Below are 57,671 nucleotides of genomic sequence, written 5' to 3'. Positions count from 1 at the left end.
GATTCGAACTTCTTCTGTGTTCGATCACCACAATGGCAGCGGTCTGTGACCATTCGATGCCCACATGGTTAACGGACGTAACCGTGCGTCACACACCTATACAACGAGTCCGAGCTCGAAGTTGTGGACGATATCGGCCTGATATCCGTCCGCAACTTCGAGCTCGGCGGGAAATGCGACTTACCGCTGAGGTGCCTGCGTGGGCACGATCGGCGACGGCAGGGCGGTTGCTCCCTGCAGGAAGGTGTCGACGGCGGCCGCGCAGGAGCGGCCCTCGGCGATGGCCCACACGATGAGCGACTGACCACGGCCCATGTCTCCGGCGACGAAGACGCCGGGCACGTTGGTGACCCACTCGTTGGTGCGCTCGACGTTGCCGCGCTGGTTGAAGTCGACACCCAGGTCGGTCAACAGGCCGCCCTTGTCCGGTCCGACGAATCCCATGGCGAGCAGCACCAGATCGGCTTCGAGGGTGAACTCGCTGCCCTCGACCTTCTCGAACTTGCCCGCCTTGAACTCCACCTCGCAGGCCTCGAGCGCGGTGACCTTGCCGTCTTCACCGACGAAACGCTCGGTGTTGACGGAGAAGACGCGCTCGCCACCTTCCTCGTGCGCGGACGCGACGCGGTACATCAGCGGATACGTCGGCCACGGGGTGGACGTCGCACGCTCCTCGGGCGGACGAGCCATGATCTCGAACTGGTGGACGCTTTCGGCACCCTGCCGGTGCGAGGTGCCCAGGCAGTCGGCTCCGGTGTCGCCGCCGCCGATGATGACAACCTTCTTGCCTTCGGCACTGACCGGTGGCGCAGCGAAGTCTCCCTGCTGGACGCGATTGGCGTGCGGCAGGAACTCCATGGCCTGGTAGATGCCGTCGAGCTCGCGGCCCTCGATGGGCAGGTCGCGCCATGCGGTGGCACCGCCGGACAGTACGACGGCGTCGAACTGTTCGCGTAGCTCGTCGGCCGAGATGTCCACGCCCACATCGACACCCGTACGGAAGACGGTGCCCTCGGCCTCCATCTGCGCCAGCCGACGATCGATGTGGCGCTTCTCCATCTTGAACTCGGGGATGCCGTAGCGCAGCAATCCGCCGATGCGATCGGCACGCTCGAACACCGTGACGGTATGGCCGGCGCGCGTGAGCTGCTGCGCCGCAGCCAGTCCCGCGGGGCCGGAACCGACGACGGCGACCGTCTTACCCGTGAGGTGCGTCGGGTAGACCGGGGTGACCCAGCCTTCTTCGAAGGCCTTGTCGATGATCTCGACCTCGACCTGCTTGATGGTGACCGGATCCTGATTGATGCCCAGCACACACGCTGCCTCGCACGGGGCGGGGCACAACCGACCGGTGAATTCCGGGAAGTTGTTGGTGGCGTGCAAGCGGTCGATGCTGTCGCGCCAACGATCCTTGAACACCAGATCGTTCCACTCGGGAATCAGGTTCCCCAGTGGGCAGCCGTTGTGGCAGAACGGAATACCGCAATCCATGCACCGGCTGGCCTGGGTTCGCAGAGTGTCCTTCGAGAAGTCCTCGTAGACCTCTTTCCAGTCCATCAGGCGCAGGTCGACGGGCCGCCTCTTGGGTACTTCGCGAACGGTGTTCTTCAAAAATCCCTGTGGGTCACCCACGAGCTGCCTCCATGATCGCTTCGTCCACGTCCGCGCCGTTCTTCTCGGCTTCGGAGATGGCCAGCAGTACCTTCTTGTAATCGCGAGGCATGACCTTCACGAAGTGGTTCACCTGCTGTGACCAGTCCGCGAGGATCCGCTCGGCCACCTCGGAGCCGGTCTGCTCCTGGTGACGGGTGACGATCTCCTTCAACCAGGTGAACTCGTCACCTTCGAGCTCGTCGATGTCGACCAACTCGGTGTTGAGGTTGGCCTCGAACGTCTTGTTCGGGTCGAAGACGAACGCCACACCACCGGACATGCCGGCACCGAAGTTGCGTCCCGTCGCACCGAGGATGACGACCTTGCCACCGGTCATGTATTCGCAACCGTGATCGCCGACGCCCTCGACGACGGCCTCGGCACCGGAGTTACGAACGGCGAAACGCTCGCCGACGACACCGCGGATGAGAGCCTCACCGCTGGTGGCACCGAACAGGAACACGTTGCCGCCGATGATGTTGTCCTCGGCCACGAATCCCGTGGGCGCGTTCAACGACGGCCGCAGCACGAGATGTCCGCCGGACAGTCCCTTGCCGACGAAGTCGTTGGCGTCACCGTGCAGGCGCAGCGTCATTCCGGACGGGACGAATGCACCGAAACTGTTGCCGGCGGAACCGGTGAACGTGATGTCGATGGTGTCGTCCGGGAGCCCGACGCCGCCGTACGCCTTGGTGACCTCGTGTCCGAGCATCGTGCCGACGGTGCGGTTGACGTTGGTGATCTTCGACTCGAAGACGACCTTCTCGCCCTTGTCCAGCGCGTTGCGGCTGGCCGCGATGAGCTGCTGGTCCAAGGCCTTGTCGAGCCCGTGATCCTGAACCCCGGTGTTGTAGAGGTTCTGGTTCATGAAGGCCGATTCGACCTCTTCGAGGATCGGCGACAGATCCAGCTTCGACGCCTTCCAATGCTCCTTGGCCGCGGTGGTGTCGAGCAGACCGACCTGCCCGACGGCCTCGTCGAGGGTGCGGAAGCCGAGCTCGGCCATGAGCTCGCGAACCTCTTCTGCGATGAACATGAAGAAGTTCTCGACGAACTCGGGCTTGCCCGCGAAACGCTTGCGCAGCAACGGGTTCTGGGTCGCAACGCCGACAGGGCAGGTGTCGAGATGGCAGACGCGCATCATGATGCAGCCCGAGACGACGAGCGGAGCGGTGGCGAAACCGAACTCCTCACCGCCGAGCAGAGCAGCGACCATGACGTCGCGGCCGGTCTTGAGCTGGCCGTCGACCTGGACGACGATGCGGTCGCGAAGACCGTTGAGCAACAACGTCTGCTGGGTCTCGGCCAAGCCGAGCTCCCATGGTCCACCCGCGTGCTTGACCGACGTCAGCGGCGTCGCGCCGGTGCCGCCGTCGTGGCCGGAGATGAGCACCACGTCCGCGTGTGCCTTGGACACACCGGCTGCAACCGTCCCGACTCCGACCTCGGAGACGAGCTTGACGTGGATACGAGCCGACGGGTTCGCGTTCTTCAGGTCGTGGATCAGCTGCGCCAAATCCTCGATCGAGTAGATGTCGTGGTGCGGCGGCGGCGAGATCAGACCGACACCCGGCGTGGAGTGCCGAACCTCGGCGACCCACGGGTAGACCTTGTGCGCCGGAAGCTGGCCGCCCTCACCGGGCTTGGCACCTTGGGCCATCTTGATCTGGATGTCGGTGCAGTTGGTCAAGTAGTGCGAGGTGACGCCGAAGCGTCCCGACGCGACCTGCTTGATGGCACTGCGTCGCCAATCGCCGTTCTCGTCCGGCTCGAACCGCGAGACGTCCTCGCCGCCCTCACCGGAGTTCGAGCGGCCGCCGAGACGGTTCATCGCGATGGCGAGGGTCTCGTGCGCCTCGGCCGAGATGGAGCCGTAGCTCATCGCGCCCGTGGAGAAACGCTTGACGATCTCACTGGCCGGCTCGACCTCGTCGATCGAAATAGCCTGTCGCTCTTCGGTCTTGAACCGGAACAGTCCACGCAACGACGCGAGCCGCTCGGACTGGTCGTCGACCATCTTCGTGTATTCCTTGAAGATGTCGTACTGACCGGTGCGGGTGGAGTGCTGCAGCTTGAACACGGTGTCGGGGTTGAAGAGGTGGTACTCCCCTTCCCGACGCCACTGGTATTCGCCGCCCGTCTCGAGCTCACGGTGAGCGCGTTCCTGACGGTTGTCCAGGTACGCCACTGCATGTCGCGCTGCGACGTCGTCGGCCACCTGATCCAGATCGATGCCGCCGAGGTGGCTGTTGAGCCCGGTGAAGTACTCGTCCACCAGTTCCTGCGAGAGGCCGATGACCTGGAACAGCTGAGCCCCGGTGTACGACGCGAGGGTGGAGATGCCCATCTTGGACATCACCTTCAGCACGCCCTTGCCTGCGGCCTTGATGTAGTTGCCGACCGCGGTGTCGAAGTCGATGCCGGTGAGCGAGCCGCGCTCGATCATGTCCTCGATCGACTCGAAGGCCATGTACGGATTGACGGCTGCTGCACCGAATCCGATGAGCAGAGCCATGTGGTGCACCTCGCGGGCGTCACCGGCCTCGATGATCAGACCGACCTTGGTTCGGGTCTTCTCCCGCACCAGGTGGTGGTGCACCGCGGAGGTGAGGAGCAGCGACGGGATCGGAGCGAGCTTCTCACTGGACTCCCGGTCCGAGAGAACGATGATGCGCGCGCCGCCCGAGATCGCAGCCGACACCTGAGCGCGGATGGCCTCCAACGACTTTCGAAGGCCCTCGCCACCCTCGGCAACCGGGTACAGGCCTCGAACGACCACCGAACGCAGCCCTTCCTGGGTGCCCTCGTCGTTGATGTGGACGAGCTTGGAGAGATCGTCGTTTTGCAGGATGGGCTGCGGCAGCACGATCTGCTTGCAGCCGTCGGCACCCGGGTTGAGCAAGTCGCCCTCGGGACCGATGGTGCCGCCGAGGCTGGTGACGATCTCTTCACGGATCGCGTCGAGCGGCGGGTTGGTGACCTGGGCGAAAAGCTGTGAGAAGTAGTCGAACAGCATCCGCGGGCGAGCCGACAGAATCGCGATCGGAGTATCGGTGCCCATGGATCCGATTGCCTCTGCACCCGACTTCGCCATCGGCGAGACCAGTACGTTCAGCTCCTCGGTGGTGTACCCGAAGATCTGCTGACGGATGAGCACGCGGTCGTGCGGCATGTGCACGTGCGGGCGCTCGGGCAGATCGTCGATCGAGGTCAGACCCTCGTCGAGCCACTGCTGGTACGGATGCTCGGCGGCGAGCTCGTCCTTGATCTCGTCGTCGGAGACGATGCGGCCCTGCGCGGTGTCCACAAGGAACATCCGGCCCGGCTGCAGCCGTACCTTGCGGACGACCTTCGACGGGTCGATGTCGAGAACGCCGACCTCGGAGGCCATGACGACCAAGCCGTCGTCGGTGACCCACAGGCGGCTCGGGCGAAGACCGTTGCGGTCCAGGACCGCTCCGATGACGGTGCCGTCGGTGAAGCACACCGAGGCCGGTCCGTCCCAGGGCTCCATCAACGACGAGTGGTACTTGTAGAACGCGCGGCGCGCCGGGTCCATGGACTCGTGCCGCTCCCACGCCTCGGGAATCATCATCAGCACGGCGTGCGGCAGGCTTCGTCCACCGAGATGCAGCAGCTCGAGCACCTCGTCGAAACGTGCTGTGTCACTTGCTCCGTGGGTGACCACGGGGAAGATCTTCTCGAGCGCATCCGAGCCGCCGAACACATCCGAGGTGATGAGCGACTCGCGGGCACGCATCCAGTTCTCGTTGCCGGTGGCAGTGTTGATCTCGCCGTTGTGCGCGACTCGTCGGAACGGGTGCGCCAGCGGCCACGACGGGAAGGTGTTGGTCGAGAACCGCGAATGCACCAGTCCGAGAGCACTTTCGACGCGCTCGTCCTGCAGGTCGAGGTAGAAACCCTTGAGCTGCGGAGTGGTCAGCATGCCCTTGTAGACGAAGGTCTGCGAGGACAGCGACGGGAAGTACACGGTCTCGCGGCCGGGGCCGTCCTTGCCCGCGCCCTCTTCGCCCAGCTCGTGCTCGACGCGCTTGCGGATGACGAACGCACGACGCTCGAGGTCGAGATCGGTGACTGATGCGTCGGGGGCGGCGAGGAACAGCTGACGGAAGGTTGGCATCGCATCGCGAGCCAACGCGCCGAGGGACGAGTCGTCGGTGGGGACGTCACGCCAACCGAGAACCGTCAGGCCCTCGCTCTGAACGATGCGCTCGACGCCCTCGCAGGCGCGTGCTGCATCGCTGCGTCCCTGCGGCAGGAAGGCGACACCGGTGGCGTAGGCCCCGGCAGCGGGCAGCTCGAAATCTACGACGGCGCGGAAGAACGCGTCCGGGACCTGAATGAGGATGCCTGCACCGTCACCGGTGTTCGGTTCGGAGCCGGCAGCACCGCGGTGCTCGAGGTTGACCAGTGCGGTGATCGCCTTCTCGACGATGTCGCGACTGCGACGACCGTGCATGTCCACCACGAACGCGACACCACAGGAGTCGTGCTCGTTGATGGGATCGTAGAGGCCTTGCGGGCCCGGAGTGTGCTTCATACCTAGCCTTCGGATAAGTCCAGCCTTGAAACTCGTCGGCGACGGTCTTGGGTAACCGGTTGCACGAACGGCCTTGAAGTGCGTCCTCGCCGTTGAAGCAGCACTTGTCGAACGTCGACGCTTTCCTCTGCACGGGCGGGTGGGCACGTGCTAGAAAAGTGAGGGTCTCGACGGATCCGGCCGTGGTGAGGCCGATCCAACTACGAACGATAAGTCAGCACCTGGGTACCCCCGCAAATAAGGTAAGCCTATTACGGGCGCTCACCTGGGAATTCCCGTGCATTCTTCGACGTCTCGGACCTTACTTGCGACGGCTGAGCGACGAGGGCCGGAAAGTACATGCGTGTAAGACGACAGAATCGAAAAAAAACTGGCCGCAGCGATCGAAATCAGCTGCGGCCAGTGTGGTGGGCGGAGGGGGACTTGAACCCCCACGTCCCGAAGGACACTGGCACCTGAAGCCAGCGCGTCTGCCATTCCGCCACCCGCCCGGGTGACGGCGAGAACACTAACACGCACCCCGCCGCGCTCGAAAATCGCGGCCTCCGCCCGTTCGGAGCGAACGGCGGCACGCGGTCTGCGTCGGCCGCACCGTATATCATGCTGAGAGCGCGACCTCGTGATGACACGCGGCGCTCGCACTCTGCGCACCTGCAGACACCACACGGTGGAAGAACACAGTGAGAGGAGGGGTCACGATGGGCATCGTTCAGCGTTTCGAACGCAAGCTCCAGAGCGCTGTCGGCGACGTCTTCGCACGCGTGTTCGGCGGTGGCGTCGTACCGGCCGAGGTGGAAGCGGCGCTCCAACAGGAAGCGTCGGATCTGGTTCGGCCCCTCGACGGCGGCCATCAGCTTGCACCCAACAGCTACGTAATCACGATCAACAGCTCGGACCACGAAGAACTCGCAGGCGATCGGGAACTCACCGTCAAGGCGTTTTCGCGCCACCTCGACGACTACATCCGTGATCAGGGGTGGCAGACCTACGGTGACGTGGTGGTTCGCTTCGAGCCGTCGCCCACTCTGCACACCGGTCAGTTCCGAGCTACTGGCTCGGTCGACCCCGATGTGGGACGATCGGCGACTGCTGCCCGGAACCCATCCGCGCAGCGCGGCGCGTCGGCCGAGAAGAACGTATCGGCTCCGCCGGTCCCCAGTCCCGTCCCTTCAGCTACGCAGCGACCGTCTGCCCCACCGATGTCGATACCAGGAGCCGGCCACATGACGCAGAACCCAGGCTACGACCCGCAGCGCGACCCCGCGGACGGTCATCGTCCCGATCCGCGCGCTCGCAACGGTTACGCCGGGGGCCAGGATCCTCGTTACGCCGCGCGTGAGCAGAACGGCTACGACGCCCAGGCCTACCCACCCGCCGATTACGATCCGCGCTACGACCAGCAGTCGTACAACGGTCAGGGCTATGACGAGCAGCCGTATGCCGAGCAGGGTCAGGCCTACAGCGCCGCCGGTGGTCAGGAGCAGGGCTACGACCCCCGTGCCTACGGCAACCCCAACGGTCAGGACCAGGGTTACGACGCGCAGGGCTACAACGCGCAGGGCTACAACGCGCAGGGCTACGACGCCCAGGGTTACAACGCGCAGGGCTACGACGCCCAGGGCTATCAGTACAACGGCTCCGACGGCGGTGCCTACTCCGAGGCTCCCTATCAGGAACAGGCGTACAGCGATCCGGCCGGTCAGTACGCCGAGCCCCAGGCCGCGGGCTACCAGCAGGGCGGCTACCAGCAGGCTGCATACGACTACCCACCTGCTCCGGCTGCGTACGGTCGCGGCTACCCGCAAGGCGCGGGAGATCGCGGCGACGCGTACGGCTACGACCAGCCTGCCGCGTACGCCGGTCAGGCCCAGTCGCTCGCTGCCACACTGCAGCTCGAGGACGGCAGCGGCCGTTACTTCCAGCTCCGCGACGGGCAGAACATCATCGGCCGCGGCCAGGACGCGCAGTTCCGGCTGCCCGACACCGGTGTCTCGCGGCGCCACATCGAGATTCGCTGGGACGGCCGCGTGGCCATGCTCTCCGACCTCGGCTCCACGAACGGAACCACCGTCAACGGTGCCCCGGTTCAGGACTGGCAACTGGCCGACGGTGACGTCATCAGGGCCGGTCACTCGGAAATTCTGGTCCGGATCGTCTGACGTCGGGGGTGAGAGTGGAGTCCACGCTCGTCCACCCGAATGTCGTCCACACGAGCGGCTTCACCCTATGATGCTGCGAGACAACCATGTCTGCTGCGCCGCATCGCTGTGGCGGGTGGGACCAGGTCCGATCGCGAAGGAGGAGGTGGATCGTCGTGCAGGGATTGATCTTGCAACTGACCAGGGCGGGCTTCCTGCTTCTGCTGTGGTTCTTCGTCTGGGCCGTTCTTCGCACCCTGCGCAGTGACATCTACGCGGCCGCAGGCATGCGAGTGCCGGCGCGCTACACCGGTGGCTCCAAGGTTCTCCCGTCGTTCAACAAGCAGAAGGTGGCCAAGTACCTCGTGGTGACCCAGGGCGGTCTCGCCGGAACGCGCATCTCGCTCGGTACTCAGCCCGTCCTCATCGGACGCGCGGACGATTCGACTCTCGTTCTGACGGACGACTATTCGTCCACCAGACACGCTCGCATCTCCCCTCGTGGCGGAGATTGGTACGTCGAAGACCTCGGCTCGACCAACGGCACCTATCTCGACCGTGCCAAGGTGACGACCGCAGTACGCGTACCCCTGGGAACCCCGGTTCGCGTCGGCAAGACCGTGATCGAGTTGCGCCCGTGACCCTCGTTCTTCGCTACGCCGCCCGCAGCGACCGCGGCCTCGTCCGCTCCAACAACGAGGACTCCGTCTATGCCGGAGCACGGCTGTTGGCACTGGCGGACGGCATGGGCGGCCACGCCGCCGGTGAAGTGGCCTCGCAGTTGATGATCGCCGCGCTGGCCCACCTCGACGACGACGAGCCCGGTGAGGATCTGCTGGGTAAGCTCGAGGCAGCCACCCGCGAGGGCAACGCGTCCATCGCAGATCAGGTCGAGGACGAACCCGAGCTCGACGGCATGGGCACCACTTTGACCGCAATCTTGTTCGCCGGCAAGCGAATCGGGCTGGTTCACATCGGTGACTCGCGTGCGTACATGCTGCGCGACGGATCCCTCACCCAGATCACCCGCGACGACACCTTCGTCCAATCACTCGTCGACGAGGGCCGCATCACCGCCGAGCAGGCGCACACGCACCCGCAGCGTTCGCTCATCATGCGTGCCCTCACCGGCAACGAGATCGAGCCGACGCTGACGGTCCGGGAAGTGCGAGCAGGCGATCGATACCTGTTGTGCTCCGACGGCCTCTCCGATGTCGTCAGCGACGAAACCATCGAGAACACGATGAACGAGGGCGAGACCGGTCCGTGCGCCGATCGTCTCATCGAACTGGCGCTGCGTAGCGGTGGGCCGGACAACGTGACGGTCGTCGTCGCCGATGTGATCGACCTCGACTACGGACAGAGTCACCCCATCCTCGGCGGCGCGGCCAGCACCGAGGACGAGGAAGATGCTCCGCCTCCCAATACCGCCGCAGGACGCGCCGCGGCGATGCGTCCGCCCCGGTCGACGCCCAAGCGCGTCACCACTCCGGTGGTCACCCCGGAGAAGAAGTCGCACAAGCTGCGCTGGACGCTGATCGCTCTCGCCCTGGTGGTGCTCGCGGCAATCGGTGCAGTCGTTGCCAATTCGATCATCCGAGGCAACTACTACGTCGGTGCCGACAACAGCAAGGTGACCGTGCTGCGGGGTCTTCCCGGTTCGGTACTGGGCTACTCGCTGCAGAGCGTGGAACTGACCGGCTGCCTCGACGGTGAGGGAGCCGTCACCCTGACCGCTCCCGATGCCGCTCCTGCGGGCTGCGTTCCGTTCGAGATCGATGACCTCCTGCCCGCGGCACGCGAGCAGGTCAGCGCCGGACTGCCGTCGGGCTCCCTCGACGATGCGCGTGGCCAGGTGCAACGTCTGGCGTCGGGCGACCTGTTGCCGGTGTGCGAGACCGAGACACCCGTCACCGCCACCCCCGAACCGACACCGACGACGATCATCCCGCCACCCGGGGTGCCGTTGCCACCGACCGCCGAGCCCGTTCCCGAGGCCGCACCGACCACCACCGCGGTGCCGACACCGACGGTTCCGCAGGTCCCGGGCCAGAACTGCAGGACCGGTACTCGATGAGTTCCCCCACCTCCTTTCCGAGTCCGCCCGGAGGGTTCGCTCCGGCACCGATCCAGTCGAACCGGCGCGGAGTCGAGTTGCTGCTGCTCGGGGCTGCGGTTCTGATCACCACGATCTCGTTGGTGTTGGTCGAGGCCAGCCAGGAGCAGACCATCACCTGGGATCTCGCGAAGTACGCGCTGGCGTATCTCGCGCTGATGACGGTGGCGCACTTGGCCGTACGACGCTTCGCACCGCATGCCGATCCCCTACTGCTCCCGGTCGTGGCACTCCTCAACGGCCTCGGTCTGGTGCTCATCCACCGGCTCGATCTGGCCGATCAGCAGCAGGCACAGTATCTCGGCAACCCGATCCCCTCACCCGACGCCAACCAGCAGGTGCTGTGGACAACGCTGGCGATCGCCGGTTTCGTGGCGTTGCTGGTGCTGCTCCGCGACTACCGCACGCTGGCCCGCTACGGCTACACCGTCGGCCTCGCGGGGCTGATTCTTCTCGCGATTCCGGCGATGCTGCCGTCCGCGTTCTCCGAGGTGAACGGATCGAAGATCTGGATCCGGCTGCCGGGCTTCAGTATTCAGCCCGGTGAGTTCGCGAAGATTCTGCTGCTCATCTTCTTCGCGTCGCTGCTGGTCGCCAAGCGCGAGTTGTTCACCGTCGCTGGCAAACACGTACTCGGCATGGACTTCCCGCGAGCCCGCGATCTCGGTCCGATTCTGGTGGTCTGGATCGTCTCGGTGGCGGTGTTGGTGTTCGAGAAGGACCTCGGCACGTCGCTGCTGATCTTCGGAACCGTGCTGGTGATGATCTACATCGCCACCGAACGCGTCGGTTGGTTGATCATCGGGTTCGGCCTGCTGATCGTCGGATTCCTGTTCGCCTACCAGGTGTTCGGCCACGTCAAGATCCGAACCGACACCTGGTTGCACCCGTTCGACGACTACAACGACACCGGGTATCAGATCGTCCAGTCGATGTTCAGCTTCGCCACGGGCGGATTGGCGGGTACCGGTCTAGGTAGCGGCCGCCCGTCCCAGGTGCCGTTCGCCAAGACCGACTTCATCATCGCCACCGTCGGCGAGGAGCTCGGCCTCATCGGTCTGACGGCAGTGCTGATCCTGTACTTGCTGTTCATCGTTCGTGGACTGCGCACCGCCCTGGCCGTCCGGGACAGCTTCGGGAAACTGTTGGCCGCCGGCTTGTCGTTCACCATCGCAATCCAGCTGTTCGTGGTCGTCGGCGGCGTCACCAAGCTCATTCCCCTCACCGGCCTCACCACGCCGTATCTGTCCTACGGAGGATCGTCGCTTCTCGCCAACTACCTGCTGCTCGCATTGCTGATCAAGATCTCCGATGCGGCACGTGAGCCGGCCACACCCAAGAAGAAGCCCGCTCCTGCGGCGCCCATCGCGGAGGCTCCGACCGAGATGGTGAAGCGCCCGTGAACACTCCCCTGCGCCGCGTGTCCATCGCAGTGATGGTCATGGTCGTCGCGTTGCTCGCCAACGCCACCTACCTCCAGGTCATCAAGGCCGACGATCTGCGAACCGACCCACGCAACTCGCGTGTGTTGCTCGACGAGTACTCACGCCAACGCGGTCAGATCTCCGCGGGCGGCCAGGTTCTCGCATCGTCCGTCGCCACCGACGACCGCTACAAGTACCTGCGTACCTACCCGCAGAACTCGATCTCTCCGGCCAGCCCGCAGGCCAACGCACCGATCACCGGTTACTACTCGATGCTGTACTCGAGCAACGGCCTCGAGCGGGCCGAGGATCCCGTGCTCAACGGATCCGACGACCGGCTCTTCGGCGGGCGCCTGTTCGACCTCATCTCCGGCCGAGATCCCCGCGGCGGCAACGTCGTCACCACGATCGACCCCGTTGTTCAGCAGGTCGCATACGACCAGCTCACAGCCAAGGGATACACCGGCTCGGTGGTGGCACTCGATCCCGCCACCGGCAACGTGCTCGCCATGGCCAGCACCCCCAGCTACGACCCCAACCTGCTCGCCAGCCACGACGGCAGCACCACGACGTCGGCGTGGGAGAACCTGAGCAACGATCCGAACAAGCCGATGGTCAACCGAGCGATCTCGCAGACCTACCCGCCCGGATCCACCTTCAAGGTGATCACCACAGCCGCCGCGCTCGGGACCGGCGCGACGCCGGACACTCAGCTCACGGCCGCGTCGAACATCACGCTGCCGGGTACCTCGACGACGCTGGAGAACTACAACGGCTCGACGTGTGGCGGTGGTCAGACGGCAAGCCTGCGGGAGGCGTTCGCGCGGTCGTGCAACACCGCCTTCGTCGAGCTCGGTATCGACACCGGGGCGGACAAGATGCGTGAGACTGCAGCGGCCTTCGGTATCGGAGAGGACACCTCCATTCCACTTCCCGTGGCCGACAGCACCATCGGACCCATCGACGACGACGCAGCCCTCGGCCAGTCCAGCATCGGCCAGCGCGACGTGGCACTGACCCCTCTGCAGGACGCCGTCATCGCCGCCACCGTCGCCAACGGCGGCGTGCGGATGGCCCCGAACCTGGTGCAGCAACTGCAATCTCCCGACCTGTCCGATCTGTCGAGCAACCAGCCGAAGTCCATGGGAGAGGCCATCAGCTCCGATACCGCCGCGACACTGACCGATCTGATGATCGGCTCCGAGAACAACACCAGTGGCGAGGGCAAAATCCCCGGAGTCCAGATCGCCTCGAAAACCGGTACCGCAGAACATGGTTCCGATCCTCGGAACACCCCTCCGCATGCCTGGTACATCGGATTCGCTCCAGCGAAAGATCCCAAGGTCGCCATCGCGGTCATCGTCGAGGACGGCGGAGACCGAGCCCTGGCCGCAACCGGTGGATCCGTCGCCGCACCCATCGGGCGAGCCGTCATCGCAGCTGCATTGCAGGGGAGGTGACATAGCGTGCCACTGAGCAACGGGGCCGTCATCGCCCAGCGCTATCGACTGCTGCGCCTCATCGCCACCGGCGGTATGGGCCAGGTGTGGGAGGCGATGGACAATCGTCTGGATCGCCGAGTAGCGGTCAAGGTACTCAAGGCCGAGTTCTCCGAGGACCCGGAATTCTTGCAGCGCTTCAGGTTCGAGGCTCGCACCACAGCGCAGCTGAACTACCCGGGCATCGCCGGGGTCTACGACTACGGCGAGACCCGCGACGGCGCAGGAGAATCACTGGCCTACCTGGTGATGGAACTGGTCAACGGCGAGCCGCTCAACGCCGTGCTGGGCCGCATGTCCAGGTTGCCACTCGGTCATGCCCTGGACATGCTCGAGCAGACCGGTCGCGCCCTGCAGATCGCCCACACCTCCGGCGTCGTGCACCGCGACGTCAAGCCCGGCAACATCCTGATCACGCCCACCGGGCAGGTCAAGATCACCGACTTCGGCATCGCCAAGGCCGTCGACGCATCCCCGGTGACCAAGACCGGAATGGTCATGGGCACTGCGCAATACATCGCACCAGAGCAAGCACTGGGCGAGGAGGCCACCTCGGCCTCCGACGTCTACTCGCTCGGCGTCGTCGGGTACGAAGTGTTGGCGGGCTCGAGGCCTTTCGTCGGCGACGGTGCCCTGACCGTCGCCATGAAGCACGTCCGCGAAGCCCCAGCACCCATGCCGGTGGATCTGCCCCCGGCCGTCCGCGAACTCATCGAGATCACGATGGTGAAGGACCCGGCTTCTCGCTATGCCAACGGCGGCGAATTCGCCGACGCCGTCGCCGCCGTGCGGGCAGGTCGCCGACCTCCCGCACCCGGAAACTCCCGCGGCTCGGGTACCGGCCGCGTCATGATGCCCGGGGTGGTGCCCAGTCCGCAGCCGCCTCCGCCGTCGAGCACCCAGATGATGCCGACGTCCCAACGCGAGTACCGCGGACCCGCCACCGGTACGGCTGCCGCGGCAGTTCCCGAGCCCGCCGGCATGTCCTCGGCGCAGAAGGCACTCGCCTGGGGCGGCGGCGCACTGTTGCTCCTGGCGATCCTCATCGGCGGGTACGTGCTGCTGACCGGAGGCCGTGACGACACACAGACACCGTTCGTGCCGCCGACCACCACGACGCAGCCGGTGACGACCACGCGAACCACCACCGAACCGACCACCACGACAACAACCGAAGAGACGACCACCGAGGAAACGACGACTACCACCACGACAACGACCACCGAACCCACCACCACGACAACCGAACCCACCACGACGTCCGAAGAGCCGACGACGACCACGACGACGACCCGCCGGCCGCTGTTCGAGAATCCGTTTCAGCAAGAGCCACAAGGACAACGATGACGACTCCCCGTACGCTCTCCTCTCGCTACGAGCTGGGCGAGATACTCGGTTTCGGCGGTATGTCCGAGGTTCACCTGGCCCGGGACACCCGACTCGACCGTGACGTCGCCATCAAAGTTCTGCGCGCCGATCTCGCGCGCGACCCCACGTTCTACCTGAGGTTCCGACGCGAAGCTCAGAACGCTGCGGCGCTCAATCACCCGGCCATCGTCGCCGTGTACGACACCGGTGAAGCCGAGACCGAAGCCGGTCCGCTCCCGTTCATCGTCATGGAATACGTCGACGGCGACACGCTGCGCGACATCGTCCGCGCCGAAGGACCCATGCCGCCGCGTCGGGCCATGGAAGTCATTGCGGACGTCTGCGCCGCGCTCGATTTCAGCCACCGCAACGGAATCGTCCATCGCGACGTCAAACCCGCGAACATCATGATCAACAACGCCGGCGCGGTGAAGGTGATGGACTTCGGCATCGCGCGCGCCATCGCGGACTCCTCGTCGCCGATGACCCAGACCGCGGCCGTGATCGGGACCGCGCAGTACCTTTCTCCGGAACAGGCTCGCGGCGAGCAGGTCGACGCGAGATCGGACGTGTACTCCCTCGGCTGCGTGCTCTTCGAGATCCTCACCGGTGAACCGCCGTTCAAGGGAGACTCCCCGGTCGCGGTGGCCTACCAGCACGTTCGCGAGGATCCTCAGCTACCGTCCCTGGTCAACGACTCGGTGCCGCGCGAACTCGACTCGATCATCCTCAAGGCGATGGCCAAGAACCCGGCCAACCGCTACCAGAGCGCCGCCGAGATGCGCACCGATCTGGTGCGCGTTCTCGGCGGTCAGCGACCGAGCGCACCGATGGTAATGAACGACGAGGACCGCACCACCATCCTGGGATCGGTGGACTCCCGTCAGGCCGATTTCTCCGGCCGGGACAAGCCTGCCGTCGCCGAAGCGTCGCGCCCCTCACGGCACGCCGGGCCCGAGGACGAGCGCCCGAGCCGACGCGGCCTGAAAATTGCACTCGCCTCACTCGCAGCCGTCGTCGTGGTCGCGATCGTCGGTGCCTTCCTGTGGTCGCTCGGACCCGGCGCAGACCCCAAGACCGTCACGGTGCCGACCGTCGCCGGAAAACTTGCGGACGAGGCTCAGCGCGATCTGGAGGAAGTGGGCCTGCGCGTCACCGTGCAGGAGAAGCCGGATGCCTCGGTGCCGGAGGGGTCGGCGATCGGGACCAACCCGGCCGCGGGCTCGGAGACCGAATCGCCCGGTGCCATCCAGCTGGACGTGTCCTCGGGACCACAGCAGGTGCAGGTGCCCCGACTGACCGGACGAACGCAACAGCAGGCGTCCGACGCCCTGAACGAGGTGGGTCTCGAACTCGATCCCACCATTGCCCGTGCGCCGTCGACGCCGGAGAACTTGGACAAGGTCGTCGAGCAGAACCCGTCGTCGGGCGTGAGCATGAACGCCAACTCACAGGTGCGTATCACCCTCGGTTCCGGACCGGCGCAGGTGCGCATGCCCAACGTCGTCGGTCAGCTGGTCGACGTGGCACAACCGAATGTCGAGGGCGTCGGCCTCCGCGTACAGGTCCAGAACATCGACTCCTCGCAGCCGGTGGGTCAGGTCGTCTCGACCGATCCCGCAGGCGGTGCCACCGTCACCGAGAACACCGTGGTGACGCTGCGGGTCTCCAACGGAGACAAGATCCCGATGCCGGACCTGGCCGGTCTCACCGAATCTCAGGCTCTGTCTGCGCTGCAATCGGCGGGGTGGACCGGAACGGTGTCGAACCTGACCACGTCGAGGCAGGCGACACTGGACCCGCTGATGGTCGGGCGAATCGTCAACCAGGCTCAGCCGGCCGGTTCGGAGATCAGCAAGACCGACACGATCACCGTGAGCATCGGGGCGCTGGGAATCCCTACCGGCTAGAGGGGAGTCAGGCGAAGGCTTCGGCCACCTGAGCTTCGAGCTTGGCGACGAGGCCGGAGTCGGTAGGCCTTCCGCAGACCTCGAGCCAGTTCGAGAGCATGCGGTGCCCACCCTCGGTGAGGATCGATTCGGGGTGGAACTGAACCCCGTGAATCGGCAGCTCGATGTGTCGCATCGCCATGACGAGACCCGATTCGGTGCGGCCGATGATCTCGAGCTCCGGCGGAATCGTGTCTGCACGGACGGTCAGTGAGTGGTACCGAGTGGCGGTGAAAGGGTCGCTCATCCCGTCGAGAACCCCCACGCCCGAATGATGCACCAGGCTGGTCTTTCCGTGCAGCAACTCCGGGGCCTTCTCGACGGTGGCACCGAACACGGCACCGATGGCCTGGTGCCCGAGGCAGACTCCCAACAACGGCGTCTTCGTGCGAGCCGCGGCCGACACGAGATCCATCGTGGCACCGGCACGCTGCGGCGTGCCCGGACCAGGGCTGAGCAGAATGCCGTCGAACTCGGCCGCCACTGCATCGCGATCGGCAAGACGTTCGTCGTCGTTGCGCCAGACCTCGACATCGACGTTCAGCTGGCCCAAGTACTGGACGAGGTTGAAGACGAAGCTGTCGTAGTTGTCGACGACGAGAATGCGCATGTCGACAGCGTACTCAGCGCGGCTGCGCGTACCGCATGCGCACCGATTCGGTGTATGCCGGCACAGCGAGGTTCTCGGCGGCCTCCAAGTCGTATCGCAGGCCGTAGCGCAGCGCGTACTGCTCGTACAGCTGCACACCTGGCTCGTTCTTCAACGCTGCGCGCAGCCGATCCTGATCGCCTATCGCCGTGATCACGTACGGCGGACTGTACGTCCGGCCGCCGAGCAACAAAGTGTTGCCGATGCAGCGCGGCGCCGACGAGGCCACCAGCCGCTGATCCTGCATCGCAATCGCGGACGCGCCGCCGGCCCACAATGCATTGAGCACGCTCTGCACATCGACCTGATGGACCACCAGATCGTTGGGCGAAGCATCGGATGCATACGCACCGTCCGGACCGCGGGGAGCATCGGCCATCGTCACCGACAATCCCGCCCCCGACGCGGCCTCCCGGCCCGCCGCGTCGGCCAGAGAATCGATACGGGCCAACGCGTCGGCGACGTCGGTGTCTCCGGACGCGGTGCGCTGCTGGATGGTCTCGACCTGCTGCTCGAGCGAGTCCCTGGTGCGACGGGCATCGTCGCTGCTGCCGCGAGCCGCATCCACGAGATCGGCCAGACGGGTTGTGTCCCCGGTACGCAGTTCGGTGCCGTCCGAGATATGTCTGGTGGTACCGAGCAGCATGCCGACGACCGCGCACACCGCTACGGCCAGAACCCACCATCGGGTGTCGGCACGGGGCGATCGTCGTGTCACGGGTGCTCGCAATGTGTCCTGTGGGTCGGTGCAGGGCTCACCTGGGTTAGCGTGTACTGCAACCGGGTCGGTGACCGTCACGGTCCTCGAGGAAACAATAGCCTGGGGATGAACGACACCCGCCGATCCACAGGTACTCGCCGTCAGTTGTCCACAGGTCGGTCCCAGAGCCGACAGCCGTCAAGAACGCGAAGAGGAAGCAATGCCGAAGTCGAAGGTACGGAAGAAGAACGACTACACGATCAACCCGGCGAACCGCACGCCGGTGAAGGTCAACGCCGGACCGTCCCCGGTCTGGTACGTGGTGCTCATGCTGGGATTCATGGTGATCGGCCTGCTCTGGCTGATCGTGTACTACCTCGCCGCAGACGACATCGCGTTCATCGGAAACCTCGGGGCCTACAACTTCCTGATCGGCTTCGGATTCATGGTCGTCGGGCTCGTCATGACCATGCGGTGGCGCTGACAATCGAACGAGTTACACCCATGTCATTCATCCCCAATGTGGATAAACCCTGTGGATAACTTTTCGAACAATCCACAGGGTGTGTACGACGAACGCTGGGCAACACCCATAGCCGCCATCGCAGCGCTGGTCGTGGGTGGTATCGCTCTCGGCATCGGTGCCGCGCTGTCCTCCACCGACGCCGCCGGAACATTCCTCGTCGGACTGGCAGCCGTCGGAATGTGGGTCATCGCGGCACTAGCCGCCGTACAACGACCCCGACTCGCCATCACGCGAGACGGATCCCTGGCGATGAAACGACTCAGCGGAATGCAGACATACTCACGCGCAGACATCGTCCGCGTGAAAATCGTGCGCTACCCACGACTCGGCCGACGAGTTCCCATGCTCGAACTCGACATCCGCCCACCCGGCCAGGACGACGACCGACTGATCATCTTCGGCAGATGGGACCTCGGCACCGACCCCAGGGATGTGTTCGACGCCCTCGACACCCGTGGTTTGATCCCACCCAGCGCCTGAAAGCGAGACACCCCGGGGTACTCGATGTGACGTTCAGTGTCCTTTTGGGGGGTCAATGGCACATTTAGTGGACTTCGCAGCGGGCAGCGGAGATCGCGCAGCCCCTCGGTCAGTGGATTTGCAGAGAGCCGACGCCGAATGCGGCCGGTCAGATACCCATCTGAGCGCGGAGGTCCAGCGCCCGGACTGCGATGATTCCGAGGGTGATCAGGGCGACCGCGATCACCGAGATCCACGCAAGAGACACCCCACCCGAGGTTCGGGAACTGTCCGGCCCACGACGTCTGTTGGGGAGAAACACCAACCCGGCGGTGGCGGCGGCCCCGGCGACCAGACCGCCCGTGTGACCCCACAGCGAGATGCTGGGGATCGAGATACTGATGAAGATGTTGAGTGCGATGACGATCAGAACCGGTGCGGGGCTTCGCTTGAGCCTGAGCAGAATCACGGCCTGGGCACCGAGTAGCCCGAAAACCGCTCCGGAGGCACCGGCGGTGAGGGACAGCGGATTCTCGAACACCATGACCGATGCGCTACCGCCGAGCAACGACAGCACGTATACGGCGAGATAGCGGCTGCGACCGAGGACCAGTTCGACGTCGCGACCGATCAGATAAAGCGCGAACATGTTGACCAGCAGGTGGATCGGCCCGATGTGAACGAATCCGCTACCGATCAGACGAAAGATGTCGCCGTCGGCCACGAGCAGACTGTTCATCGACCAGGCCTGCGCCAGCGCCGAGCCGGTGAAGTTGCTGGTGACATTGCCGGACTGAGCGGCGGTGACGCCGAAGACCACTACGTTGATCGCGATCAGTGCGTAGGTCAACGGCGTCTTGGCGGATCGCGTGACCGGCCCGCGGGCAACCGTCCGCGCTGTGCGGACGTTCTTGTTGCCCTCTCGCACGCAGTCGACGCAGTGCTGCCCGACGGCGGCGGGGTGCACACACTGCGGGCATGCCGGGCGACCGCAGCGCGAGCACGCCAGGCCCGTCGGGCGGTCGGGATGTCGGACGCACACCGACTGAGGTGGGTTGGGCTGGTCGCCGTCGGCGCCACCCCAGCCGGGGTTCGTCATCGTGAATCTTTCTGTGGAACTAGATCAGGCGATCGTCACGCTGTTGATGACGACCTCGTCCACCGGGCGATCGCCGCGGCCGACCTGCGTGCTCGAGATCGCGTCGACGACCTTCTTGGACGCGTCGTCGGTCACCTCACCGAAGATGGTGTGCTTGCGGTTGAGGTGCGGGGTCTTGCCGGTGGTGATGAAAAACTGCGAGCCGTTGGTGCCGGGGCCGGCGTTCGCCATGGCCAGCAGGTACGGGCGATCGAACGAGAGCTCGGGGTGGAACTCGTCCTCGAACTTGTAGCCCGGTCCGCCGGAGCCGGTGCCGGTGGGGTCGCCGCCCTGGATCATGAAACCGTCGATGACACGGTGGAAGACCGCGCCGTCGTAGAACGGTCCGGTCTTGGCACCCGACGCGTTCTGCGTCGTGTATTCCTTCGATCCGTCCGCGAGGCCGACGAAGTTCGCGACGGTCTTGGGGGCGTGATTGCCGAACAGTTCGATGACGATGTCGCCGCGGTTGGTGTGCAGCGTGGCCGTTTGGGTCTTGTTTGGTGAAGTCACGCCCTCCATCGTGCCATCTCGAGTGTCCGGGTAGTGCAGAGGTGGTGTATCGAGCGGCTCTCTCGCGATGCTCTTGTGGAACAGTGAGGGTATGACGAGCACAACGAAGACCGAGCGGGTTCACTCGACCACCGGCGCGGCGGCATCGACGCTGCTCGGTGCAGCTTCCGTCGCGAGCAAGGGACCTGCCGGTGTGGGTCTGCTGCTGGCCAAGCGCGGGTACGGTCTGGCACGAGAACGGGCTGCGCAGCGCCGCGCCGCGACGGCTAAAAGGATCGCCGAGTCCAACCTCAGCAGAACCGTTGTCGCCGTCGACTCGAAGCCGGGTACCACGCGCCGCGTTCTAGTGTTCGGGGTTGCCGCCGCGGTGATCGGTGGTGTCGTGTTCTACCTCGGCCGTCGCCGCAACGAGGTACCGCCGCCCGCCGACGTTCCGCCGAGCCTGACCGACTACGACAACAGCTCGTCATAGATAGAGAATTCTCTGCAGCAGGTCGAACAGCGCCGGCCTCGTTCTGATCACGGCGTCCTCGCTGCGGTCCGCTACGACCAGTGCGGTGTTGTATCGACTGGTGGACTCTTCGGCGAAGTACTCGCTGTGACCTGTCGAGTCTGCGAGCCCGCCTGATTCCTCGGTCGAGAGCAGCGTGACCCCGTCCAGTGCGCCTGGATCACGGCCGAAGGAACCGAGGTCGGCAACGATATCGCCGACGGCTTCTGCCGTGAAGACGTGTCCGTCGGGCATCCGAAGATCCGCTGCCGTCTGAGTACCCAGCCCTGGGGAGCCGAGCGCCACGAAGTCGTCGGCCCCGGTGTCTACTCGAAGCGCCGATGCTGCAGTGAGTGATCCGTACGAGTGGGCCAGCACCGACAGGTGCGGATCCTGCGCGCGCGCCGCGTCGATCCCATCGAGGAACGGGCCGAGCCGATCTGCCCCCGCCTCGGCCGCCAGAGTGGACACCACGGTTCGGTCGGGATCGAGCAGGCTCCAGCCGAGCTGGGGTGCCTGATAGTTCAGCCACGTCACAACTGCCGCACTCTCGTTCCGAGAAGGTGGAAGTAACTGCTGCACAGTTGTTTTCAAGCCTTCCATGTCTTCGTCGTAGCTATCGATGTCTCCGTGCACAGTCGAACCGAGACCGGGCACGAAGACGGCAACATGAGTGGCGGTGTCCACATCCCCCACTGCAACGGCGGCCATGGTCTCCTCGTAGGACGAATTGTCCAAGACCAGGAGCTGACGATTTCCCTGCGCCAGAACAGATTCGATTGCATCGAGGGATTTCAGTCGCTTACGCGTCTGCTCCAGACCGGCATCCGCGTCGCTGAAAATTCCTCCGAACACGTTGTCGTCCAGTTCCTTCTGTAGCTCGGCCTCGGCAGCGAGCAGGCGCACACGCTCGGCTGCCAGCACCCGCCGGTTGGCACTGTCTCGCACCCGGCCCGGCAGACCGTCGAGACTGCTTATCAACCCGGGCTGCTCCACCATCAGCCGAGTGCGTGCGGCGGGCGAGAGCGCACTCCAGAACGCGGCATTGGCAGCAGGCGTTGCGCCCGGAGCCACCGAGGCCGCAACTGCGGTGGCAACCTGTTTCTCCGAGGTGCCCTCGGCCAGGCGTCGGGCAAGAGCGTCGTCGAAAGCTGTTGCTGTACGGACGAGTTGAGATACTCGTTCGGTCAATTCTTCACGAAGGTGCCGCCGATCGCGCATCGTCGACCACAGATCCGAGAGCGCCACCGAGTAGGACTCGACGGTATCGACGACCGTGCCATCGGATGCGATCACGAACCGGGCCTCGCCGGACTCACGCTCCACTGCACGCAGAGCTCCGATGAGGCTCGCCATATCGACCGACGCGTCTGCCATGCAGCGCGCGATTCGAAGCAGCTCGAGCGAGGAAGCGTTCAGATCGGCTCGTATTCTTCGAATCGCTTCTCGGGCAGCGTCGGCCGCCGAGCCGGCCCAGACGTCGCCGAACACGGCCTCCGTGAGCGAACTGTGCACAACGGCCAGCTCTCTCCACTGCCGCATCAGCGCATCGGACGCAACGATCAGCTCATTGCTGTTCCACGACCTGAACTCGTCGAGTGTGACCATCGTGAATCCCCCGCAGCGTCGTCGAATACGACGAGTCAACGCGAGGAAGCACTCTCACGGCGCAATCTATCCCCAGCCTGTGGATGAAATCTGGGGATGAACCCGATCCCAGGGATGTCACCGGGCGATTCTGCGAACCGGTCCGCTGGTGCCGCCTTCTGGATCGGTCGGACGACCGGTCCGCGGCGGCCTGCTCCGCTTCGCGCGGTAGAGATCCGCGTCGGCTGCCCGGTAGATCTCACCCCAACGGCGACCGGCGGGCATACACGCCAGCCCGACGCTCCATTCGGCACGATGAGCGCGGCGCAACCGATCGATGACCTGCAAGGCTTCCTTCTCGAGGACTCCTGGCATGAACAACACGAACTCGTCGCCACCGAGGCGACCGAGAACGTCGCGTTTGGTCAGCTGACCCTTCCACGCCTTCGAGACGCGAGTCAGCAGTACGTCACCCGCGATGTGGCCGTACTCGTCGTTGATCTCCTTGAAGTTGTCCAGATCGAGCACCGCCAGGCTGACCGAGAGCCCGCGAGCAGCGCAGGCGGGAAGCATCTTCTCGATCTTGGACTCGAAACCGAACCGGTTCAGAAGTCCGGTCAGTGCGTCGTGGGTCGAGAAGTACCGCATCCTGCGGGCGAAGACGCCGAATACTTCTGTGGCACCGACGATTCCGAGGGCGACGAGGATGTAGGTGATGAACGGTGTCCCATACGGTGCGATAGCGGCACCGACCACAGCCGAAACAGCAAGCACTGCAACCCAGATGCCGGCATTTCGCTCGGACCAGAAGGCACCGATGTGCATTCCGAGGAACATGGCCGCCTGCACACAGATCAAGAAGGCAGGCATGGTGTCGCTGCTACCCAGTGCACACGCGAGACCCACCACCGACAGGGCCGTCGCACAACCCACCGCTTGTTTGGGACTGGGCACACCCGCCCGCACCAGAACCGCAATGGCCGACGGTCCCATGACCAACGCCAACGCCGCCAAGGCTTGCCGCGGACCGGACAGATTGGTCCAGGATGCGACAGCGCTCGCGGCGTAGAGGACGGTGGTGACAGCTGCGAATACCGCGAGCATGCGGCCGGACTCGTCGAACCTCGGCCAGCTCACCAGTCGATGCCGGTCGTGTCGGGCGATGTCGGCTCGTACTCGACACACCACGCACCGAGACCGACCACACCACTCACCTGATTCCCCCCAGGCACCATCGGCCCTCCCCACGCACTACGGCCATCGCCTCACATGACCCAACGATGCCCGGACTCTAACACCTTCGGGCGGCGATCACGACTCCATGGAGGGAAGACTCAGCAGGTCAGGACGCCTTCTCGGCGCGGGCAGCCTCCCTGGCGAGCAAGCGATCCCGAGACTCCTCGAACTTGGTCGCCTTCGACTCCAAGTCCTCTACGAATGCAGCCAGCCGATCGCGATCGCGCTCACCCTCCCCGGTGAAATCGTTGCGCTCGAAAATGTTCCACTTCCGCAGCACCGGCAACAGCACTTCGTCGAGATGCTGCCGGAGATCGTAGATCCCGTTCTTGGCCAGAATCATGGCGTTCTTGCGGAAATTCGGCATGTTCAGGCCGGGCATCTGGAAATCGGTTGCCACATCGGCAATGGCGCGGACCATCTGATCGGGCACCAGATCCAACGACGCCTCACCGAGGTTCCGATAGAAGATCATGTGCAAGTTCTCATCGGCTGCGACACGAGCCAGCATTCGATCCGCTACCGGATCGCCACACGCCAACCCCGTATTACGGTGCGAGACTCGCGTAGCCAACTCCTGGAACGTCACGTATGCAACGGAATGCAGAAAGTTTGCGCCGTCCATCGGTGCATCCACGCCCACCGTCATGTGGTGCATACGAGCCCGCTCCAACTCCACGGGGTCGACTGCCCGCGTCACCACCAGATAGTCGCGCATGACGATGCCGTGACGATTCTCCTCGGCAGTCCAACGACCCACCCAGGTGCCCCAGGCACCGTCCAACGAGAAGTTGTCTGCCAAACCACGGTGATACGACGGCAGATTGTCCTCGGTGAGCAGGTTGGTGATCATCGCCGTGCGGGCCAATTCCGACAACGACGACTGCTCGAGCGACCAGTCCTCTCCGCCCATCGCGGCGAAGTTCCGGCCCAGATCCCACGGAACGTAATCATGTGGATGCCATTCTTTCGCCATGGCCAGATGGCGGTTCAGATTGGCTTCCAGGGTGCCGTCGAGTTCGGTCAACAGCTCTTCATGATCGAGAACACGCGTCATCTGCGGGGCTCCTTCAAAGATCGAGGTGCCCGAACCGCCAATCGATTCGAGACAGTGACGGACACCGTCCGCCGAAACAGCCACGACGGCACACCCCCCTGCGGTGCACCGTCGAGACCGTTCACGTCGGTCGTGAGGACCGACGCTTCAATACCCGGACAACGCTAGGGAGCAGGCACCGAATGCGAAACAGAACAGCCGAGTCTCTGGACATCTGGGCGCCGAGTACAGGTGCCCTTGGGCACGGTCACAACCCACGCAGTCAGCTCGACTCGGCGTGCACGGCGCACACGGAGCGGCTCGCCTCGGCTCCCTGGGCACTCGATGTGACATTCGGTGGCCTTTTCGAGGGTCAATGTCACATTTAGTGGACTTGGGCCGCCGCCGGAATGAGTGCGGACACGAAAAAGGACGCCCACGGTGTGGACGTCCTTTTTGGAGTGGAGCCTAGGAGATTCGAACTCCTGACATCTGCCTTGCAAAGGCAGCGCTCTACCAACTGAGCTAAGGCCCCGGGTGTTGATGTTGAACGTGAACGAACTTTACACGTTCGATCCGAGCGATTGTCACCCGGTGGAGATGCTGTGCCAGACGCCGTCCGAGCTGCGCGTTGAGCGCACCTTCGATACTGTCAGGACTGCAATCGCCACCGATGCAACGAGAAGAAGGATTTTCACGTCCCGCCTCTTTTCGTTCGTTCGGTGTGGGCCTAGGAGGACTTGAACCTCCGACCTCTTCCTTATCAGGGAAGCGCTCTAACCGCCTGAGCTATAGGCCCTCATCACTGCTTTCGGCCGAAGAATTGCTCTCCTCGAACCGAGGGATGAGATTACCGTATCGGGCCGCCGACTTCCAAAACGGCCCGATACGGCATCTGGTCGTGCAGGTCAGTCGCGGTCTGCGAGCGTCACTTCGACGCCGCCCACCAGGTCCGACGACAGGTTGTAGATGAACGCACCGATGGTCGTCAGAGCGGTGAAGAGTACGACATTGATCACACCGATGACCGCCGCGTACCCGAACACCTGCCCGGCGCTGACCAGGCCGCCGTCACCGGATTCGTTGACGATCTCGGTGAAGGCACTGTTCAGACGGTCCCAGACGCCCATCCCGTCGAGCACGGCATACAGCAGTCCTACGGCGACCATCCAGACGAAGAACAGTGAGACCGCGATGACGAGCGCGATCTTGAGCGTCGACCACGGATCGATCTTGCGGATCTGAATCGTCGCGCGGAGGGGGTTTCCGTCCGCGCTGGGAGTCGCTGTGATGGCTGTGGGTGCCGCGCGATCGGCCGGGGCCTGCTCGGGATGCCGGACGGCGGACAGATCCGGCATGTCCTTCGCCAGATCCTTGCGTTCGATATGACGGGTCGGACCGTCGATCACCGCTGCCTTCGACCGGGCCGCCTCGCGTCGCTCGGTCTTGTCCTCGGTCGACTCGCGCTGGACGGGCTCGGCCGTCGTGCGAGCTGTTCGGTCGAACTCGGCATTCGCGGGAAGAGCTGCACCACGACCGGAAAGATTGGTCTGTGGCTGGTTCTGCGGCTGCTGCCGGTCGTCCGCGCCTTGCGACGCCGGACGCTGACCGGCCCCGCGCTGCCATGGAGGAGTTCCCGATCCACCCTGCGGACCGTCGCCGTCCTGCACAGGTAGCGCTTCGGTTGCGGCGGGAGCTGCCTGGTTTGCTCCGCGAGCCGGCTGAGAGGTTCCCGCGACGTCACCGGAGGGCTGGCCCGTACGGTCCGGTGCCTGCGACCCCTCGGTGGGTGCCGGGCCCCGCGGCGGAGCCGGACGAGTCGGTGGACCCGCCGGTGCCTGACGCTGCGGGGGTTGACCGTTAGCCGGTCGCCCGGCATTGGGCTGACTCGAACCGGGCTGACCTGCGCCGGGCTGACCCGAACCGGGCCTGGCCTGCGATGGATCGGGCTGACCGGGGCGAGCCACCGGTGGGCCCTGCGTGCTTGCTCCCTGCGCACTCGGGGAACCCTGCGGCGCAGGCGGACGCTGCGGAGGCGGCCCCTGCGTCGGTCGTGCCGGACCGTTGGGAGCGGCCTGTGCCGGACGTACCGGCGGGCGCGAATTCCCCTGCGGAGCCGGTCCGCGGCCGGCAGCGGGTGCCGGACGGGAGGACGGCTGCGGACGGCTACCCGGACGGGCACCCTCGGGCGGCGCGGGACGCGCGGGCTGCTCGCCTCGCGGTGCCTCCCGGCCGTCCGGTGCGCCGCTGGGGCCGGGCCTGTTACCAGGCCGGTTGGGAGTGCTCACTTACGACTCCTTCGCTGCATCGTCTTCGGTGCCCAAAGCGTCCGGTTCGATCTCGTCGGCGTTGCGCGCGATCGCGAGCAGTGTGTCGCCTTCACCGAGATTCATCAACCGCACGCCCTTGGTCTGTCGGCCGGCTTTTCGTACCTGCTTGGCAGCAGTCCGAATGACACCACCACTGGACGTGATGGCATACAGCTCGTCCTCGTCGTCGACGATGAGAGCTCCCACCAGCGTGCCACGCTTGGGGTCGTACTGGATCGTCAGTACTCCCTTTCCGCCGCGGCCCTGCTGTGGGTAGTCCTCCATCGCGGTGCGCTTGGAGTAGCCGCCCGACGTCGCAACCAGCAGGAACTTGCCCTCGGCCACGACGTTCAAGGACAGAAGTTCGTCCTCGCCGTTGAATCGCATGCCCTGGACACCGGACGTGGCGCGGCCCATGGGTCGCAGAACCTCGTCGGTTGCCGAGAAACGGATGGACTGGCCCTGCGCGGAGACGAGCAGCAGATCGTCGTCGGAGGATGCGAGCACTGCGCCGACCAGCTCGTCGTCACCGCGGAGGTTGACGGCCACGATTCCGCCGCTGCGGTTGGAGTCGAAGTCGGTCAGACGTGACTTCTTGACCAGACCGCCCTTCGTGGCGAGCACCAGGTAGGGGGCGTCCTCGTAGGTCTTGATCTGGATGACCTGGGCGATGCGTTCGTCGGGCTGGAAGGCGAGCAGGTTGGCCACGTGCTGGCCGCGCGCGGTGCGGTTCGCCTCGGGCAGCTCGTACGCCTTGGCCCGGTAGACACGGCCCTTGGTAGTGAAGAACAAGATCCAGTCGTGTGTCGAGCAGACGAAGAACTTGCTGACGATGTCGTCCTGCTTGAGGCCGGCACCCTGCACGCCCTTACCGCCGCGCTTCTGCGACCGGTACAGGTCGGTTCTGGTGCGCTTGGCATAGCCGGTCTCGGTGATCGTGACGACGACGTTCTCGCGGGCGATCAGATCCTCGTCGTTGACGTCGCCGTCGGAGGCGATGATTCGGGTACGACGGTCGTCGCCGAACTTCTCGACGATTTCGGCCAGTTCGTCGCGAACGATCTGACGCTGACGGTCCTCGTTGGCAAGGATGTCCTTCAGGTCTGCGATCGTGATTTCCAGCTCTGCAAGATCGTCGATGATCTTCTGACGCTCGAGGGCCGCGAGGCGTCGCAGCTGCATATCGAGAATGGCCTGGGCCTGGATTTCGTCGATCTCGAGCAGATCGATCAAGCCCTGTCTGGCGAGATCGACGGTCTGCGACGCACGGATGAGGGCAATGACCTCGTCCAAGGCGTCGAGCGCCTTGACCAGACCACGCAGGATATGCGCGCGCTCCTCGGCTCTCCGCAAGCGGTACCGAGTACGACGAACGATCACGTCGAGTTGGTGGGTGACGTAGAAGCGGATCATCTGGTCCAGGCGCAGTGTGCGCGGAACGCCGTCGACGATCGAGAGCATGTTGGCACCGAAGCTGGTCTGCAGCTGCGAGTGCTTGTAGAGGTTGTTCAGGACGACCTTCGCGACGGCGTCGCGCTTGATCGTCACGACGATGCGCATACCGACGCGGTCCGACGACTCGTCGTCGATCTTGGAGATACCGGAGAGCTTGCCGTCTCGGACCTGCTCGGCGATCGAGGTGATCAGGTTGTCGGGGTTCACCTGGTACGGCAACTCGGTGATCACGATCGTGGTGCGACCGTTGGAGTCCTCTTCGATCTCGACGACGCCGCGCATCCGGATGGAACCGCGGCCGGTCGAGTACGCATCCTGAATTCCCTGACCGCCGACGATGAGTCCGTGGGTGGGGAAGTCGGGACCCTTGACGCGTTCCATGCAGGCCGCGAGAGTCGCTTCCTCGTCGGCCTCGAAGTTGTCGAGGGCCCAGAACACCGCGTCGCCCAGCTCTCGCAGGTTGTGCGGCGGAATGTTGGTGGCCATACCGACGGCGATACCGTTGGAGCCGTTCATCAACAGGTTCGGCACGCGCGACGGAAGTACCGTCGGCTCTTGGGTTTTGCCGTCGTAGTTGGGGATGAAGTCGACGGTTTCCTCGTCGATGTCGCGCAGCATCTCCATGGCCAGCGGAGTCAGCCGGGCCTCGGTGTATCGCATGGCGGCTGCGCCGTCGTTGCCGCGCGAGCCGAAGTTGCCCTGGCCGTCGACCAGTGGGTACCGCATCGACCACGGCTGAGCCAGACGCACGAGCGCGTCGTAGATCGAGGTGTCGCCGTGGGGGTGGTAGTTACCCATCGTTTCGGCAACGGGCCGTGCAGATTTCACGTAACTACGGTCGGGACGGAAGCCGGAGTCGTACATCGCGTACAGCACGCGGCGGTGCACGGGCTTGAGGCCGTCGCGCACCTCGGGCAGTGCGCGGCCGACGATGACGCTCATGGCGTAATCGATGTAGCTGCGCTGCATTTCCTGCTGAATGTCGACCGGATCGATCCGGTCGCCGCCCTCGGCGTTGGTGGTCGAGCCCGGCGGGGGTCCTACCGGCGGTTCGGTGATGTCAGACATAGAAGATCTCCTCGAAAACGGTCGTCGGACGCACCGAAACCCTGTGCGGTGCGTCCGAGAAACGACTAAACGTCAAGAAAGCGAACATCTTTCGCGTTACGCGCGATGAAGCTTCGGCGTGCGGACACGTCCTCGCCCATCAGGACGCTGAACAGTTCGTCTGCGGCCGCAGCGTCGTCGAGGGTGACCAGACGCAGTACTCGCACTGCCGGGTCCATCGTGGTTTCCCACAGTTCCTTGGCGTTCATCTCGCCGAGGCCTTTGTAGCGCTGGACGCCGTCCTCGATGTTGATCTTGCGCTTGTTGGCGATACCGGCTTCGAGCAATCCGTCGCGTTCGCGATCGGAGTACGCGAAATCCGGTTCGCCGCGGCTCCACTTGAGCTTGTACAGCGGCGGCATCGCCAGGTAGACGTGACCGTTCTCGATCAGCGGCCGCATGAACCGGAACAGCAGGGTCATCAGCAGCGTGGAGATGTGCTGGCCGTCGACGTCGGCGTCGGCCATCAGCACGATCTTGTGATAGCGCAGTTTGGCGATGTCGAACTCGTCGTGGATACCGGTGCCGAACGCGGTGATGATCGACTGGACCTCGTTGTTCTTGAGCACGCGGTCGATGCGGGCCTTCTCGACGTTGATGATCTTTCCGCGCAGCGGCAGGATCGCCTGGAACATCGAGTCACGACCGGATTTGGCCGAGCCGCCGGCGGAGTCGCCCTCCACGATGTAGATCTCGGACTTGCTCGGATCGTTCGAGCGGCAGTCGGCGAGCTTGCCGGGCAGGCCACCGATATCGGTTGCGCTCTTGCGCCGCACCAACTCTCGCGCCTTGCGCGCAGCCATGCGGGCCTGCGCGGAGGAGACGGCCTTGTTGATGATGGTCTTGGCATCGGCCGGGTTGGACTCGAACCAATGCGAAAGATGCTCGTTGCACGCCTTCTGCACGAACGACCGAATCTCGGTGTTACCGAGCTTGGTCTTGGTCTGACCCTCGAACTGGGGCTCGCCGACCCGCACCGAGATGACGGCAGCCAGGCCTTCGCGGATGTCGTCGCCGGTGAGCTTGACGTCCTTCTCCTTGACCAGCTTCTTCTCGATGGCGTACTTGTTGACCGTCGACGTCAGCGCGGTACGGAAACCCTCTTCGTGGGTGCCGCCCTCGTGCGTGTTGATCGTGTTGGCGAACGTGTGCACCGATTCGGAGTACCCGGCGTTCCACTGCATCGCGATCTCGACCTCGTGGCCCTCACCCTTGCCGGTGAAACCGACGACCGAGTTGTGAATCGCGGTCTTGGTGCGGTTGATGTGCTTGACGAAGTCCACCAGCCCGTCCGGGTAGTGGTACGTCCGCTTGCGCACCTTGGCCGGCTTCGCCGCCGCCGCGTCGGCCTGCTCTTCCTCGGCCGTCTTGGGAGCCTCGGCGGTCTCGCCCAGTTCTTCTTCGGTGGCATCGGTCGCGGCTACCCGCTCGTCGGTGAAGTTGATGGTCAGTCCCTTGTTCAGGAACGCCATCTCCTGCAGGCGACGGTGGACGGTCTCGAAGCTGTAATCGAGCGTCTCGAAAATCTTGCCGTCGGCCCAGAAACGCACCGTGGTGCCGGTCTCGGTGGTGTCGCCGACGGTCTCGAGCGGGCCGGGCTTGGCGTAGTCGTACGTCTGCTTGTAGCGGTGGCCGTCGCGCGCGATCTGGAGTTCGACCTTGGTCGACAACGCGTTGACGACGGAGATACCCACGCCGTGCAGGCCGCCGGAGACGGCGTACGAGTCGGAGTCGAACTTGCCGCCGGCGTGCAGCTGAGTCATGACGACCTCGACGGTGGGTACACCGGAGGAGTGCATGGCGACGGGGATACCACGGCCGTCGTCCTTGACCTCGACGCTGCCGTCCTCGTGGATGGTGACGTCGACGGTGGAGGCGTAACCGGCCATGGCCTCGTCGACGGAGTTGTCGACGACCTCCCAGATCAGGTGGTGCAGGCCTCGTTCACCGGTGGAACCGATGTACATACCGGGCCTCTTACGGACCGCTTCCAGGCCCTCGAGGACCGTGATGGACGATGCGCCGTAATCCTTGCTGTTCTCACTGTTACCTGACTTCTGGGCAGCCACGGTTAGCTGGTTCTCCTTCTACGCGTCCACTACCCCGCTCACACCTGACGTAGGTGCTACCGCAGAGTCGGCACGGTCGTTTCGACCGTGCTCGGTCCATGCGTTTGTTCCGGGCTTGATGTCGTACCGGTCCATAGTACTGGTTGGTTGCGACAGCATGGGCACGATGACACCCCTAAAAGGCCCCTGATTGCCTCACAGGCGCATTTTTTCGGTATCGGGCGATAAAGATGAAGGGTAAAACCGACGATTCCCTACAGATCGAGAACGATCCGTTCTCCGTCCGAGCGCGACACACAGATCAACATCTCGTGTTTCTGTTCCTCGGACGTGAGTCGCTTCTCGCGATGCTGCGGTGTCCCGTTGAGCACTCGCACTCGGCAAGTACCGCAGAAACCCTGCTGACACGAGTACGCGATGTCCGGCCGAACACGTCGAATGGCATGCAGCGCAGTCTCTTCCGCGCCGACGGACAGAATTTCCCCGGAGTCGACAAGCTGGACCTCGAATTCCGTACCGTTCTTCACCGGCGGCGGCGAGAAGCGCTCGAAGTGCAGATGAGTTGCCGGCAGGGCATCGAAGGACGCGCGAACGAGGTCGATCATCGGCGGCGGACCGCAGACGTACACCGAACCGCCGGGAGCGGCCGAGCCCAGCAGATCCATGCTCGACGGCATGCCGTCGACGTCGTCGGTGCGGACGGTCACGCGGGCAGGATCCCAGCCCGCGATCTCGTCCAGAAAGGGCATCGACTCACGCGAACGCCCGCAGTAGACGAGATGCCAGTCCATCCCGAGGTCGCGAGCACTGCGCACCATCGAGATGATGGCGGTGATGCCGATTCCCCCGGCCACGAAAACTGCGTGTTCGGACGGGACGAACGGAAATCCGTTGCGCGGACCCCTTATGGAGACCTGCGTTCCGACGGTCAGCGCGTGCATTTCCGGGGATCCACCGCCGCCGCCGGGCACCAGTCGCACTGCGATCGAGTAGGTATCGCTGCTCGGTAACCCACACAGCGAGTATTGACGCCGACGACCGGACGGTAGGTAGAAGTCCAGGTGCATTCCCGGTGCCCACGCCGGTAGGTCTGCCCCGTCGACAGCGGCGAAGGTCAACTGCACCACCTGCTCGTCGGTGCAGAGCACCTCGCGAGAGACCAGCGTCAGTTCTCGCGTGCGCGCGACGGCAGGTGCGGCGAAGGATGCGTCGTACTCGCCGTTGTCGAGTAGGGCGAACCACTTGTCGAGCGCATCGGTGACCAGCGACACCGTCTGATCCGGCTCGTCACGCCCGTAGAGATTCTGTGGAATCGTGCGGCCCACCCGAAACTGGTCGACCTTCTGAGCCATCGCGCCGAGCTTGCTCCGCAACGTGCGTTTGGTCATCGATCAGCGGACCGCGCCGCCGGAGAAGTGGCGAGGTAGCGCACGGCCTGAGCCGTCGAGCCTTCCTGGGACGGATGGTAAGTGCTCTTGAAATACCGCAACGACGCCTTGACCATCGACATCGGTGTGGGAAACAGACCTGCCTTGGAAACCCGCCGGAATTCCCGGAACGACGGGGTGCGTTCCTTCGGCGAGAGATGCGCCAACGTCGGATCCTGGCTCATCAGGTAGCGCACTCCACGCGTCCAGAACCACACGAGCGTGGGTGCGATGACAACGTAGGTACGGATGCGCCGCGCCGGCCTGACATCGAAGTAGCGCATCACCTCGTAGGCCACCGAACGATGCTCGACCTCCTCGGCGCCGTGCCACCGCAACAGATCCAGCATGATCGGATCGACGTCGGCCTCGTCGAGTTCCTTCGCGTTGAGAACCCAATCCCCGAGAAACGCCGTCAAGTGCTCGGCGGCCGCGATCAACGCCAGGCGTTCCACGAGACTGTTCTGACCGTGGCCCGAGCGGTTCCCCAGCGCACGTCCGAACAGGAATTTCATCTGATCGACGTAGGGATCGACATCGATGCCGTGCGCACGGAGCTGGTCGTGGACGTCGGTGTGAGCCTGCGCGTGCATGGCTTCCTGGCCGATGAATCCGATCACGTCGTCACGCAGCTGATCGTCGTGGATGAGCGGCAACGCTTCCTTGAACGTGCGTACGAACCACTCCTCACCCTCGGGCAGAAGCAGGTGCATCACGTTGATCAGGTGCGTGGCCAGCGGATGGCCGTCCATATAGTGCAGCGGCAGGGTATTCCAGTCGAATTCGACGTTGCGAGCGTGCAGAACCACCCGGTCCTCGGGGGTGCCGTCGACGTCGACTGCCGCTGTCGACGCTTTCTTGGTAGGTGCTGACACAACTTCTCCTCGTCCGATGGCCGCGTGTAACAGTATTCGGTCCCCCGACCGTTGTCGTGTTCCGAATCACGCTACGCACACCGACAGTGTCACAGCAACACCGCACCCAACATCTGTTGAGGATCACGTGGACCAGGCACTATGACAATCCACCTTTGGGAACAATCACTATCCGTACGTGTCGCGAGGACCCCGACCCCGGACGTGACGTTCCCCTTTTCTCCAGCTCTGCGTGGTCGGCCCGGTGATACGAAGCGAGGTCACCACGCCATGGCCCACCGCGGCGGCGATCTTCGCCAGAATCTGCGACTGCATCAGCCGCAGTTGGGTCGCCCACGCCGTCGACTCCGCGGAGATACTGAGTACTCCGTCCTTGAGACCGGTGGGGTCCGCGTGCGCCGAGATGTCTTCGCCGACGACGCTTGCCCACCGCCCCAGGACGGCGCCCTCGGACACCTTGGCCGACCAGCCCCGCTTGGACGCGATCGAATTGGCGAGCGCGCCGAAAGCCTGTGGGTCTCGATCGTCGGGACCTGCTCCCGACCAACCCCGTCGCCGACGCCCCCGCAATGCTCGGACGCCACCTGTCGGCGACGATCGCCCTTGCCCCACCGACTTACCACTGGCCTTGGCCGCGGCACGCGCATCCTCGAGTGCCCGACGCGCCAGGTCGACGCCCTTCAACTCCGGTTGATCGTCGGATGCGGGCGTATTCTTATCGTCACTCATGACACCCCACTCCCCGACGTCGACAGTTCGGTGATGGTCGAAATACGTCCTGCTGCACCGGATTCCGATTCCTGACGAGCCTCCACGCCGTATCGTCTCGCATCGAGTTCCGGTGGTACGTCTTCCGGGACTGCCGCGGTGATCAGCACTTGCTCGGCGTCGGCTGCAACTGCAGCCAGGGCCGTGCGACGCTTGCGATCGAGTTCGGCGAACACGTCGTCGAGCATCAGGACGGGGTCGGTTCCGTCCTCACGCAGTAGCGAGAAGGAACCGAGCCGAAGCGAGAGGGCATACGACCACGACTCACCATGACTGGCAAAGCCTTTGGTCGGCCGGTCGCCGAGCATCAATTCCAGATCGTCTCGGTGAGGGCCGACCAGACATACCCCACGTTCGATCTCCCGCTGTCTCATCACCGAAAGTTGGTGCAGAAAAGCAGCTTCCAGAACATCGACGTCATCGGACTCCGGCGCCCGGCCGGCATCGGAGAATTCCGGCGGTAGTGCCTCGGCGAGGCTGCATCGATAGGACAACGTGGCGAGCCGCGATTCCGGCGCGATCGACTCGTAGGCCTGCTGCACGAACGGCATCAGCTCGTGGACCAAAGATATTCTGGCCGAGAGCAATCGAGCGCCATGCGCAGCAAGGTGGCCATCCCACACGTCGAGGGTCGCCAGTGCACTCGAACCGTCGGTCGACGCCGAACCTCGGCGCAACGGGCCACTCGCAGTCTTGAGCAACGCCGAGCGCTGACGCAGAACCTTGTCGTAATCCGCACGGACAGTGGCCATTCGAGGAATACGACTGGTGAGCAGTTCATCCAGATACCGCCGTCGTTCGCCGGGATCTCCCCGTACGAGCGACAGATCCTCGGGAGCGAACAGCACACTCTGCAACACACCGAGGATTTCTCGCGGCCGTCGCAACGGGGACCGATTCATCCTGGCCTTGTTGGCCTTACCTTCGAGCAACTCCACGTCGATGATCAGCTCACGACCGTGATTGACCACCGCACTGCTCACGAAAGCCTTCGGTGCACCGGCCCGGATCATCGGGGCGTCGGTCGACACGCGATGCGAGGACAGCGTGGACAGATAGTTCAACGACTCGAGCAGGTTCGTCTTACCGTGCCCGTTGGGTCCGACGAACACGGTCGAGCCCGGTCCCAGGTCGACCGTGACGTCGTCCCAGGATCGGAAGTCGTGAAGCTGCAGAGACCGGACGAACACTTACTCGTGTTTCGGGGCCGGTGCCCGCAGGGTCTCGTCGGCGTCCGCCTTCTTGACGGCGTGCCCGCCGAACTGGTTGCGCAATGCCGAGACAGCCTTCATGGCCGGCGAATCCTCTTGTCGCGAAGCGAATCTCGCAAACAACGCAGCGGAGATGACCGGCGCGGGTACGGCATGGCGAATGGCTTCCTCGACAGTCCAACGACCCTCACCGGAGTCCTCGGTGTATCCGGAGATCGCACTGAATTCCGGATCCTGACCGAGTGCTTCCACCAACAGATCCAGCAGCCAGGACCGAACGACCGTGCCCTTGCTCCACGCCCGCAACACGCCCTGCACGTCCTGCACCAACTCTTCGGCTTCGAGGATTTCGTAGCCCTCTGCGTACGCCTGCATCAACCCGTACTCGATACCGTTGTGCACCATCTTCGAGTAATGCCCGGCACCGACCGGCCCCGCATGCACGAATCCGTCCGCGCGTTCACCCTCGGGACGCAATGCGTCGAAGATCGGCATCGCGTGGGCGACGTGCTCGTCCTGGCCACCGACCATCAGGCCGTAGCCGTTCTTCAGGCCCCACACACCGCCGGAGACACCGGCATCGATGTAACCGATTCCCTTGGCGTCCAACAACTCTGCGTTCGGCTTGTCATCGGTGAATCGCGAATTTCCACCGTCGATCACCAGATCTCCCGGCTCGAGGACATCTGCCAAGCCGGTGACGGTATCGCGAGTGATCTGGCCGGAGGGCACCATCACCCACACCACTCGCGGTGCGGTCAACGCCTCGGCCAAACCGGCCAACGACGGAGTGTCCGTCACCTCCGGCCGAGGGTCGTATCCGACGACCTCGTGACCGTGCTCGCGCAACCGCTCGCGCATGTTGAAGCCCATTTTTCCGAGACCGACCAAGCCCAGCTGCATGATGATGCGTCCTTGTCTGTGTCAGGTGCGGAGGTTCCCGCGGGTTCAACAGTAACGAGGCAGAATCAGCCCGGCAGCCTGACGGGCATCAGCAGGTACGTGTATTCGGACTTCGGCGCCGCGAACTTGCCTGAGTCGTCGGCCACGAGTTCTTCGTCCGACGTCGGACGGAGAACGGCAGGCCTGCTCGGCGTCGTGAACCCGAACGTCACCTTCTCGCTGTGCAGCGATGACAACCCGTCGATGAGGTAGCCCGGATTGAAAGCGATGGTCAGTGCCTCGCCCTGGAAGTCGGCAGGCAGAGCTTCCTCTGCGCGACCTGCGTCGTCGCCGCCTGCGGAGAGCAGCACGCCGTCGGAATTGAACTCCAGGCGAACCTGCGCACCACGCTCGGCGACGAGGGCCACGCGCTTGATCGCCTCGACCAACGACGCGATCTCGAGAGTCGCCACGGCCGTGTGCTCGGCGGGCAGCAACTGACGGAACTTCGGGAATTCGGCGTCGAGCAGGCGGGTGGTCGTACGGCGCCCGTCACTGACGATGCCGAGGAGGCCGTCGCTACCGATGGACGATCCGGAACCGAGGGCAAGTTCGACCGGCGAGCCGGCATTACCGCCGAGGGTCTTGGCCGATTCGGACAGAGTCTTGGCGGGAATGAGTACCGCGGTGGTGGTGTCGGCGCCGGCGGGACTCCAGTCCACCTCACGAACCGCCAAACGGAACCGGTCGGTGGCCGCGAGAACGACGTTGGTGCCGTCGATCTCGACCCGAATACCGGTCAGCATGGGAAGCGTGTCGTCTTTGCCCGCCGCGATAGCGACCTGAGCAATTGCCTCGGAGAAGACATCACCGGCCAGCGAACCGGTGTTGCTGGGCAGCTCGGGGAGCTGGGGATAATCCTCGACCGGCATGGTCGGCAACGAGAACTTCGCGCTCCCACAGTTGACCAGAACGCGGGTTCCGTCGACCGTGACGTCAACGGGCTTGTTGGGCAGAGACTTGGTGATATCGGCAAGTAGCTTGCCCGACACCAGAACTCGGCCGGCTGTAGCGACCTCGGCAGAGACCTTCACCTGAGCGGAGACCTCGTAGTCGAACCCCGAGACCGTCAGTCCCTGCTCGTCGGCGGCGAGCAACACTCCGCCGAGGACCGGAACCGGCGGCCGGGACGGCAGGCTGCGAGCTACCCACGCCACGGATTCGGAAAAATCTTCACGAGCAACGCGAAACTTCAAACTTCCAAGCTCCATCGCTCGGCATTTCCTCTCGTTCGGGGCATTCGTGTGCACGGTCGAGCGGTGCGACCACGATCGTCGCGGCTCCCACCGACGCAACGACGAGTCTGGCACATCCAGCGCAAGCACACCGTATGCCCTCCGAGGCGAAGTTGAAAGCTCGGGCGAGGCCGCGCAGAGATGTGATCCGGCACCGGACGGGGCCTGTGAACGGATCGCTCCCCAACACCTGTTTTCAAAGAAGTTCTTTCAAGGAGAAATCAGAAGTATTAATAGGTCCTGTGCAATCTGTGCACCGACGGTTCGATCCGCTGGTCGCCTCGCGTGGTGTCGTGGGGATGAACTCGGGACCAATCGGCGGTTGACGTTCGGCTGCCTGTGGACGAACCACATCGGTGCACAGGCGCCCACACTCCATCCCCAGATCTTCGATGTTGTCCACATGGTTATCCACAGGTGTGAATCAATGGTCGATGCGTCCGAAAGTGCCCTCAATCGTGTTGAAAATCGGGGCACCGTGGACGCCGAAAAACGAAACGGCACCGAATCCTCAGCGGGATTCGGTGCCGTGTGTCGCTGTGCGAGGACTGACGCGTTCTAGCGCTTCGAGCGCTGTTTGATCCGTGCGGTGAGCTCCTGAACCTGGTCGTAGACCTTGCGACGTTCTGTCATTTCCTTACGGATCTTCTTGTCCGCGTACATGACCGTCGTGTGATCGCGTCCGAACGTCTGACCGATCTTGGGCAGCGACAGGTCGGTGAGCTCGCGGCACAGATACATCGCGATCTGCCTGGCCATGGCCAGCGCTCTGGCCTTACCCGGCCCGCACAGGTCCTCGATGGAGGTGTTGAAGTACTCCGCCGTGACCGCCATGATCGTCGCCGCATTGATCTCGAGGCTCGACGAGTCGGGAATCAGATCGCGCAGCACCACCTCGGCCAGAGTGAGGTCGAGAGCTTGCCCGTTGAGCGAGGCGAACGCCGTCACACGAATGAGGGCGCCCTCGAGCTCACGAATGTTGCGCTCGATGCGACTGGCGATCAGCTCGAGCACGTCGTGCGGTACGTCGAGGCGATCCATTCGAGCTTTTTTGCTCAGGATCGCGATCCGAGTCTCGAGCTCGGGCGGCTGCACATCGGTGATCAGGCCCCACTCGAAGCGGGTGCGGAGCCGCTCTTCGAGGGTCGCCAGCTGCTTCGGCGGCCGGTCCGAGGAGACCACGATCTGTTTGTTGGCGTTGTGGAGGGTGTTGAAGGTGTGGAAGAACTCCTCCTGGATACCTTCCTTGCCCTCGATGAACTGAATGTCGTCGACGAGCAACACGTCGGTCTCACGGTAGCGGCGTTTGAACGCCACCTTGCGGTCGTCACGAAGACTGTTGATGAAGTCGTTCGTGAACTCCTCGGTGGAGACGTACTTGACCCGCATTCCCGGGAACAGCCGCTGCGCATAGTGACCGGCCGCGTGCAGGAGATGGGTCTTGCCCAGTCCCGACGCGCCCCAGACGAACAGCGGATTGTATGCCCGGGCAGGAGCTTCGGCGATCGCCACCGCGGCGGCGTGAGCGAACCGATTGGAGGCACCGATGACGAACGTGTCGAAGGTGTACTTCGAGTTCAGGCTGTTCGCGCCCGACGAGGGAGGTGTCGATTCAGGGGGTTTGGTGAAGTACGTCGGCCACGAATTCTGGACGCTGGCGAGCGCTTCACGCTCGTCGTCCACCTCTTCGTAATCGGCAGTCTCGGAATCGGACGGTTCGTCGTCTCTGCTGGTCAGGACGCGGCGCCGGTAGGTGGGCGAGCTGACAGCGTCGGGATAGGTCGATCGCTCGGACTCGAGCTTGTCGTCCTCGGGCGCCGAGATGCGCACTCCGAGACCCTCCACGCCCTGGCCCAGGTGCCGGCCCAGCGCTCCCAGGATCGGTTCCCGCAGATCTCGTTCGATCGCTTCCTGAGCGAAAGTCGAGGGAACGGCCAGCAGGGCGAATCCCTGCGTCAAGGTCAACGGTTTGACCAGCGCGAGCCACGCTTTCTGGCCCTTGGTCAGCGGAGAACCGCTGTGTCGGTCGGAGGTGAGTTCCGCGACCACCTCGGGCCAGATGAGCGCGAGCGCATCCGGATCGTCGTTCACGTCGATCCCTCCGTTGTCGAGCATCGGTGGCTCGGCGGTGGGTGGACCGTCGAGCGTGGTCTCGTACAGGTGCCACGCGTGAAACTCGTGCGTCGTTTCCAACCCGTACGGCGTCGGCGTCGGATAGCGTCGTCGATCGTGCGCCGTCGCGGCTGAGACCAAGGTCCGTAGGTGGACCCCGCAAGGTACGAATATGCCACCTGATCTGTGTTTCCACACAATTATCCACAGGTGTGGATAAACGACACCGATGTGAGCCGAGAGGCCCGACTCGGTCGTGGTATTACGCCCGTGCGAGTCTGACCTGCACCGATGGTCGCTGTCTGTCGTACGATCGGACGAACTTCGCGGACTCGACGTGTCGTCGAAGGACAGATGTCGGTGCGAATCACTCATGATTCGACCGGAGCAGCCGGTGCCTGTGCACGAACTGTCGGCCTGATCGGTCCGGAGCGAGTTTGACCACCGGTGACTCGATCAGTACTCTCGAACAGTCACCCAATAGCGAGGTGGCCGATGCTTGCTGGCTGCTTACAGTCTGTCTTCACTCGGATTTCTCGCTCGGGAGGCTAGCGAGTTCATCCGAAATCGCTGAAGAACCTTTCAAGCAGGTACCGACAGACCGGTGCCTTCGAATCTCGAGGAGTGTTGACCGTGGCCAAGGGCAAGCGGACGTTCCAGCCGAACAATCGCCGCCGCGCGCGCGTTCATGGCTTCCGTCTTCGTATGCGTACCCGTGCGGGTCGTGCAATCGTTTCCGCACGTCGCGGCAAGGGCCGCAAAGAACTCACAGCCTGATATTCGTTCGTCCGAAGCTTGGAGCTCGGGATGCTTCCTGAGCCGAATCGACTGCACCGAGCACGTGATTTCTCCGTAGCGGTGCGTCGAGGACGCCGAATGGGTAGATCTGATCTGGTCGTTCACGCCGTCGTGCGTGACGAACAGGACATTGCATCGACCATTCGGGGACCACGATTCGGATTGATCGTCAGCAAGGCAGTCGGGCCGGCCGTAACTCGTCATCGAGTTGCGCGCCGGCTTCGGCATATCTGCGGTGACGTGATCGGTGAGCTCGACGAGGCCACCGACGTGGTCATCCGGGCACTGCCCGGCGCCTCGACAGCGTCTTCGGCAGATCTATCGATTCAACTGCGTTCAGGATTGAAGAAGCTCGGTCTTCTCCAAGCTCCGAAGGGTCCGCCGTCATGACATTCATGGGCAACCTTCGTTCCATTCCTGTTCGATCTCTCATGTATCTCATCGAGTTGTACCGAACTTATGTGTCCCCGATGAGACCTCCCACCTGTCGCTTCTCCCCCACCTGCAGTGAGTACGCCGTGGAGGCGCTCCAGGTGCACGGGTTGACGAAGGGCTCGTTGCTGGCAGTCGTTCGCCTTCTCAAATGTGCTCCCTGGCACTCTGGAGGGTGGAACCCGGTGCCTGAGCCCGGTAGGTGGCGCGCAAGCGTCACCGAGCTGACCGAAACCGAAGAACACCACGATCTCGTGCGAGTGGAAGAACAGAGGAGTACATAGAGCCGTGCTCGACTTCATTTACTATCCGGTTGCCTGGATTCTCTGGGTATGGCACAAGGTGTTCGGCTTTGTGTTCCAGGATCCCAGCAATGGATTCGCCTGGGCACTGTCCGTCGTCTTCCTCGTCTTCACCCTGCGCTTGATTCTGTACAAGCCCTTCGTCAAGCAGGTTCGCACCACGCGGCAGATGCAGGAGCTGCAGCCGCAGATCAAGGCGCTGCAGAAGAAGTACGGCAAAGACAAGCAAAAAATGGCCGTCGAGATGCAGAAGCTGCAGAAAGAACACGGCTTCAACCCGTTGATGGGATGCCTCCCAGTGTTGGCGCAGGCACCGGTGTTCATCGGCCTGTTCCACGTGCTTCGGTCGTTCAACCGCACCGGCACCGGTGTCGGCCAGCTCGGCCTGAGCCCGGAAGAGAACCGCGAGCTCTCGAACTATGCGTTCAGCGTGTCCGATGTGCAGTCGTTCCTCGATGCTCGACTGTTCGGCGCCCCGATCTCGGCATGGATCACCATGCCGCAGGATCAGCTCAACGCGTTCGCCGTGGGCCCCGACGCATCCATTCCGGCCACGTGGGTCATTGCAGCGGTGTCCATCCCTCTGATGATCATCGCGGCCGTCATGACGCACCTGAACTCCCGTGCTTCGGTTGCACGCCAGAGCGCCGCAGCCGCAGCGAACCCGCAGTCCGCGATCATGAACAAGCTCGCCCTGTACGTGTTCCCGCTCGGCGTCCTGGTGTTCGGTGCCCTGCTTCCGATCGCGATCCTGCTGTACTGGGTCAGCAACAACACCTGGACGTATGCACAGCAGCACTTGGTGTTCGGCAAGATCGACAAGGAAGAGGCCGCCAAAGTTGCTGCAGCCGTCGAGAAGCGTTCCGAGAACGCCCCGAAGCCGGGCGTGAAGCCGGTGTCGGTCAGCAAGCCGAAGCCCGGTGCACGTCCGAAGTTGTCGAAGATGGTTCCCACCGACGACGACGCGACTGCCGCCGGCGGCGAGTCCTCGGGCACGGCCAACGGTGCGGCATCTCCGGTCAAGCCCAGACCTCAGGCAAACCGCAACAAGTCGACCAAGCGCAAGCGGCGCTGACCGACACGTCGAGAGAAGGACGAACATGGCAGCGGACGTAGACGAAGCTCAGAACGACGAAGTACAGAACGCAGTCGGTGCGGTTTCCGGGGATGGAGTGAATGACGTGATGGTCGAGTCCGATCAGCTCAATGAGGTCGACGCGGACGAGGACGAGAGCCCCGCGGTCGAGGGCTCGGTGACCGAAGGTTCGGTGGCCGCTGCGGCGGGTGAAGAAAAGTCCGCGGAGGACGCGTCGGACGACGATGACGATGATGATGAGGACGACGAGGACTATCTGGTCGAAGAAGGCGAGATCGCCGGCGATTACCTCGAACAGCTTCTCGACGTTCTCGACTTCGACGGAGACATCGATCTGGATGTAGAAGGCGACCGCGCCATCGTCAGCATCGACGGCGGAGACGATCTGGCCAAGCTCGTAGGCCGTAAGGGCGAGGTTCTCGACGCTCTTCAGGAGCTGACTCGGTTGGCTGTCCAGCAGTCGACCGGTGAGCGCAGCAAGCTGATGCTCGACGTCGCGGGTTGGCGAGCGAAGCGTCGTAGCGAACTGGGCAATCTCGGTGCCGAAGCAGCGCGCCGCGTGCTGGAATCGGGCGACCGTGAAGAGCTGACGCCGATGACCCCGTTCGAGCGCAAGATCGTGCACGATGCAGTCGCGAAGATTGCGGGCGTCGCCAGCGAAAGCACCGGAGTGGAACCGTCCCGTCGGGTGGTTGTCGTCAAGGCATAGCGGCGCTGCTCGATTCGTCGGTACACGAAACGATGGCCCTCACTTCGGTGGGGGCCATCGTCATATCTGCAGCTATTGTCCGCGGGCAAATGACACGTGTGTGATTCGACGTGGTCGCTGCGGGTGAGTTTGTTTTTTCGGCGATTTTGTAGATGCCTGGGCTGTACGGCGCTTTCGTCACTGTGACGGTTGAAGTTGTGGCTGCCTCCTGCCTGTTGGCAACCGCCGATCGAAGTCGAGCCGGGGTGTTGCCTCTGGTTTCACGTGAAACAGCGGTGACGGGTGGAAGGTGATCCGCCGATAAGGATCCGTTCGACTTGGTGGGTTTCGTCCGGCCTCCTGACAGCTCGGCACCGGTGCCGGCAAACTCGCACTCCCCATGCAGATCTGATCCAGAAAATTTGATGTGGCACCTACTCGCGATGTTTCACGTGAAACGGGTGCAGTGTGGGGTGAACAAAAATTAACGGCAGCACATAGTCAGGGGTCCTCGTCATGGTCCGTGCGAGATCAGCCGAATGCGGACGACGACGATTGGCGCTTGGATCTCGACGAGGTCCCCTGTGTACTGAGCAGCTGAGCCGATCGGGATACTCTTCGATCGTGGAGCCGCAGAAGTAGCCGAGAGCTGTTCGTGGAGCCTTGTGTTTGCGCGTCAACTGAGTGCTGCCCGCGAGCGGTCAGCACGGTCTCGAGTATGTCGGCCAATTTACGACGGGACATCTTTGATCCTGGAACATTCCGTTCGGGATGAGCTTCGTGCCTCGGCTCGGGGAGCAAGCCGCGGCCTCGCTGATTGCTGCTCGCTCCAACACGGTTAGCGCGTTATCGGGGCCCGCCGCCGCCGATTGCGGATCGATGTGGATCGAAGCCACTCGGCTTGCAAGGGATGCGGCGTTTCGCGATCGAGCGGTCAGGCGTGGCCGCGTCTGGATGTCGTCTATCCAAGTGATGTTTCGCCGTGATGGATACAACGTGTTGGCAAAAGCTGAAGTCGATGCGGTCGGCACAGAGGAAGCCACACCGTCCGGTCCGAGACGCCATCGTCATTGCAAGCCCTTCGTCGAGATGGCAACGACACGACAGGACGACCGAGGGCGAATTTTCCCGATCTATCCCCGTTTGTGGAGGAGGCCCAACCCCGAGTGGTGGCAAAGTTTCACGTGAAACACGGCAGCGTGCCGACGGGACTCAGATCGTCGAGAAGACGTTGAGCGAGAGGTCGGGACGTTCGGATGACTGATGCTCGCCGTCTTGCGGGCCGACGAGACTGGGAGCGACGAGGAGACCTCGTGGGAAGGTCAAGATGCCGCCGAACTTACACTCGCCGTCGTGCGTGCCGCCCGGGGTGCATCATCTGTCCGGGTTCCGGTTCGGGTATCCCTCCGGCTGGCTCAACGTCTAGTAACGCTGCAGGCATCGCAATGGAGACACAGCTCGGTTGATTACACCGACTTCGGTTTCACGTGAAACATCTCCGTGTTCGATCAGATCGGCCGGCCGACGGAATCAGATCCGGGGTCCGGCTGCGAGCTGAGAGTGTGTCGTCGCATCGGGCACCGGTCCGAAAAATTGGATGCGTTACCGCGAGCAGACGGATGATGGGCACTGCTCGAACAGATGGTGAGGCCATGGGTTCGAGTGCCTTCCGACACGCGACGGATACGCCCCAAGACACGAACCGTTTCACGTGAAACACCGAGTGGGCTACCGGTGTCAGCCGGCCCCGAAGTGCTCGGCAGAATGACCGGTGCGTCATGGACCCATCGTGTCGGCTTCGGTCATGGGAGACCACCTCCGCAGCGTGCGATCGATTGGTCGGTTGGGTAGCGATCACGCCGCTATCCAACTGAGGGCGCGCGTCGTACACCGTCGGTTGATCGAGGACAGATCTTGTATGTCTGCGCTCGATTACTCCTCATGAGGAATTGCGTACAGACGAGGCCAGTGTCGAGTGTCCGCACAGGACCGCCGACTGTCGTCCACCTTCGCACCGCTCGCGGGTGTCTCTGCTCGACGCTTCCCATCAAAGAGCGAGTGCAAACGAGAACACTGCCCGCCGTCCGGCACACCGGCCGCACTGGCCCCGTCAACCACCGGCTACCTTCGCACCGCTCGTGGGTGTCTCTGCTCGGCGCTTCCCGTTCAAGAGCCGAGTGCAAGCGAGGCCTTTGCCGATCGTCCAGCACACTCGCCGCACCGGACCTCCAACCGTCGTCCACCTTCATCCCGCCTGGGACGGCCGAGTGTTGGTGATGGGCGGAGAACCAGGCGAGGGAATCGACCGATCGACTCCGGTTCGGTGCCTCACCCCAACACATGGTCTCAATTCGTTAGTTTTCGCGATGTCGTTTGGCGTTCCGCGCCCCAGCGCGGGAAGATGTTTCACGTGGAACAAGAAGGCTCGGACACTGCCCATTTGATGTCGATTGCGGATCAGGTTTTCGGCGATCGAATCGATCTGGCCCAGAAGTATCACGACTCGCTGGCGACGGCCGGAGTGGAACGCGGGCTCATCGGACCCCGAGAGATTCCACGGCTCTGGGAGCGCCACATTCTTAACTGCGCGGCCATCGGCGAACTTATAGACGAGGGCGAGACGGTCGTCGATATCGGGAGCGGTGCGGGCCTGCCCGGAATCCCGTTGGCGATAGCGAGACCCGATCTTCGGGTGACCCTCGTTGAACCTCTGCTGCGGCGAACCGTCTATCTCGCCGAGATCATCGAAGAGCTCGATCTCAACGTTCTTGTTGTCCGCGGTCGCGCGGAACAGCCTGGGGTCAAGAAGGAAGCCGGCGGTGCCGATGTCGTGACGTCGCGGGCAGTCGCGCCGCTGGAGAAGCTCGCCAAATGGTCGCTGCCTCTGGTTCACGACAACGGACGCATGTTGGCGCTGAAGGGATCGAGTGCGGGCGAAGAGGTCGAGAGAGACCGGGCTTCCCTCACTCGGATGGGTGCTGGCAAGCTGGAGGTAGTGGAGTGCGGAGTGGACCTTCTACCCACTCCCACCATCGTCGTCAGAGCAGTGCGTCAGCCTCGAAGATCCAGTCGTCACTGAGGTTGCCGGCCCTGGAGTTCGAGCCGCAGACTCGTGAGTTCGGGGTTCGTTCCTGTCGCTCGTATCGAACACAGTCAGTTCCGCACTAAGGAGCACATATGTCGGGTGGGTCCGATCCCGCTGTTTCACGTGAAACAGCATCGAAGAAGAACGCGTCCAACCAGACCGGGTCGGCGGTGAAAAAGAGCTCCGACTTCGAGTACACCAACGCGATCTCGACCGACGACACCCCGATCGGTGCCGCGGCTCATCGAGCCAGTCAGGTTCTCCACCCGGGGTCGGTGTCACTCCCGAAGCCGGCGAAACGACGCATGCTGACGATCGCCAATCAGAAGGGCGGTGTCGGCAAGACCACCACTGCCGTGAACTTGGCTGCTGCGCTCGCACTGCAGGGACTGACAGTTCTGGTGGTCGATCTCGACCCTCAGGGCAACGCCAGCACGGCGCTCGGCGTCGAGCATCACTCCGGTGTGCCGTCGAGCTACGAGGTCCTCATCGGGGAAGTGAGAGCCAGGGATGCCGTTCAGCAGAGCCCGCACAGCGAACGCCTCTTCTGCATTCCGGCCACCATCGATCTTGCCGGTGCCGAGATCGAATTGGTGTCGATGGTGGCCCGAGAGGGTCGACTCAAGACAGCGCTGTCGGTCGAGGAGCTCGCAGGTATCGACGCAGATTTCATTCTGATCGACTGCCCGCCGTCGCTCGGACTGCTCACCGTCAACGCCTTGGTTGCGGCCACAGAAGTACTCATTCCGATTCAATGCGAGTACTACGCACTCGAAGGAGTGGGGCAACTTCTTCGAAATATCGAGCTGGTGCAATCGCATCTCAATCCCGAATTGCATGTCTCCACCGTGATCCTGACGATGTACGACGGGCGTACGAAACTGGCGGATCAGGTCGCCGAAGAGGTCCGTAAACACTTCGGTGACGCTGTTCTGCGAGCCGTCATCCCGCGCAGCGTCAAGGTATCCGAGGCACCCGGCTACGGCATGACGGTGCTCGACTACGACCCCGGTTCCCGAGGTGCCATGAGCTACCTGGACGCCGGACGAGAACTTGCCGCCCGGTCGGCCGGCATCGACGAAGCACGAAAGAAGTAATCAGATGAGCCAAGCACGTAAAGGCGGCCTCGGTCGAGGTCTCGCCTCGCTCATTCCCACGGGCCCGGATGCCGGACCACGCCTCGGCAGCGCGGCAGCAGACGTCATCATCGGCGCGGACCGCAATGCCAAGGACAAGCCGGATACATCCACCAAGTCCAAGCGCGGTGCGTCGATCGACGACGCCACCGAGACGGCTACGGCACCCACACCGACCCCGCCGGTGCTCAATGGGGACGACCTCTCCCCCGTCGGTGCCGTCTACCGCGAGATTTCACCCGACCGTATCGAAGCCAATCCGAAGCAGCCCAGACACGTTTTCGACGAAGAATCCTTGGGCGAACTCGTGCACTCGATCCGCGAGTTCGGGCTCATGCAGCCTATTGTGGTTCGGTTGCTCTCGGGTTCTGCTGCTGCCGGGGACGCAAAATATCAGCTCGTCATGGGCGAGCGTCGGTGGCGTGCCAGTCAAGAAGCCGGCCTCGAAACGATCCCGGCGATCGTGCGCGAGACGGCAGATGACGCGATGCTGCGCGATGCATTGCTCGAAAACATCCATCGAGTACAGCTCAATCCTCTCGAGGAGGCGGCGGCGTATCAGCAACTCCTCGAGGAATTCGACGTCACCCACGAGGAACTCGCGGCCAAGATCGGCCGTTCGCGTCCGGTTGTGACCAACATGATTCGGCTGTTGAAGCTACCGATTCCGGTGCAGCGCCGGGTTGCGGCGGGAGTTCTATCGGCCGGTCACGCTCGCGCGCTGCTGTCGTTGGACGCAGGCTCGGATGCTCAGGAGTCGTTGGCTGCGAGAATCGTGGCCGAAGGGTTGTCCGTCCGCGCCACCGAGGAAGCGGTCACTCTCGCCAATCGGGAAGATGGAGCGAACCCGGAACCGGCACCTCGGCGCAAGCCGATTCAGATGCCGGGGCTTCAGGACGTCGCCGATCGACTTTCCGATTCCTTCGATACCCGAGTCACGGTCAGTCTGGGTAAGCGAAAAGGCAAGATCGTGGTCGAATTCGGGTCCGTCGATGACCTCGAAAGGATCGTCGACATGATGGAAGCTCAGAAGAAAAAGTAGCATCGTTTTTTCAGGACCAGACATACGCGGGTGAAACGTCACTGTGACGGAATTCGGCCAGGCGCGGTGCTGAACAAGCGAAGAACACACCAAAAATATTGTCTATCAACAATTTTCAGGAAATCGATCCGTACGAATGGTGACGTGGGCGAATCGCCTATTGTTGTCGAGGGGCGGATCGGCTCCTACAGAGAATTTCGCGTTGGTACGAATGCACGAAGGCTGAGGTAAGCGGTGTCGGCGATGGTGACCGGAGTGACACTCGGTTCGTTCGAGCATCTGCCGTCGCATTCGCGGCGCTGCAGCTTCTGGGTTCTCGATCCGGCGTCCGAAGATGCGACGGTAGACCTCGAGTTCGAGAACGAAGTGTGGTTGTCGACCATCATGCTCGAGTGGGGCTCATGTGGGCAGCTGCTGTCCCTCGACGGCAAGACCATCGGATGCGCGCTCTACTGCCCACCTCGTGCTGTTCCACGGGCGACGACGTTTCCGACGTCGCCCGTGAGCCACGACGCGGTGCTCTTGACACAACTACGGATCGAGTCTCCGGACGACGCCGATCTGCACTCGGCAACGTTGATTCAGGCGGTTGTAGGAGATCTTGTCAATCGCGGTGTTCGCGCCTTGGAAGCGTTCGGCATTCGGCACAACGCTGACGACGCGGCACCTGTGGTTCCGAACGCGACAGCACACGTGACGTGTTCGGCAGCGACGTGCATGATCGAAGCCGACTTCCTCGAGAAGGTGGGCTTCGAAGTAGTTGCACCCCATCACAGATTTCCGAGACTGCGACTCGAACTCGATCGAGACCACGGCTGGAAGCAGGACGTGGAATCCGCCTTGGAGCAGTTGCTCATTGCGGCCAGCATCTCGGTGGTCGACATCGAGCAGAAGTCGACCGTCGGCGCCCGTTGAGTTCAGGGACGATCGGCGGCGGCGAGTTCCTCGGCGAGCAATTCGGCGAACGTGAAGGTTCCGGTCGGCTGATCGTCCTGACCCAATAGGTACAGACGTTTGACGGAAATCAGAATTGCTTCGGCGATGATGTCGCGGTATCGCGGGTCGGACAGGACCTCGACGTCGGACTCGTTGGTGAGGTATCCGACGTCGATCTGAATGGTCGGCATGTTGGTCAGGCGCAACAGGTCCCAGGTTCGACCGTGGCTGCGGCAATCCAGAAGCGGTGTGCGCGCGACAATTTCGCGCTGCACATAGCTGGTGAGAACCTGGCCGATCATGGACGTAGAACCGTGCGAATTACCGAAGTGGAAACTGGCGACGCCATTGGCTACCGGACTGGTGCTCGATGCGCATCGTAGGGAGATCATCAGATCAGCTCCCCAGGCATTGGCGGTCTCGGCGCGGTCGGCCACGGAGGGATTGGTACCACGGGCGCGGGAGAGGAACGTATCCATTCCGGTCGCGGCCATGCGGCCCTCGAGGCGACTGGCCAAGTCCCACAGAATCTCCGATTCGGAGACGCGACCCAGTGGGCCGTCGACGATGCGTCCGGTGTCGGCGCCGCCGAGATCGGGATCGATGACGATGCGCTTGCCGGTCAACTGCGGTCCGGACTTACGGACGAGTTCTTCCTCGCTCATGGCGTGAGGTGATCCGCCGGTGACACGGGTTCCGAGGAGGTCGAGCGAACGCAACGTGGCCGGGCCGCAGATACCGTCCGGCGAAAGACCGATTTCGCGCTGGAAGGAAGACAGGCCTTCGTGGGTCCGAGGGCCGAAGAAGCCGTCGACGCGTTCGCTGTAGAAGCCCAAGTCCTGCAGACGTGTCTGCAGAGTGGCGACGTCGTCTCCGTACAGCGGGGCGGACAACTGGTAGATCAAGGTGCGGGCACCGAGATGGTACGACGCCTCCTTGAGGGCGCGGTACGTGGCCGGGCCGACGACGCCGTCGACCAACAGGCCGCGGTGCTGCTGGAATGCGCGTACGGCACCGCCGAGGGCAGCGTCGAAGACAGAGCCAGGAGCGGTCCAGTGACCGTCGTCCATCGGACCGGGCGGAACCACGGCCTCATGGAGAAAGCCGAGAGCCGACAGGGTGCCGCGGACCTCGGCGACGGCGGGTCCGGAATCGCCGTGACTGAGTTCCTGCATCCTCGAAAGCCTCCAGATCATTCCGACTAGACCGCATCCCGATGCGGCTGATGTGCTGACGCTGGGCATCGGCACATCAGATGATTGTCGCAGAAAGACTGCCTTCCGCTGCAATCCACACGATTCGGAGGTGAATCAGATAACGCCTTCGAGGTCCTTGAGCAGCGCGGCCTTGCCCTTTGCGCCGACGATCTGCTTGATCGGCTTGCCACCCTGGAAGAGGATGAGCGTCGGAATCGACATCACTTTGAAGTCACGGGCGGCCTGCGGGTTGGCGTCGATGTCCAGCTTGGCGATCGTCAGCTTGTCCTTGTGCTCGGCGGCAATCTCCTCGAGAACCGGTGCGACCATCTTGCACGGGCCGCACCAGGTGGCCCAGAAATCGACGAGAACGGGCTTCTCGCTCGTCAGCACGTCGTCGGCGAACGACGCGTCGGTGATGGTGACTGTGCTCTTGTCGTCGGACATTTCTATCTCCTCGATGTGTGAAGCGGTATATGGGTGAGAGCTGGTCAGGCGTTGACGACGTCGACCGGCTGATCGGCGTGCTCGAGCGTGTTGGTGGTGATGTCGCCTTGCTCGGCCAACCAACGCTCGGCGTCGATCGACGCGGTACATCCGGTTCCGGCAGCGGTGATCGCCTGCTGGTAGACGTGGTCGACGAGGTCGCCGGCGGCGAAGACACCCTCGACAGAGGTGGCCGAGGTGGGGGACGCGACCTTGACGTAGCCGGCGTCGTCGAGCTCGACCTGACCCTTGACCAGTTCGTTGCGGGGGTCATGACCGATGGCGACGAACATTCCGGTCACGTCCAGTGTCGTCTTCTCACCGGTGACGGCGTGCTCGAGTGCGATTCCGGTGACACTGGTCTCGCCCAGAACTTCGAGGACCTTGGTATCGGTGAGGAACCGGATCTTGTCGTTGTTCTTGGCCCGCTCGAGCATGATGCGCGACGCGCGGAACTCGCTGCGGCGGTGCACGATTGTGACGCTGCGGGCGAACCGGGTGAGGAAGGTGGCCTCCTCCATGGCAGAGTCGCCGCCGCCGATGACGGCGATGTCCTGGTCCCGGAAGAAGAAGCCGTCGCAGGTTGCGCAGGCGCTGACGCCACGCCCCAGCAGCTTCTCCTCGCCCGGGATCGACAGGTAACGCGCTGCGGCACCCATGGCCAGAATGACCGCGCGAGCCTGGTAAGTCTCGCCGCCCGCGGACACGGTCTTGATCGGACCGGTCAGATCGAGCTCCTCGACGTCCTCGGTGCGGATGTCGGCGCCGAATCGCTTCGCTTGCTCGCGCATCTGCTCCATCAGATCGGGGCCCATGATTCCCTCACGGAACCCGGGGAAGTTCTCGACCTCGGTGGTCGTCATGAGTGCCCCACCGAACTGGGTTCCCTCGAACAGGATCGGCTCGAGCTCTGCGCGGGCCGCGTAGACACCGGCGGTGTAGCCGGCCGGTCCCGAACCGACGATGATGAGATCGTGAACCTTGGGGGTACTCAATGGAGACCTTCCGATCTTGTGCGGCGTGTGCTGGCCGTCGACAGCCGAGTGCTGGTGCACCTGCCGGTCGACGTACATCTGATCAACACCACCCTAGAGGGAGTTGTTCCCCGCAGAGAGATGTGTCAGCCGATATCGCGCCGCGTCAGGACATCGGGGTTGTTCGCACCGCAGTCGTTGCCCACGGCCAGGGCGATGAACTGGGCCGGCCGAGCGCCTGCCAAGACCAGAAGCGTTCCGTCCAGGCCGTCGACCCTGACCTGACTGGATCCGAGAACCTGCGTTGCCGGATCGACATCGTTGGCCGCGAGGCAGGCCGCCAAGTCGGCTGGGTCCGACAGAACTCCGGAATCCCGCTTGCCGAGGATGCTCAATGCGAAACCGGAATCGAGGTCGGTAGAATCGAGGACCATCGATCCCGTGGGTGCCGGTGCGGGTACAGGTTCTGCAGCGACCGACTCGGCTGCGTCCGGCGTGCGCCACACGGCTGCGACGACGACCGAACCCACAGCGAGAAGTGCTGCGGCAGCAGCGATTCCGATGACCATGGGACGCCGTCGAGATCGCAACGGAACGACAACCGGGTCGGTGGACTGCTCGATCGAATGGACCGTGCGGTCGATCTGCTCGATCACGTCCGGCGGAATCGGCAACGTCCCGGTGGTGTCCTCGCCCACCTCCTGCAGTCGAGCCGACACCGCGTCGAGACCGGCGAGGATTTTCATCGACTCCTCGTCACGGCGAACCAGCGGCCACAGTCGCCTGCTGACGTCCTCGGGCAGGGCGTCGCCATGCAGATCGGCCAGCAGCTCCGGTGAGTACGGGGCATCGGGTAGCGAGTCGGTGCTCGACGACACGTTCCTGCCTCCCTTCGCCGAATCTGCTTTCTCTCTCACACGATATAGACGCGAGAGGTCTAGATTCGGTTCCCCGCGTCTTTCAAGTAGGCAAGTTGCGTCGACAGTTTCAGTCGGCCACGGGCGCAGCGGCTCTTGACGGTCCCGGTCGGAACGCCGAGCAACGCGGCCGCGTCGGCCACGGAGTAGCCCTCCATGTCCACTATGACGACGGCTGCCCGCTGGTCGGACGGGAGCGTCATCAGAGCCTGCCGAACCAGAATGGTGGTCTCCGTCTCGGAGATGCGATCCCTGGGAGACGCTGGTTCCTGGCTTTCGTTCTCGCTCAACGGAACCGAGGGCCGGGCCTTGTTACGGCGGATCCGATCCAGGCAGGCGTTCACGACGATTTTGTGCAACCAGCTGCGTACGGCAGCGTCGGCACGAAACGACCCGGCCGTGCGATGCGCGGATAGTAGCGCCTCTTGCAGAGCGTCGGAGGCATCCTCGGCGGTGTAGCTCGTGCGACGAGCCGTCAGCCACAGATGCTCGTGGTGTCGGTAGATCAGTGTTGCGAATGCATTCGGTTCCCCGGCCGCATGAGCAGCCAGAAGTTCCGCATCCGTGCGCTCCCCTAGCGCCGAATCGATACGTTCGGTCATACGAAAACGGCTCCCCCCGTGTTAACGCATTGGGGGGAGCCTAGGCCATGGAGACCGTGAAGTACGAAACGAACCGGTATTGCGTACCGAGCGTCGGGTCTAGGAGTCGAAACCGATCCCGGAGATCGAGGTGGCGATGCGGCCACCCTGTTCTCCGAGTGTGGTGATCCACACGAGCACGTTGCCGGTGGGCTCGGCGTCGTTCAGCGGGATGTCGGTTCGGCCGTTCTGAAGAGTGGCTTCACCGAGCAGGGTGGTGTCGCTCAGGCTCGGAGAATCGTTCGGAGCGGACCTGATCTCGACGACGGTTCCCGGTGACGTCGATTCGATCCACGCGTTCGTCAGCGCCGTGGACGGGATCGTCACGAGCAGACCGACGCCGTTCTTCAGGGCCGGGAACTGCTGGAAGTACGAATCGGTCGTCCACGCCGTGCTGGGGTCGTTGTCGGTCGCGTTGGACGCCGTGCCGGGGTTGTCGGCCGAACCCTGAGGCGAGAAGACACTGACGCCGTTCAGGGCAACGGGCCCGCCCGTCTGAGCAGGAGGTGCCGCGGTATCGCCGACGGGTGGTGCCGCGGCCGGCGTGGTGAGGCCGAATTCCTGACTGTCGAGAGGGGCATCCGAGCTGTCACCGGCAATCGAGGTGAACAGCCAGTAGCCGGCGAACGCCAGGATGATGACCGTCAAGGCACCGAGAATCGCGATCGCGATGTTGGTGCGGGTCGCCTTGGCCTTCTCGGCGGCGAGCTCTTCGGGGTCGGCGAGCGAGTGCCCGCTGGCCCCCGGTGCGCGCTGGCCCAATCGAAGAGCAGGCATCAAATCCGTCTTGTCGTTGACGACGGCTGCCTGATCGAGGACGTGCTGGACGGTGGCGGCGGTACGGATGCCACTGTTCTGTTCGAGCGCCCGCACGGCGACGGCCGAAATCTCGAACGGAACGTCGGGACGAACCTGCCTGGGCTCGAGCGGCGCGCCCTTGTCGTCGCGGTCGGCCGGACGCATGCCGCCGACGCTACGAGCCGGAGCTTCGTCGCCGGATACCACCGATCCGCCGGTGGTGTCGGACAGCGGCCATTTGGCCGTGATCAGGGCATAGAGCATGGCACCGAGACCGCGGACGTCCGAACTGGGATCGGCGTCGGCCAGAGTGGCCGGGAAAGCGAGGACGGCGTTGCCGCTCGAGCTGATGCGCACGCGATCGGGGTGATCGATCGACAGAGCACCGCCGCTGCGGTGTGCTGCCTCGGCTGCGGCAGCGAGAACCTTGATCGCACGTGCAGCTCCGGTGGGCGCAGGCACGGTGTCGGCCATCTCGCGCAGCGATCGGCCGGGCGTCCATTCCGCGACGACGATGCCGCCCGAGCTGCCGCGCACCACGTCGAGCACACGCGCGAGGCCGGGAGAGTTGATCCGACCCAGGCGCAGCGTACGCGACAGGATCGCCTGCGGGCCCTCGGTGCGGTCGTTGGGTGACGCGGTGGACTGCTGGTCGGCATCGACGAACGTCAGTGCTACCTCGCGGTCCAGCTTGACGTCGTGGGCCTGCCAGAACTTCAGTCCACGTGCGCCGCCGTGCGGAGCCAGCAGTCGATACCGACCACCGGCAACAGAGGCACCGGGAATCAGCGTCGGGCCGCGCAGCGTCCGCTCGGGGGCAGCCGGGACGGCGGTGGTGGCGTCGGACTCGTCGGTTGCGGTCTTCTTATCGGTAGCAGCCTTCTCGTCCTTGGCGGTCTTCTTGTCGGTCTTTTCGACGGCCGTCGTGGCGTCGTCGGAATCGGACTTCTCGGAAGAGGGACTCGAACCCTCGTCCGGAGTCTTCTGCTCGGTAGGGCTCTCGACCGGCAGATCTGCTTTCGAGATCGAGATGGTCTTGTCGGTCGGGCGCGAGGCCAGGGCGGCCTTGGAGATCGATATCGTCGGATCGGCCGGCTTCGTAGCGGGCTTGTCGGTTGCAGTCTTGTCGGCGGCAGTCTTCTCGCCGGCGTCGGCTTTCTCCGTCGATTCGACAGCAGTGGTCGACTTCTCGTCGCCCTTGTCGGAATCAGCAGCAGTTTTCGGTGCTTCCGACGACGACGGAGCGGCGGCCTTGGACGGCTTCACAGTCGAGGACGGAGTCTTGGGCTCGGCCTTCACACTCTCGGCGCGGTCCTGGGTGTCGACTTCGACTCCGCCGCTCGTTCGGTCGGCTTCGTTTGCTGGAGACTGTGCCGGCCCCCCAGCAACATCGTCGTCGGTCACTGTCACTCCTTCAGGCGAATATGCCCACTGTTGTTCTGCAAACGGTCGACCCGTGTGAGCGTGTGCCCCCGGGTGCCGAGGACCAGGGTACGGGAGCCGATCCCGCGCAGTGTCCCATGTGGGCTCGGTTCGAATAACAGGAATCACGCCGGTTTCTGCAGCGGCCAGATCTGCGTCCCGGTCGGCGGGCGCACCGCGGAATTTACGAACTAGCCGGCTCAGGGCGACGGTGACCGCAAGAACCTCGGGAATCTTGCCGAACCACAGAATCGAGAACGTGATGCCGAGCATGATGACGGCGTCGATCGCGACGCGGATGAAGTTGCCGATCCAGCCGTTCGTCAGGGCATCGAGCCCGAGGATCCGGTCGATCGCGAGCATCGCCGCGCCGCCGGCCAGCGAGGCGATGAGGACCAGCCAGATGGTTTTGCCGACGTTGGCCATCCGCAGGTTGCCCAGGCTCTTGTGCAGCAGGTATCCGCCGATGATCGCGCCGACGGTGTACCCGAGACCGGTGGCCGTTCCCAGAAGCAGCACCACCTGTTGGGGCGAGGACGCAATGATCGGCGCGAGCAACGACAGACCGATCTTGACGGCGGTGATGCCGAGGATGATCCAAGTGGGCGTCCAGGCCTTCTCGCGGGCGTAGAAGACGCGCAAGTGGATCAGGACGAGGGCGTACGGGATGAGCGAGAAGGCCGACCAACTCACGGCCTCGCCGAGCCGGGGCGCGACGTCGGCGAACCGGCCGAAGCCGTAGAGCGCCTCACCGACCCACGGCCCCGCGAACGTCAGGAACACCACGATCGGAACCAGCGTCACCATCGTCAGACGGGTGGCGACGGAGAGGTCGTCGACCACCGAGGGCGTGTCACCGTTGGCGGCGTTGCGGCTGAGCCTGGGCATGATGGCCGTCAGCACGGTGACGCCGAGGATGCCGTACGGCAACTGCAGCACGATCCAGGCCTGCGAGTAGATCACGTTGCTCGCATCGTCGGTGCCCGACGCGATCCTGGTGGCCACGATCAGGCCGATCTGGCTGATGACGACGTAGAGCACGATCGCGGCTGCCATCGCGCCGAACTTCTTCAGGCGCTCGTCGAAGCCCCACAGCGGGCGCAGATCGATGCGCTCGCGGCGAAGCGCCGGGATCAGCGCAACGACCTGGGTGACCACACCTGCAGTCAC

General features: G+C 63.8%; 44 protein-coding genes and 3 tRNA genes (1 of these 47 cut by a window edge). 19 read left to right on the top strand and 28 right to left on the bottom strand.

Features of this window, described 5'->3' with window-relative positions:
- Positions 1–180: 180 nt before the first annotated feature.
- The 3 genes from ACFI9K_RS11705 to ACFI9K_RS11695 all read right to left on the bottom strand — a co-directional run bounded on the left by ACFI9K_RS11705 (position 181) and on the right by ACFI9K_RS11695 (position 6,705).
- The gene (locus ACFI9K_RS11705; RefSeq protein ID WP_462663639.1) at positions 181–1,632 is read right to left on the bottom strand and encodes a glutamate synthase subunit beta; all 1,452 of its coding nucleotides are present in this window, start codon (positions 1,630–1,632) and stop codon (positions 181–183) included.
- Complete coding sequence (gene gltB / locus ACFI9K_RS11700) at positions 1,625–6,214, bottom strand: glutamate synthase large subunit (RefSeq protein WP_462663638.1); 4,590 nt, start codon at positions 6,212–6,214, stop codon at positions 1,625–1,627. Before gltB ends, ACFI9K_RS11705 begins: the two co-directional genes overlap by 8 nt.
- 405 nt (positions 6,215–6,619) lie before the next feature.
- Positions 6,620–6,705, bottom strand: a tRNA-Leu gene (locus ACFI9K_RS11695).
- A 207-nt stretch (positions 6,706–6,912) separates the two neighbouring features.
- On the opposite strand from ACFI9K_RS11695, the gene ACFI9K_RS11690 reads away from it, so the two are divergent.
- From ACFI9K_RS11690 to pknB, 7 genes are all read left to right on the top strand, one after another.
- Positions 6,913–8,373, top strand: coding sequence for a DUF3662 and FHA domain-containing protein (locus tag ACFI9K_RS11690; RefSeq protein WP_462663637.1), 1,461 nt, complete (start codon positions 6,913–6,915; stop codon positions 8,371–8,373).
- A gap of 155 nt (positions 8,374–8,528) precedes the next feature.
- Positions 8,529–8,993, top strand: coding sequence for an FHA domain-containing protein FhaB/FipA (locus ACFI9K_RS11685; RefSeq protein ID WP_222091413.1), 465 nt, complete (start codon positions 8,529–8,531; stop codon positions 8,991–8,993).
- On the top strand, positions 8,990–10,429 hold the full coding sequence (locus ACFI9K_RS11680; protein ID WP_462663636.1) for a PP2C family protein-serine/threonine phosphatase: 1,440 nt from the start codon (positions 8,990–8,992) through the stop codon (positions 10,427–10,429). The genes ACFI9K_RS11685 and ACFI9K_RS11680 overlap by 4 nt, the downstream gene beginning before the upstream one ends.
- The gene (locus ACFI9K_RS11675; RefSeq protein ID WP_462663635.1) at positions 10,426–11,871 is read left to right on the top strand and encodes an FtsW/RodA/SpoVE family cell cycle protein; all 1,446 of its coding nucleotides are present in this window, start codon (positions 10,426–10,428) and stop codon (positions 11,869–11,871) included. The genes ACFI9K_RS11680 and ACFI9K_RS11675 overlap by 4 nt, the downstream gene beginning before the upstream one ends.
- Complete coding sequence (locus ACFI9K_RS11670) at positions 11,868–13,352, top strand: peptidoglycan D,D-transpeptidase FtsI family protein (RefSeq protein WP_462663634.1); 1,485 nt, start codon at positions 11,868–11,870, stop codon at positions 13,350–13,352. The genes ACFI9K_RS11675 and ACFI9K_RS11670 overlap by 4 nt, the downstream gene beginning before the upstream one ends.
- A 6-nt stretch (positions 13,353–13,358) precedes the next feature.
- Positions 13,359–14,738, top strand: coding sequence for a serine/threonine-protein kinase (locus ACFI9K_RS11665; protein WP_462663633.1), 1,380 nt, complete (start codon positions 13,359–13,361; stop codon positions 14,736–14,738).
- Positions 14,735–16,669, top strand: a complete 1,935-nt coding sequence (pknB, locus tag ACFI9K_RS11660; protein ID WP_462663632.1) for a Stk1 family PASTA domain-containing Ser/Thr kinase — start codon at positions 14,735–14,737, stop codon at positions 16,667–16,669. Before ACFI9K_RS11665 ends, pknB begins: the two co-directional genes overlap by 4 nt.
- Before the next feature lie 7 nt (positions 16,670–16,676).
- On the opposite strand, the gene ACFI9K_RS11655 is transcribed toward pknB, so the two are convergent.
- Together ACFI9K_RS11655 and ACFI9K_RS11650 are read right to left on the bottom strand one after the other, a co-directional pair.
- Positions 16,677–17,318, bottom strand: coding sequence for an aminodeoxychorismate/anthranilate synthase component II (locus ACFI9K_RS11655; RefSeq protein WP_462663631.1), 642 nt, complete (start codon positions 17,316–17,318; stop codon positions 16,677–16,679).
- Between the two features lie 13 nt (positions 17,319–17,331).
- A complete protein-coding gene (locus tag ACFI9K_RS11650; RefSeq protein WP_462663671.1) occupies positions 17,332–18,003 on the bottom strand; it encodes a DUF881 domain-containing protein in 672 nt (223 codons plus the stop codon).
- Positions 18,004–18,277: 274 nt separating this feature from the next.
- Between ACFI9K_RS11650 and crgA the strand changes: the two genes are divergently transcribed.
- Positions 18,278–18,541, top strand: a complete 264-nt coding sequence (gene crgA / locus ACFI9K_RS11645) for a cell division protein CrgA (RefSeq protein ID WP_462663630.1) — start codon at positions 18,278–18,280, stop codon at positions 18,539–18,541.
- Positions 18,542–18,577: 36 nt separating this feature from the next.
- Complete coding sequence (locus tag ACFI9K_RS11640; RefSeq protein WP_462663629.1) at positions 18,578–19,063, top strand: PH domain-containing protein; 486 nt, start codon at positions 18,578–18,580, stop codon at positions 19,061–19,063.
- 148 nt (positions 19,064–19,211) lie between these two features.
- Here ACFI9K_RS11640 and ACFI9K_RS11635 read toward each other — a convergent pair whose 3' ends face one another.
- Positions 19,212–20,141: a rhomboid family intramembrane serine protease gene (locus tag ACFI9K_RS11635; protein WP_462663628.1), complete on the bottom strand. Its 930-nt coding sequence runs from the start codon at positions 20,139–20,141 to the stop codon at positions 19,212–19,214.
- A 24-nt stretch (positions 20,142–20,165) separates the two neighbouring features.
- Positions 20,166–20,702, bottom strand: a complete 537-nt coding sequence (locus ACFI9K_RS11630) for a peptidylprolyl isomerase (RefSeq protein WP_462663627.1) — start codon at positions 20,700–20,702, stop codon at positions 20,166–20,168.
- Between the two features lie 82 nt (positions 20,703–20,784).
- Here ACFI9K_RS11630 and ACFI9K_RS11625 point away from each other — a divergent pair, with 82 nt between their 5' ends.
- Entirely contained in the window at positions 20,785–21,165 is a 381-nt protein-coding gene (locus tag ACFI9K_RS11625; protein ID WP_462663626.1) for a hypothetical protein, read from the top strand.
- On the opposite strand, the gene ACFI9K_RS11620 is transcribed toward ACFI9K_RS11625, so the two are convergent.
- The 15 genes from ACFI9K_RS11620 to dnaA all read right to left on the bottom strand — a co-directional run bounded on the left by ACFI9K_RS11620 (position 21,160) and on the right by dnaA (position 40,531).
- Positions 21,160–22,791 (bottom strand): alpha/beta hydrolase, encoded by a 1,632-nt coding sequence (locus tag ACFI9K_RS11620; protein WP_462663625.1) that lies wholly within the window; start codon positions 22,789–22,791, stop codon positions 21,160–21,162. The genes ACFI9K_RS11625 and ACFI9K_RS11620 overlap by 6 nt on opposite strands.
- A 117-nt stretch (positions 22,792–22,908) precedes the next feature.
- Positions 22,909–23,907 carry a GGDEF domain-containing protein gene (locus tag ACFI9K_RS11615; protein WP_462663624.1) on the bottom strand — a complete coding sequence of 333 codons (999 nt, stop codon included), beginning with the start codon at positions 23,905–23,907 and terminating at the stop codon, positions 22,909–22,911.
- A 205-nt stretch (positions 23,908–24,112) separates the two neighbouring features.
- Entirely contained in the window at positions 24,113–25,063 is a 951-nt protein-coding gene (locus tag ACFI9K_RS11610) for an acyl-ACP desaturase (protein ID WP_222091424.1), read from the bottom strand.
- A gap of 441 nt (positions 25,064–25,504) precedes the next feature.
- Positions 25,505–25,577: transfer RNA gene (locus ACFI9K_RS11605), tRNA-Ala, on the bottom strand.
- A 190-nt stretch (positions 25,578–25,767) separates the two neighbouring features.
- Positions 25,768–25,841 (bottom strand) — tRNA-Ile (locus ACFI9K_RS11600).
- Between the two features lie 109 nt (positions 25,842–25,950).
- Positions 25,951–27,330: a DUF3566 domain-containing protein gene (locus tag ACFI9K_RS11595; RefSeq protein ID WP_462663623.1), complete on the bottom strand. Its 1,380-nt coding sequence runs from the start codon at positions 27,328–27,330 to the stop codon at positions 25,951–25,953.
- Positions 27,331–29,874 (bottom strand): DNA gyrase subunit A, encoded by a 2,544-nt coding sequence (gene gyrA, locus ACFI9K_RS11590; RefSeq protein ID WP_462663622.1) that lies wholly within the window; start codon positions 29,872–29,874, stop codon positions 27,331–27,333.
- A gap of 65 nt (positions 29,875–29,939) precedes the next feature.
- Entirely contained in the window at positions 29,940–31,982 is a 2,043-nt protein-coding gene (gyrB, locus tag ACFI9K_RS11585; RefSeq protein WP_222091427.1) for a DNA topoisomerase (ATP-hydrolyzing) subunit B, read from the bottom strand.
- 254 nt (positions 31,983–32,236) lie between these two features.
- Positions 32,237–33,334, bottom strand: a complete 1,098-nt coding sequence (locus ACFI9K_RS11580) for a PDR/VanB family oxidoreductase (protein ID WP_462663670.1) — start codon at positions 33,332–33,334, stop codon at positions 32,237–32,239.
- Positions 33,335–33,366: 32 nt separating this feature from the next.
- A complete protein-coding gene (locus ACFI9K_RS11575) occupies positions 33,367–34,284 on the bottom strand; it encodes a metal-dependent hydrolase (protein WP_462663621.1) in 918 nt (305 codons plus the stop codon).
- A 168-nt stretch (positions 34,285–34,452) separates the two neighbouring features.
- Positions 34,453–35,013, bottom strand: coding sequence for a DUF721 family protein (locus tag ACFI9K_RS11570; protein WP_462663620.1), 561 nt, complete (start codon positions 35,011–35,013; stop codon positions 34,453–34,455).
- The gene (gene recF / locus ACFI9K_RS11565; protein ID WP_462663619.1) at positions 35,010–36,242 is read right to left on the bottom strand and encodes a DNA replication/repair protein RecF; all 1,233 of its coding nucleotides are present in this window, start codon (positions 36,240–36,242) and stop codon (positions 35,010–35,012) included. Before recF ends, ACFI9K_RS11570 begins: the two co-directional genes overlap by 4 nt.
- Positions 36,243–37,166 carry a phosphogluconate dehydrogenase (NAD(+)-dependent, decarboxylating) gene (gene gnd, locus ACFI9K_RS11560; protein ID WP_462663618.1) on the bottom strand — a complete coding sequence of 308 codons (924 nt, stop codon included), beginning with the start codon at positions 37,164–37,166 and terminating at the stop codon, positions 36,243–36,245.
- Positions 37,167–37,231: 65 nt separating this feature from the next.
- A complete protein-coding gene (dnaN, locus tag ACFI9K_RS11555; protein ID WP_462663617.1) occupies positions 37,232–38,416 on the bottom strand; it encodes a DNA polymerase III subunit beta in 1,185 nt (394 codons plus the stop codon).
- A 582-nt stretch (positions 38,417–38,998) separates the two neighbouring features.
- The gene (dnaA, locus tag ACFI9K_RS11550; RefSeq protein WP_462663669.1) at positions 38,999–40,531 is read right to left on the bottom strand and encodes a chromosomal replication initiator protein DnaA; all 1,533 of its coding nucleotides are present in this window, start codon (positions 40,529–40,531) and stop codon (positions 38,999–39,001) included.
- A 654-nt stretch (positions 40,532–41,185) separates the two neighbouring features.
- Here dnaA and rpmH point away from each other — a divergent pair.
- From rpmH to ACFI9K_RS11505, 9 genes are all read left to right on the top strand, one after another.
- Positions 41,186–41,329: a 50S ribosomal protein L34 gene (rpmH, locus tag ACFI9K_RS11545; RefSeq protein WP_026347786.1), complete on the top strand. Its 144-nt coding sequence runs from the start codon at positions 41,186–41,188 to the stop codon at positions 41,327–41,329.
- Positions 41,330–41,359: 30 nt separating this feature from the next.
- Entirely contained in the window at positions 41,360–41,740 is a 381-nt protein-coding gene (gene rnpA / locus ACFI9K_RS11540) for a ribonuclease P protein component (RefSeq protein ID WP_462663616.1), read from the top strand.
- Positions 41,737–42,066: a membrane protein insertion efficiency factor YidD gene (yidD, locus tag ACFI9K_RS11535; protein ID WP_462663615.1), complete on the top strand. Its 330-nt coding sequence runs from the start codon at positions 41,737–41,739 to the stop codon at positions 42,064–42,066. The genes rnpA and yidD overlap by 4 nt, the downstream gene beginning before the upstream one ends.
- A gap of 4 nt (positions 42,067–42,070) precedes the next feature.
- Positions 42,071–43,159 carry a membrane protein insertase YidC gene (gene yidC, locus ACFI9K_RS11530; protein ID WP_462663614.1) on the top strand — a complete coding sequence of 363 codons (1,089 nt, stop codon included), beginning with the start codon at positions 42,071–42,073 and terminating at the stop codon, positions 43,157–43,159.
- Positions 43,160–43,268: 109 nt separating this feature from the next.
- Positions 43,269–43,889, top strand: a complete 621-nt coding sequence (locus ACFI9K_RS11525) for a Jag family protein (protein ID WP_462663668.1) — start codon at positions 43,269–43,271, stop codon at positions 43,887–43,889.
- Positions 43,890–46,269: 2,380 nt separating this feature from the next.
- Positions 46,270–46,947, top strand: coding sequence for a 16S rRNA (guanine(527)-N(7))-methyltransferase RsmG (gene rsmG, locus ACFI9K_RS11520; RefSeq protein WP_462663613.1), 678 nt, complete (start codon positions 46,270–46,272; stop codon positions 46,945–46,947).
- Between the two features lie 98 nt (positions 46,948–47,045).
- Positions 47,046–48,050, top strand: a complete 1,005-nt coding sequence (locus ACFI9K_RS11515) for a ParA family protein (protein WP_462663612.1) — start codon at positions 47,046–47,048, stop codon at positions 48,048–48,050.
- Positions 48,051–48,054: 4 nt separating this feature from the next.
- A complete protein-coding gene (locus ACFI9K_RS11510) occupies positions 48,055–49,131 on the top strand; it encodes a ParB/RepB/Spo0J family partition protein (RefSeq protein WP_462663611.1) in 1,077 nt (358 codons plus the stop codon).
- Positions 49,132–49,365: 234 nt separating this feature from the next.
- Positions 49,366–50,046, top strand: coding sequence for a GNAT family N-acetyltransferase (locus tag ACFI9K_RS11505; RefSeq protein WP_462663610.1), 681 nt, complete (start codon positions 49,366–49,368; stop codon positions 50,044–50,046).
- A gap of 2 nt (positions 50,047–50,048) precedes the next feature.
- On the opposite strand, the gene ACFI9K_RS11500 is transcribed toward ACFI9K_RS11505, so the two are convergent.
- The 6 genes from ACFI9K_RS11500 to ACFI9K_RS11475 all read right to left on the bottom strand — a co-directional run.
- The gene (locus ACFI9K_RS11500; RefSeq protein WP_206511059.1) at positions 50,049–51,242 is read right to left on the bottom strand and encodes an N-acetylmuramoyl-L-alanine amidase; all 1,194 of its coding nucleotides are present in this window, start codon (positions 51,240–51,242) and stop codon (positions 50,049–50,051) included.
- A gap of 135 nt (positions 51,243–51,377) precedes the next feature.
- Entirely contained in the window at positions 51,378–51,710 is a 333-nt protein-coding gene (gene trxA, locus ACFI9K_RS11495) for a thioredoxin (protein WP_462663609.1), read from the bottom strand.
- A 44-nt stretch (positions 51,711–51,754) separates the two neighbouring features.
- A complete protein-coding gene (trxB, locus tag ACFI9K_RS11490; RefSeq protein WP_462663608.1) occupies positions 51,755–52,744 on the bottom strand; it encodes a thioredoxin-disulfide reductase in 990 nt (329 codons plus the stop codon).
- Positions 52,745–52,869: 125 nt separating this feature from the next.
- A complete protein-coding gene (locus tag ACFI9K_RS11485) occupies positions 52,870–53,601 on the bottom strand; it encodes a hypothetical protein (protein ID WP_462663607.1) in 732 nt (243 codons plus the stop codon).
- A gap of 59 nt (positions 53,602–53,660) precedes the next feature.
- Entirely contained in the window at positions 53,661–54,242 is a 582-nt protein-coding gene (gene sigM, locus ACFI9K_RS11480; RefSeq protein ID WP_462663606.1) for an RNA polymerase sigma factor SigM, read from the bottom strand.
- A gap of 99 nt (positions 54,243–54,341) precedes the next feature.
- A protein-coding gene (locus ACFI9K_RS11475) for a murein biosynthesis integral membrane protein MurJ (RefSeq protein ID WP_462663605.1) crosses the window boundary here: on the bottom strand, positions 54,342–57,671 show its 3' portion. The gene runs 900 nt beyond the window's last position; 3,330 of the gene's 4,230 nt are visible here — the last part of the coding sequence; the start codon falls outside the window, past its right edge; the stop codon is at positions 54,342–54,344.

Source organism: Rhodococcus sp. PSi06, from assembly GCF_054960675.1.
This window is presented reverse-complemented; position numbering and strand designations above follow the sequence as displayed.

Coding starts and splice junctions, on each gene's coding strand:
- gltB (WP_462663638.1), bottom strand. CDS start 6,214: ATGAAGCACACTCCGGGCCCGCAAGGCCTCTACGATCCCATCAACGAG.
- ACFI9K_RS11690 (WP_462663637.1), top strand. CDS start 6,913: ATGGGCATCGTTCAGCGTTTCGAACGCAAGCTCCAGAGCGCTGTCGGC.
- ACFI9K_RS11675 (WP_462663635.1), top strand. CDS start 10,426: ATGAGTTCCCCCACCTCCTTTCCGAGTCCGCCCGGAGGGTTCGCTCCG.
- pknB (WP_462663632.1), top strand. CDS start 14,735: ATGACGACTCCCCGTACGCTCTCCTCTCGCTACGAGCTGGGCGAGATA.
- ACFI9K_RS11655 (WP_462663631.1), bottom strand. CDS start 17,318: ATGCGCATTCTCGTCGTCGACAACTACGACAGCTTCGTCTTCAACCTC.
- ACFI9K_RS11650 (WP_462663671.1), bottom strand. CDS start 18,003: ATGCTGCTCGGTACCACCAGACATATCTCGGACGGCACCGAACTGCGT.
- crgA (WP_462663630.1), top strand. CDS start 18,278: ATGCCGAAGTCGAAGGTACGGAAGAAGAACGACTACACGATCAACCCG.
- ACFI9K_RS11640 (WP_462663629.1), top strand. CDS start 18,578: ATGTGGATAAACCCTGTGGATAACTTTTCGAACAATCCACAGGGTGTG.
- ACFI9K_RS11635 (WP_462663628.1), bottom strand. CDS start 20,141: ATGACGAACCCCGGCTGGGGTGGCGCCGACGGCGACCAGCCCAACCCA.
- ACFI9K_RS11630 (WP_462663627.1), bottom strand. CDS start 20,702: ATGGAGGGCGTGACTTCACCAAACAAGACCCAAACGGCCACGCTGCAC.
- ACFI9K_RS11625 (WP_462663626.1), top strand. CDS start 20,785: ATGACGAGCACAACGAAGACCGAGCGGGTTCACTCGACCACCGGCGCG.
- ACFI9K_RS11620 (WP_462663625.1), bottom strand. CDS start 22,791: ATGGTCACACTCGACGAGTTCAGGTCGTGGAACAGCAATGAGCTGATC.
- ACFI9K_RS11610 (WP_222091424.1), bottom strand. CDS start 25,063: ATGACGCGTGTTCTCGATCATGAAGAGCTGTTGACCGAACTCGACGGC.
- gyrA (WP_462663622.1), bottom strand. CDS start 29,874: ATGTCTGACATCACCGAACCGCCGGTAGGACCCCCGCCGGGCTCGACC.
- ACFI9K_RS11580 (WP_462663670.1), bottom strand. CDS start 33,334: ATGGCTCAGAAGGTCGACCAGTTTCGGGTGGGCCGCACGATTCCACAG.
- ACFI9K_RS11570 (WP_462663620.1), bottom strand. CDS start 35,013: ATGAGTGACGATAAGAATACGCCCGCATCCGACGATCAACCGGAGTTG.
- gnd (WP_462663618.1), bottom strand. CDS start 37,166: ATGCAGCTGGGCTTGGTCGGTCTCGGAAAAATGGGCTTCAACATGCGC.
- dnaN (WP_462663617.1), bottom strand. CDS start 38,416: ATGGAGCTTGGAAGTTTGAAGTTTCGCGTTGCTCGTGAAGATTTTTCC.
- rnpA (WP_462663616.1), top strand. CDS start 41,360: ATGCTTCCTGAGCCGAATCGACTGCACCGAGCACGTGATTTCTCCGTA.
- yidD (WP_462663615.1), top strand. CDS start 41,737: ATGACATTCATGGGCAACCTTCGTTCCATTCCTGTTCGATCTCTCATG.
- ACFI9K_RS11525 (WP_462663668.1), top strand. CDS start 43,269: ATGGTCGAGTCCGATCAGCTCAATGAGGTCGACGCGGACGAGGACGAG.
- rsmG (WP_462663613.1), top strand. CDS start 46,270: ATGTTTCACGTGGAACAAGAAGGCTCGGACACTGCCCATTTGATGTCG.
- ACFI9K_RS11515 (WP_462663612.1), top strand. CDS start 47,046: ATGTCGGGTGGGTCCGATCCCGCTGTTTCACGTGAAACAGCATCGAAG.
- ACFI9K_RS11510 (WP_462663611.1), top strand. CDS start 48,055: ATGAGCCAAGCACGTAAAGGCGGCCTCGGTCGAGGTCTCGCCTCGCTC.
- ACFI9K_RS11500 (WP_206511059.1), bottom strand. CDS start 51,242: ATGCAGGAACTCAGTCACGGCGATTCCGGACCCGCCGTCGCCGAGGTC.
- trxA (WP_462663609.1), bottom strand. CDS start 51,710: ATGTCCGACGACAAGAGCACAGTCACCATCACCGACGCGTCGTTCGCC.
- sigM (WP_462663606.1), bottom strand. CDS start 54,242: ATGACCGAACGTATCGATTCGGCGCTAGGGGAGCGCACGGATGCGGAA.